Annotated in this window: 64 protein-coding genes and 1 pseudogene (2 of these 65 cut by a window edge); 35 read left to right on the top strand and 30 right to left on the bottom strand. The window is 62.2% G+C overall.

The features are described from left to right. The 3 genes from J3R84_RS19265 to J3R84_RS19255 all read right to left on the bottom strand — a co-directional run. A protein-coding gene (locus J3R84_RS19265; RefSeq protein ID WP_239637583.1) for an alpha/beta fold hydrolase crosses the window boundary here: on the bottom strand, positions 1–500 show its 5' portion. It extends 256 nt beyond the left edge of the window; the window shows 500 of its 756 coding nt (coding positions 1–500); its start codon is at positions 498–500; the stop codon falls past the left edge of the window. Positions 501–711: 211 nt separating this feature from the next. Next, a complete protein-coding gene (locus J3R84_RS19260; protein WP_025425589.1) occupies positions 712–1,026 on the bottom strand; it encodes an EthD family reductase in 315 nt (104 codons plus the stop codon). A 35-nt stretch (positions 1,027–1,061) separates the two neighbouring features. Then, a complete protein-coding gene (locus J3R84_RS19255) occupies positions 1,062–1,367 on the bottom strand; it encodes a putative quinol monooxygenase (RefSeq protein WP_025425588.1) in 306 nt (101 codons plus the stop codon). A 220-nt stretch (positions 1,368–1,587) separates the two neighbouring features. Between J3R84_RS19255 and J3R84_RS19250 the strand changes: the two genes are divergently transcribed. The 4 genes and pseudogenes from J3R84_RS19250 to J3R84_RS19235 all read left to right on the top strand — a co-directional run bounded on the left by J3R84_RS19250 (position 1,588) and on the right by J3R84_RS19235 (position 4,093). Further along, a complete protein-coding gene (locus tag J3R84_RS19250) occupies positions 1,588–1,917 on the top strand; it encodes an ArsR/SmtB family transcription factor (protein ID WP_025425587.1) in 330 nt (109 codons plus the stop codon). Continuing rightward, the gene (locus tag J3R84_RS19245) at positions 1,914–2,378 is read left to right on the top strand and encodes an SRPBCC family protein (RefSeq protein ID WP_025425586.1); all 465 of its coding nucleotides are present in this window, start codon (positions 1,914–1,916) and stop codon (positions 2,376–2,378) included. Before J3R84_RS19250 ends, J3R84_RS19245 begins: the two co-directional genes overlap by 4 nt. Before the next feature lie 173 nt (positions 2,379–2,551). After that, positions 2,552–2,965, top strand: a complete 414-nt coding sequence (locus J3R84_RS19240; protein WP_025425585.1) for a GFA family protein — start codon at positions 2,552–2,554, stop codon at positions 2,963–2,965. 215 nt (positions 2,966–3,180) lie between these two features. Further along, positions 3,181–4,093 (top strand): annotated as a pseudogene (locus J3R84_RS19235) (alpha/beta fold hydrolase). A gap of 114 nt (positions 4,094–4,207) precedes the next feature. On the opposite strand, the gene J3R84_RS19230 reads toward J3R84_RS19235, so the two are convergent. Beyond that, positions 4,208–4,834: a glutathione S-transferase family protein gene (locus J3R84_RS19230; RefSeq protein WP_025425584.1), complete on the bottom strand. Its 627-nt coding sequence runs from the start codon at positions 4,832–4,834 to the stop codon at positions 4,208–4,210. A 166-nt stretch (positions 4,835–5,000) separates the two neighbouring features. Here J3R84_RS19230 and J3R84_RS19225 point away from each other — a divergent pair, with 166 nt between their 5' ends. Then, positions 5,001–6,062, top strand: a complete 1,062-nt coding sequence (locus J3R84_RS19225) for a M14 family zinc carboxypeptidase (protein ID WP_025425583.1) — start codon at positions 5,001–5,003, stop codon at positions 6,060–6,062. Positions 6,063–6,115: 53 nt separating this feature from the next. Here the strand turns inward: J3R84_RS19225 and J3R84_RS19220 are convergent, their stop codons facing one another. Further along, a complete protein-coding gene (locus tag J3R84_RS19220; RefSeq protein WP_025425582.1) occupies positions 6,116–6,589 on the bottom strand; it encodes an Lrp/AsnC family transcriptional regulator in 474 nt (157 codons plus the stop codon). Positions 6,590–6,816: 227 nt separating this feature from the next. Here J3R84_RS19220 and tatA point away from each other — a divergent pair, with 227 nt between their 5' ends. The 4 genes from tatA to ybaK all read left to right on the top strand — a co-directional run bounded on the left by tatA (position 6,817) and on the right by ybaK (position 9,570). Further along, a complete protein-coding gene (tatA, locus tag J3R84_RS19215; protein ID WP_203527330.1) occupies positions 6,817–7,986 on the top strand; it encodes a tyrosine aminotransferase in 1,170 nt (389 codons plus the stop codon). Positions 7,987–8,000: 14 nt separating this feature from the next. Next, a complete protein-coding gene (locus tag J3R84_RS19210; RefSeq protein ID WP_025425580.1) occupies positions 8,001–8,636 on the top strand; it encodes a YitT family protein in 636 nt (211 codons plus the stop codon). An 84-nt stretch (positions 8,637–8,720) separates the two neighbouring features. Next, positions 8,721–9,080: an ArsC family reductase gene (locus J3R84_RS19205; RefSeq protein ID WP_025425579.1), complete on the top strand. Its 360-nt coding sequence runs from the start codon at positions 8,721–8,723 to the stop codon at positions 9,078–9,080. A gap of 16 nt (positions 9,081–9,096) precedes the next feature. Next, positions 9,097–9,570, top strand: coding sequence for a Cys-tRNA(Pro) deacylase (gene ybaK, locus J3R84_RS19200; protein WP_025425578.1), 474 nt, complete (start codon positions 9,097–9,099; stop codon positions 9,568–9,570). Positions 9,571–9,726: 156 nt separating this feature from the next. Here ybaK and J3R84_RS19195 read toward each other — a convergent pair whose 3' ends face one another. Further along, on the bottom strand, positions 9,727–10,182 hold the full coding sequence (locus J3R84_RS19195) for a MarR family winged helix-turn-helix transcriptional regulator (protein ID WP_025425577.1): 456 nt from the start codon (positions 10,180–10,182) through the stop codon (positions 9,727–9,729). Positions 10,183–10,267: 85 nt separating this feature from the next. On the opposite strand from J3R84_RS19195, the gene J3R84_RS19190 reads away from it, so the two are divergent. From J3R84_RS19190 to J3R84_RS19175, 4 genes are all read left to right on the top strand, one after another. Next, positions 10,268–10,942 (top strand): glutathione S-transferase family protein, encoded by a 675-nt coding sequence (locus J3R84_RS19190; RefSeq protein WP_038575818.1) that lies wholly within the window; start codon positions 10,268–10,270, stop codon positions 10,940–10,942. 76 nt (positions 10,943–11,018) lie between these two features. Then, a complete protein-coding gene (locus tag J3R84_RS19185; protein WP_082523422.1) occupies positions 11,019–11,906 on the top strand; it encodes an MBL fold metallo-hydrolase in 888 nt (295 codons plus the stop codon). Between the two features lie 80 nt (positions 11,907–11,986). Further along, positions 11,987–13,240, top strand: coding sequence for an aminopeptidase (locus tag J3R84_RS19180; RefSeq protein WP_025425575.1), 1,254 nt, complete (start codon positions 11,987–11,989; stop codon positions 13,238–13,240). Continuing rightward, positions 13,237–14,040, top strand: a complete 804-nt coding sequence (locus J3R84_RS19175) for a pyrroline-5-carboxylate reductase family protein (RefSeq protein WP_158268914.1) — start codon at positions 13,237–13,239, stop codon at positions 14,038–14,040. Before J3R84_RS19180 ends, J3R84_RS19175 begins: the two co-directional genes overlap by 4 nt. A gap of 75 nt (positions 14,041–14,115) precedes the next feature. Here the strand turns inward: J3R84_RS19175 and J3R84_RS19170 are convergent, their stop codons facing one another. Continuing rightward, on the bottom strand, positions 14,116–14,994 hold the full coding sequence (locus tag J3R84_RS19170) for an EamA family transporter (RefSeq protein ID WP_038575815.1): 879 nt from the start codon (positions 14,992–14,994) through the stop codon (positions 14,116–14,118). 97 nt (positions 14,995–15,091) lie between these two features. Between J3R84_RS19170 and J3R84_RS19165 the strand changes: the two genes are divergently transcribed. Next, positions 15,092–15,586: a MarR family winged helix-turn-helix transcriptional regulator gene (locus J3R84_RS19165; RefSeq protein ID WP_025425572.1), complete on the top strand. Its 495-nt coding sequence runs from the start codon at positions 15,092–15,094 to the stop codon at positions 15,584–15,586. Between the two features lie 9 nt (positions 15,587–15,595). Here J3R84_RS19165 and J3R84_RS19160 read toward each other — a convergent pair whose 3' ends face one another. The 4 genes from J3R84_RS19160 to J3R84_RS19145 form a co-directional block, all read right to left on the bottom strand. Continuing rightward, positions 15,596–16,186, bottom strand: coding sequence for an NAD(P)H-dependent oxidoreductase (locus J3R84_RS19160; protein WP_025425571.1), 591 nt, complete (start codon positions 16,184–16,186; stop codon positions 15,596–15,598). 175 nt (positions 16,187–16,361) lie between these two features. Beyond that, entirely contained in the window at positions 16,362–16,949 is a 588-nt protein-coding gene (locus J3R84_RS19155; RefSeq protein WP_025425570.1) for a chloramphenicol phosphotransferase CPT family protein, read from the bottom strand. Between the two features lie 148 nt (positions 16,950–17,097). Further along, positions 17,098–18,696, bottom strand: coding sequence for an exodeoxyribonuclease VII large subunit (xseA, locus tag J3R84_RS19150; protein ID WP_203527329.1), 1,599 nt, complete (start codon positions 18,694–18,696; stop codon positions 17,098–17,100). 83 nt (positions 18,697–18,779) lie between these two features. Beyond that, positions 18,780–20,594 (bottom strand): hypothetical protein, encoded by a 1,815-nt coding sequence (locus J3R84_RS19145; RefSeq protein ID WP_038575812.1) that lies wholly within the window; start codon positions 20,592–20,594, stop codon positions 18,780–18,782. Between the two features lie 166 nt (positions 20,595–20,760). Between J3R84_RS19145 and J3R84_RS19140 the strand changes: the two genes are divergently transcribed. From J3R84_RS19140 to J3R84_RS19125, 4 genes are all read left to right on the top strand, one after another. After that, positions 20,761–21,759: a glycosyltransferase gene (locus tag J3R84_RS19140; protein WP_038576640.1), complete on the top strand. Its 999-nt coding sequence runs from the start codon at positions 20,761–20,763 to the stop codon at positions 21,757–21,759. Positions 21,760–21,787: 28 nt separating this feature from the next. Then, positions 21,788–22,498 carry a class I SAM-dependent methyltransferase gene (locus J3R84_RS19135; RefSeq protein ID WP_025425567.1) on the top strand — a complete coding sequence of 237 codons (711 nt, stop codon included), beginning with the start codon at positions 21,788–21,790 and terminating at the stop codon, positions 22,496–22,498. 108 nt (positions 22,499–22,606) lie between these two features. Next, a complete protein-coding gene (locus J3R84_RS19130; RefSeq protein ID WP_203527328.1) occupies positions 22,607–22,969 on the top strand; it encodes a DMT family transporter in 363 nt (120 codons plus the stop codon). Between the two features lie 25 nt (positions 22,970–22,994). Then, on the top strand, positions 22,995–23,201 hold the full coding sequence (locus J3R84_RS19125) for a hypothetical protein (protein WP_025425565.1): 207 nt from the start codon (positions 22,995–22,997) through the stop codon (positions 23,199–23,201). 4 nt (positions 23,202–23,205) lie between these two features. On the opposite strand, the gene J3R84_RS19120 is transcribed toward J3R84_RS19125, so the two are convergent. Next, a complete protein-coding gene (locus tag J3R84_RS19120; RefSeq protein ID WP_025425564.1) occupies positions 23,206–23,985 on the bottom strand; it encodes a helix-turn-helix transcriptional regulator in 780 nt (259 codons plus the stop codon). 128 nt (positions 23,986–24,113) lie between these two features. Here J3R84_RS19120 and J3R84_RS19115 point away from each other — a divergent pair, with 128 nt between their 5' ends. Continuing rightward, complete coding sequence (locus J3R84_RS19115; RefSeq protein ID WP_025425563.1) at positions 24,114–24,521, top strand: hypothetical protein; 408 nt, start codon at positions 24,114–24,116, stop codon at positions 24,519–24,521. A gap of 63 nt (positions 24,522–24,584) precedes the next feature. Here the strand turns inward: J3R84_RS19115 and J3R84_RS19110 are convergent, their stop codons facing one another. Then, positions 24,585–25,571 carry a Gfo/Idh/MocA family protein gene (locus J3R84_RS19110; protein WP_025425562.1) on the bottom strand — a complete coding sequence of 329 codons (987 nt, stop codon included), beginning with the start codon at positions 25,569–25,571 and terminating at the stop codon, positions 24,585–24,587. A gap of 277 nt (positions 25,572–25,848) precedes the next feature. Here J3R84_RS19110 and J3R84_RS19105 point away from each other — a divergent pair, with 277 nt between their 5' ends. Together J3R84_RS19105 and J3R84_RS19100 are read left to right on the top strand one after the other, a co-directional pair. Next, on the top strand, positions 25,849–26,799 hold the full coding sequence (locus tag J3R84_RS19105; protein WP_025425561.1) for an aldo/keto reductase: 951 nt from the start codon (positions 25,849–25,851) through the stop codon (positions 26,797–26,799). Positions 26,800–26,818: 19 nt separating this feature from the next. Continuing rightward, the gene (locus J3R84_RS19100; protein WP_203527327.1) at positions 26,819–27,292 is read left to right on the top strand and encodes a GNAT family N-acetyltransferase; all 474 of its coding nucleotides are present in this window, start codon (positions 26,819–26,821) and stop codon (positions 27,290–27,292) included. On the opposite strand, the gene J3R84_RS19095 is transcribed toward J3R84_RS19100, so the two are convergent. Then, positions 27,244–27,888, bottom strand: coding sequence for a hypothetical protein (locus J3R84_RS19095; RefSeq protein WP_038576634.1), 645 nt, complete (start codon positions 27,886–27,888; stop codon positions 27,244–27,246). The two genes, J3R84_RS19100 and J3R84_RS19095, sit on opposite strands and share 49 nt — an antisense overlap. Positions 27,889–27,974: 86 nt before the next feature. Further along, positions 27,975–28,865 (bottom strand): LysR family transcriptional regulator, encoded by an 891-nt coding sequence (locus J3R84_RS19090; protein ID WP_025425558.1) that lies wholly within the window; start codon positions 28,863–28,865, stop codon positions 27,975–27,977. Between the two features lie 227 nt (positions 28,866–29,092). Here J3R84_RS19090 and J3R84_RS19085 point away from each other — a divergent pair, with 227 nt between their 5' ends. From J3R84_RS19085 to J3R84_RS19075, 3 genes are all read left to right on the top strand, one after another. Then, positions 29,093–30,088: an aldo/keto reductase gene (locus J3R84_RS19085; protein WP_025425557.1), complete on the top strand. Its 996-nt coding sequence runs from the start codon at positions 29,093–29,095 to the stop codon at positions 30,086–30,088. A 105-nt stretch (positions 30,089–30,193) separates the two neighbouring features. Further along, positions 30,194–30,553, top strand: coding sequence for a nuclear transport factor 2 family protein (locus J3R84_RS19080; protein WP_025425556.1), 360 nt, complete (start codon positions 30,194–30,196; stop codon positions 30,551–30,553). 41 nt (positions 30,554–30,594) lie between these two features. Next, a complete protein-coding gene (locus tag J3R84_RS19075) occupies positions 30,595–30,951 on the top strand; it encodes a VOC family protein (RefSeq protein WP_038575809.1) in 357 nt (118 codons plus the stop codon). Positions 30,952–31,011: 60 nt separating this feature from the next. On the opposite strand, the gene pheT is transcribed toward J3R84_RS19075, so the two are convergent. From pheT to infC, 7 genes are all read right to left on the bottom strand, one after another. Further along, entirely contained in the window at positions 31,012–33,438 is a 2,427-nt protein-coding gene (gene pheT / locus J3R84_RS19070) for a phenylalanine--tRNA ligase subunit beta (RefSeq protein WP_025425554.1), read from the bottom strand. A gap of 133 nt (positions 33,439–33,571) precedes the next feature. Continuing rightward, a complete protein-coding gene (pheS, locus tag J3R84_RS19065) occupies positions 33,572–34,654 on the bottom strand; it encodes a phenylalanine--tRNA ligase subunit alpha (RefSeq protein WP_057204340.1) in 1,083 nt (360 codons plus the stop codon). Between the two features lie 51 nt (positions 34,655–34,705). Then, positions 34,706–35,107, bottom strand: a complete 402-nt coding sequence (locus tag J3R84_RS19060) for a hypothetical protein (RefSeq protein WP_203527325.1) — start codon at positions 35,105–35,107, stop codon at positions 34,706–34,708. A 91-nt stretch (positions 35,108–35,198) separates the two neighbouring features. Further along, complete coding sequence (gene rplT, locus J3R84_RS19055; protein WP_025425551.1) at positions 35,199–35,603, bottom strand: 50S ribosomal protein L20; 405 nt, start codon at positions 35,601–35,603, stop codon at positions 35,199–35,201. 39 nt (positions 35,604–35,642) lie between these two features. Continuing rightward, entirely contained in the window at positions 35,643–35,846 is a 204-nt protein-coding gene (rpmI, locus tag J3R84_RS19050) for a 50S ribosomal protein L35 (protein ID WP_025425550.1), read from the bottom strand. Between the two features lie 172 nt (positions 35,847–36,018). Continuing rightward, entirely contained in the window at positions 36,019–36,168 is a 150-nt protein-coding gene (locus tag J3R84_RS19045) for an ATP-binding protein (protein WP_156407901.1), read from the bottom strand. Between the two features lie 65 nt (positions 36,169–36,233). Then, positions 36,234–36,770 carry a translation initiation factor IF-3 gene (infC, locus tag J3R84_RS19040; RefSeq protein WP_038576631.1) on the bottom strand — a complete coding sequence of 179 codons (537 nt, stop codon included), beginning with the start codon at positions 36,768–36,770 and terminating at the stop codon, positions 36,234–36,236. Positions 36,771–36,989: 219 nt separating this feature from the next. On the opposite strand from infC, the gene J3R84_RS19035 reads away from it, so the two are divergent. Next, a complete protein-coding gene (locus tag J3R84_RS19035) occupies positions 36,990–37,799 on the top strand; it encodes an alpha/beta hydrolase (protein WP_025425547.1) in 810 nt (269 codons plus the stop codon). Between the two features lie 287 nt (positions 37,800–38,086). Continuing rightward, a complete protein-coding gene (locus tag J3R84_RS19030; RefSeq protein ID WP_025425546.1) occupies positions 38,087–38,707 on the top strand; it encodes a transglutaminase-like cysteine peptidase in 621 nt (206 codons plus the stop codon). Between the two features lie 76 nt (positions 38,708–38,783). Here the strand turns inward: J3R84_RS19030 and mbfA are convergent, their stop codons facing one another. Next, a complete protein-coding gene (mbfA, locus tag J3R84_RS19025; RefSeq protein WP_025425545.1) occupies positions 38,784–39,767 on the bottom strand; it encodes an iron exporter MbfA in 984 nt (327 codons plus the stop codon). Positions 39,768–39,929: 162 nt separating this feature from the next. On the opposite strand from mbfA, the gene J3R84_RS19020 reads away from it, so the two are divergent. Next, positions 39,930–40,739 carry a C40 family peptidase gene (locus J3R84_RS19020; protein WP_038575805.1) on the top strand — a complete coding sequence of 270 codons (810 nt, stop codon included), beginning with the start codon at positions 39,930–39,932 and terminating at the stop codon, positions 40,737–40,739. 29 nt (positions 40,740–40,768) lie between these two features. Here J3R84_RS19020 and J3R84_RS19015 read toward each other — a convergent pair whose 3' ends face one another. Continuing rightward, positions 40,769–42,010: an SAM-dependent methyltransferase gene (locus tag J3R84_RS19015; protein WP_025425544.1), complete on the bottom strand. Its 1,242-nt coding sequence runs from the start codon at positions 42,008–42,010 to the stop codon at positions 40,769–40,771. A 297-nt stretch (positions 42,011–42,307) separates the two neighbouring features. Continuing rightward, positions 42,308–42,877: an elongation factor P gene (gene efp / locus J3R84_RS19010; RefSeq protein WP_025425543.1), complete on the bottom strand. Its 570-nt coding sequence runs from the start codon at positions 42,875–42,877 to the stop codon at positions 42,308–42,310. Positions 42,878–43,054: 177 nt separating this feature from the next. Here efp and epmA point away from each other — a divergent pair, with 177 nt between their 5' ends. The 6 genes from epmA to J3R84_RS18985 all read left to right on the top strand — a co-directional run bounded on the left by epmA (position 43,055) and on the right by J3R84_RS18985 (position 48,871). Next, positions 43,055–44,107: an EF-P lysine aminoacylase EpmA gene (epmA, locus tag J3R84_RS19005; RefSeq protein ID WP_203527324.1), complete on the top strand. Its 1,053-nt coding sequence runs from the start codon at positions 43,055–43,057 to the stop codon at positions 44,105–44,107. Further along, positions 44,104–45,156, top strand: coding sequence for a lysine-2,3-aminomutase-like protein (locus tag J3R84_RS19000; protein WP_025425541.1), 1,053 nt, complete (start codon positions 44,104–44,106; stop codon positions 45,154–45,156). Before epmA ends, J3R84_RS19000 begins: the two co-directional genes overlap by 4 nt. An 80-nt stretch (positions 45,157–45,236) precedes the next feature. After that, positions 45,237–45,362 carry a hypothetical protein gene (locus J3R84_RS38495; RefSeq protein ID WP_255569777.1) on the top strand — a complete coding sequence of 42 codons (126 nt, stop codon included), beginning with the start codon at positions 45,237–45,239 and terminating at the stop codon, positions 45,360–45,362. 1 nt (position 45,363) lies between these two features. Further along, a complete protein-coding gene (gene sigJ / locus J3R84_RS18995) occupies positions 45,364–46,257 on the top strand; it encodes an RNA polymerase sigma factor SigJ (protein WP_025425540.1) in 894 nt (297 codons plus the stop codon). A 202-nt stretch (positions 46,258–46,459) separates the two neighbouring features. Next, complete coding sequence (locus J3R84_RS18990; RefSeq protein ID WP_081788828.1) at positions 46,460–47,902, top strand: MFS transporter; 1,443 nt, start codon at positions 46,460–46,462, stop codon at positions 47,900–47,902. Between the two features lie 153 nt (positions 47,903–48,055). Next, a complete protein-coding gene (locus J3R84_RS18985) occupies positions 48,056–48,871 on the top strand; it encodes a class I SAM-dependent methyltransferase (protein ID WP_025425538.1) in 816 nt (271 codons plus the stop codon). Between the two features lie 85 nt (positions 48,872–48,956). Here J3R84_RS18985 and J3R84_RS18980 read toward each other — a convergent pair whose 3' ends face one another. Then, positions 48,957–49,622, bottom strand: a complete 666-nt coding sequence (locus tag J3R84_RS18980) for a YiaD family glycine zipper/OmpA-like lipoprotein (RefSeq protein ID WP_025425537.1) — start codon at positions 49,620–49,622, stop codon at positions 48,957–48,959. 206 nt (positions 49,623–49,828) lie between these two features. Here J3R84_RS18980 and J3R84_RS18975 point away from each other — a divergent pair, with 206 nt between their 5' ends. Continuing rightward, complete coding sequence (locus J3R84_RS18975) at positions 49,829–50,467, top strand: exopolysaccharide biosynthesis protein (RefSeq protein WP_025425536.1); 639 nt, start codon at positions 49,829–49,831, stop codon at positions 50,465–50,467. A gap of 185 nt (positions 50,468–50,652) precedes the next feature. Here the strand turns inward: J3R84_RS18975 and J3R84_RS18970 are convergent, their stop codons facing one another. From J3R84_RS18970 to J3R84_RS18955, 4 genes are all read right to left on the bottom strand, one after another. Beyond that, positions 50,653–51,006, bottom strand: coding sequence for a hypothetical protein (locus tag J3R84_RS18970; protein WP_025425535.1), 354 nt, complete (start codon positions 51,004–51,006; stop codon positions 50,653–50,655). Positions 51,007–51,145: 139 nt separating this feature from the next. Continuing rightward, positions 51,146–52,171 (bottom strand): histone deacetylase family protein, encoded by a 1,026-nt coding sequence (locus J3R84_RS18965; protein WP_025425534.1) that lies wholly within the window; start codon positions 52,169–52,171, stop codon positions 51,146–51,148. Positions 52,172–52,411: 240 nt separating this feature from the next. After that, positions 52,412–52,939 carry a GNAT family N-acetyltransferase gene (locus tag J3R84_RS18960; RefSeq protein ID WP_025425533.1) on the bottom strand — a complete coding sequence of 176 codons (528 nt, stop codon included), beginning with the start codon at positions 52,937–52,939 and terminating at the stop codon, positions 52,412–52,414. A 2-nt stretch (positions 52,940–52,941) separates the two neighbouring features. Further along, complete coding sequence (locus tag J3R84_RS18955; protein ID WP_203527323.1) at positions 52,942–53,520, bottom strand: helix-turn-helix domain-containing protein; 579 nt, start codon at positions 53,518–53,520, stop codon at positions 52,942–52,944. A 208-nt stretch (positions 53,521–53,728) separates the two neighbouring features. On the opposite strand from J3R84_RS18955, the gene J3R84_RS18950 reads away from it, so the two are divergent. Then, positions 53,729–53,777: the start of an MFS transporter gene (locus J3R84_RS18950; protein WP_025425531.1), read on the top strand. The gene runs 1,193 nt beyond the window's last position; 49 of the gene's 1,242 nt are visible here — the first part of the coding sequence; its start codon is at positions 53,729–53,731; its stop codon lies beyond the right edge, outside the window.

Below are 53,777 nucleotides of genomic sequence, written 5' to 3'. Positions count from 1 at the left end.
GCCGATGGAGCCACGGCGCCGGCATTCGATTCGTCGTAGTGAAGATGCAGCGCCGCCTGCGCGAATTCCACCTCCGGCACGTCGCCATAAAACGAAGCCTTGAGAAGCGATCGATAGGCGACGTCTGTCGATCGCGGATTGATCCTTGTCGCACCGATGCCGACGGGGTCGCCCACGAACAACCCGGGCGACAGGGCCGAAGACATGGTTTCGTGTTGCAGCATCGCCAGCAACGGCATGCCGTTCGGCACCATGAACCCGGCGATATAAACGACTGCGAGAAGCTGGTCCGGAACCCTTTCGGCGACCGCCGAAATCGTCATCCCGCCGGCCGAGTGCCCGACCAGGATGACCTTGCCGCCGCCGAGGGCCGCGGCCTCTTTTACCAGCTCGACAACCGCTTCCGTCCGCTCCAGCTGCGTAATGCCGGCGCTGGGTGACGGCTCCGTGGCAAAAGCAATGGGGTCGAACGGACGAAGGCCGAGCGACGGTGGGGCTATGGCATTGACCCCCGCGCCGGGAAGGTCGAGCGTCAGGCCGAAAAGCCATTGGCTTCAAGTATCGGCGTCACCTTGTCCCATGTCGAGCGGTCGTGCCAACCGCCATGGATCAGGACAAAAACTGCTTTGGTCACTGCCATTCCCTCAGTCCCCTTTACTCTGACCTTACGATATTTGCGGCCTGTGCAAGCGGCCAACTGCCAGCGTCGGTTCAAACTTCCCTGTCGTCGAAAAGGAACATTTCAACACCAGAGTCGTCAGGCGCAAAAAGTCGTCGATCCGCCGCAGCGGCCTGACCTTCCGGGCTTGCAAACGCCTTGTTGATCGCCGCAAGGTCGTCGAAATGCAGCGTTCCAATGCGATGAATTTTGGACGTTCCGACTGGCCTTGCGATCGGGCCGTCGCTGACCTCGTATTTCCTGAGCCCAGGGATCTTCTTGGCGAGAGGCACGTGGATCTCGAAATAATGCTGGTCGAACGCCTCGACATTATCAGGTGTTGGGTAAATCACGACCATGCGGGCCATTGCGATTCCTCCGTTGTTTCGGTGTGTGCCAAGCCTCACCGGGTTTCGCCAAACACCGCCGAGCCGATGATCGAATCGAGGCTCGCCAGCTCAAGGATCTCAGGGAAGTAGGCTTTCATGCGCGGGTCGCTGCGCATCGCCTCGACCGCTGCAGGGGTCTCCCACTCGGAGTAGATGACGACGCCGGTGCCGTCATTTGCCGCGATCAACCGGGTCGTCTTCCAGCCTTCAAGCGTGCGGACAACCGTGTCGGTGTTCAGCTTCAGGAGCGCGATCAGCGCATCCTGCTTCCCGGGTTTGACCTTCAGCAGATTGATCAAAATGACTGACTCGTCGGACATGGCATGTCTCCTTTTTGTTTCGAACACATCAAGGACGACCGGAAGGGTGAAAACGGATCGCGACGTTTGAAAATTTTGGGAATTGGTTCTCTGCGGAGCGGGGCCTGCTGACTGAAATAAGCAGTCCAAGCCATCGCCACAACAACGGAAGAGCCGTAGCCTTACCTGACAAAAAACAATAGTGTTGACTAATTAATCAGTATGCACTAATTGTTTTGTCATGATTGAAACCGCACCCATCACCGCCGTCATGCGCGCCCTTGCCGATCCGACCCGGCGTGCCGTGTTCGAGCGCATCGCCAATGCCGACGAGATCACGGTGGTCGAACTGACGCGCGGCAGCGGCGTGACGCAGGGTGCCATTTCGCAGCATCTCAAGTCATTGAAGCAGGCGGGCCTCGTCAGCGAGCGTCCCGAAGGCCGCAACGTCTATTACCGCGCTGAGCCCGAAGGCCTCGAGCCGCTTGTCGACTGGATGAGCCATTACGGCGCCTTCTGGCGCGAACGGTTTGCAAACCTCCGCACTCTCTTGAAGGAGATCGATCCATGAATGAAGTAGTGTTGCAGCCCCACACGCAGGACATCGTGGTAGACGAGGTCTTCCCCCACGCCCCCGAGACGATCTGGAAAACCTTGACGAGCGGCGCCTTGATAAGCCGCTGGATGATGGTTGCGACAGGCTTCGAGCCGGTCGAAGGCAACCGCTTCACCTTCCAGACCACGCCGGCCGGCGAATGGGATGGCGTCATCCACTGCCGGGTGCTGGAGGTGAAACCGAACGAGCGGTTCGTCTACGCCTGGAAAGGCGGGCACGAGGCCAATGCCGGCTATGGCTCGCGTCTTGACACGGTCGTTACATGGACCCTGTCCAGGGTCCACAACGGTACGCGCCTTCGCCTCGTTCATTCCGGCTTCGTGACGCCGAGAAACGACACCGCCTTCAAGAACATGAGCGAAGGTTGGAAGAAGGTTCTGACGCGGATCGGCACCGTGACCGAAGGGCAGGACTGAGACGACACCCAAAGCCTGACGCGGGCGCCGTGCCCGCGTCCTTGACGCGCCCGGTTCGGCAAGCGCCGTAGCGCCATCACGAACACAAGCAAAACAACTGATTGCGATGCCCGACCATCGAGCACGCTCGATGACGTACGCGTTGCCGTCCCCAGAGCCCAAGGAGCAATGACATGAGCAAGCCCTATACCGGTGGATGCGCCTGCGGCGCGATCCGTTACGAGATCTCTGGAGAACCGGTTTTCTCAAACGATTGTCAGTGTCGCGACTGCCAGAGCGAGAGCGGCACCGGACACGGATCGCACCTGACCTTCAGGCGAGACGGCGTGAAGCTCGAAGGCAAGGCGACGCTGTGGGACATGGTCGCCGATAGCGGCAACGTGAAGACCCGGGCCTTTTGTCCCACCTGCGGTTCGCCCGTCTATATGACCTTTGCCGCAATGCCCGAATTCTTCACCGTGCGCGCGGCGAGCCTCGACGATCCGAGTCGCTACAAGCCCCAGGTCGTCACCTATGGATCACGCGGCTACGCTTGGGACCACCTCGACCCGACGCTGCCGAAGTTTGACAAGATGCCGCCGATGTAAAGACCAGGCGAACGGACATCGAAGTTTTCCAGGGCGCGCCGTCGCGCGCCCTACCCCATCCCCATCGCGTAGCAACCGAGCAAATGCGCCATGCCGCGTTCGGTATTGCCGAACAGTAGATCCGCCTTCTGGCGGCTAGTTCGAACAGATCACGCCTGTCATCTTCTCTCCATCGAAACGCCAATCGGCGCACACCGAAAAAACAGGAGAGACCAATGCTTCGTTCCCTCATCACCGGCGCAGCCATAGCCTTCGCCGTCCCGGCACTCGCCGACGTTCAGCCCTATCCGGCGACGTTTACAACGGAAACCATCGCCACCAACGGCACGACCCTGCATGTGCGCGTCGGCGGTTCGGGGGCCGACCGTCGTGCTGCTGCACGGCTACGGCGAGACCGGCGACATGTGGGCGCCGCTTGCTGCCGAGCTTGTCCGCGATCACCGCGTCATCGTGCCCGATCTCAGGGGCATGGGGCTCTCGGACAAGCCGGCGACCGGCTATGACAAGAAGACAGAAGCGCAGGATATCGCCGGCGTGCTCGACGCGTTGAAGGCCGACAAGGTCGACGTGGTGGCACACGATATCGGCAACATGGTCGGTTACGCCTTTGCCGCCCAGTATCCGACACGAACGACAAAGCTGGTGCTGATGGACGCGCCGCTTCCCGGCGTCGGCCCGTGGGAAGAGATCCTGAAGAACCCGCTGCTGTGGCACTTCCGTTTCGGCGGGCCTGACATGGAGCGCTTGGTGGCCGGCCGCGAGCGCATCTACCTCGACCGCTTCTGGAACGAATTCTCCGCCGATCCGAAGAAGTGGAACGAGGCCTCGCGCGAACACTACGCCAAGCTCTATGCCCAGCCGGGCGCGATGCGGGCGGGCTTCGCCCAGTTCGCCGCCTTCGATCAGGACGCGATCGACAACCAGGCCTTCCTGAAACAGGGCAAGCTCGGCATGCCTGTCCTGGCCGTCGGCGGCGAAAAATCCTTCGGCCCGACAATGGCCGTCGTAACCCGCTTTGCCGCCAACAATGTCACCGAGGTGGTCATTCCCGCTTCCGGCCATTGGTTGATGGAGGAACAGCCCGAAGCGACGGTGAAGGCGATCCGCAGCTTTCTCGACGCGGAATGATCGAGGGTGCCTACGAAGCGGCCATTGACCAGAGCCGGCGCAAGCACTTTGCGCCGGCTCTTTTCGCATCATGGCCAGCGCGCAGCGCGATAGCTCTCAAGCTCCGGCTGGGCGTCAGGTCGGCGGAATGAAAGGCTGGCTGATCGCCTGGAATACGGCCAACGCCTCCAGCATTTCCCCGTGTGCCCGTAGCGCCGGATAGTTGGAGATCGCGATCAGCTCGGGATGGACCTCGCACAGGAAACGCAGCACCACTGCCACGGCGATATCGGCATGGCCAATGCGCTCCCCGAACCAGAACTCCGAGGTACCCTCCGACCGGCCGGCCTCCAATACGCCGAGCGCCGCCTCCATCTGGTGACGGCAGCGATCGACCCAGAGGGCCGAGACTTCGCCGTGCAGACGCTTCTCGTAGAACAGGCTGACGGCCTTGTCGCCGAGCCCGGTTGCAAGCGCCGCAACCTTAAGCGCCCGATGTCGGGCGGGTTCGAACCTTGGAAACATTGCGCGTTCATCGGAAACAAGGCCGTCGAGATAATCGAGAATGATGTGGCTATCGATCAACGCGGTACCGTCGTCCAGCGCCAGGGTCGGGACGCGCGTCAGCGGATTGTAGGCACGAAGCCTGTCGGCATCGCCGAAGGAGGACCAGGGGCGGTGCTCGAATTCCATGCCGTATAGCGTGAGCGCGATGCCGACGCGGCGGACGAAGGGAGAATCATATTGGCCGATCAGGATCATCTGCAGGGTCCCGTCTGGTGAGAGCGCAGCCAGAAGACAACGGATGCGCGGCAAAAGCAAAGCCTTGCTCCGCCCCCATCAACGCCCGCGCTCCCCGTTTCTAGCCACTTGCAGAGCCTATCGGGAATGCCGATAAGCCTTCGACACGAGACAAAAGGGGGAGACCATGGACATCTCGGAAATCATCATCGCCGGCGACACCGCAGGCATCGAATGGCGCCTTCCGGTCTTCCGCTTCAAGGGCAGGAGCCCCGACGCACCGAAGACCTATATTCAAGCGGCACTGCACGCCAACGAACTGCCCGGCACCGCGCTGGCGCATTTCCTCCTGCAGAAGCTCGCTGACGCGGAGAAGAACGCCGCCATTCTCGGCGACATCACCGTCGTGCCGCAGGCAAACCCCATCGGCACCGCGCAATCGCATTTCGGCGAACTGCAGGGCCGGTTCGATCTCGGCTCGCGCACCAATTTCAACCGCGATTTTCCGCTGATCGCACTCGGCGAGCGCGACAGCCTTCTCGAGGATCTTGATCGTTACTCGGCCACGGATCGGCTGAAGCGGCAATTGCTGCATATGGCGCTCGGCGCCGACTTGATGCTCGACCTGCATTGCGACGACGAAGCGCTGCAATATGCCTATATCGACGACGCCTTCTGGCCGGAGGCGGCCGACCTTGCCGCAGCTCTCGACATGGAGGCGGTGCTTCTTTCGGATGGCGAAAGCTCCGCCTTCGAAGAGGCCGTCGCCTACGCCTGGAAGTATGAGGCAGCCGGTCAGATGAAGACGAGCCTTCCGGGGCGGCTCTCCGTCACGGTCGAGCTTCGCGGCACACGCGACGTCTATCCTGACATGGCACGCAAGGATGCCGAAGGCGTGCTGCGCTTCCTCGCCCAGCGCGGCGTGGTCGCCGGCGACAGGGCAGCACTTCCAGCATTCGGCGGCATCGTCGCGCCGCTCGACAACATCGAGCTGATCCGCGCTCCGGAATCCGGCGCCATCCTCTTCCACCGCGATATCGGCGAGAGGGTGAAGGCCGCCGATCTGCTCGTGACGATCCTTAGCCGTCCCGGCCGGCCAGACGGCGCCATCGAAGTCCGCGCACCGCAGGACGGGCTGATTGTTACCCGGGTATCGACAAGGCTTGCCCGTCGCCGCGCGGACCTGATGAAAATCGCCTGCGCAACCGCGTCAAGCGCCGCACGCAAGCCCGGCCCGCTGGAAGCCTGAAGCCAAGCCAAAGCTGTGGCTTTGTCCGGAACGTCCTGAGAACGTTCCGGACATCACCGCGACATCGTCGCGGTCATCTTCGGACTGTCGAGAAGGATGGTCGAGCGCAGAGTCTTGATCTCGCCGATCTGCTCGAACTCGGTCCACAATAGCCGTTTGTAGTCGGCGACATCACGTACGGCGATCTTCAGCAGAAAGTCGAAATCACCGGCAACCGTATGGCACTCCACCACCTCGGGCATGCGCGACACCAGTTCGATGAAACGCTGCCCGACCTTGCTTGCGGTCCGCTCCAGCGTCACTTCGAGAAAGGCCTGGAAGCCGACCCCCGCCGCCTTCGGATCGACCACGACCGTTTGCCGGATAACACCTTCCGAGTAGAGCCGCGCCAACCGGCGCGACAGCGGTGCCGGCGAAAGCCCGACCCGCGCCGCAAGCTCGTTGTTGCTGCGCAACGCGTCCTCGACAAGCAATCGGATAATCCGCCGGTCGATCGCATCGAGTTTGGACGCTCCGCGCTCCGTCATAGCCAGCCCTTCCCGCTCTCTTCAGCGTTTGCGCAAATCAGCAAAAGAAATGCATCGATTTACGCAATTCGATCTATGCGAATATTGTCTCCGTGGCAAATCCGGCATCGATTTTGCGCTGTCTCTGATTTAAAGAAGAAGCCTGTCGAGAGCCGGAGGACGGTTCTCGGCGCGACCTTTCTCGATCGCCCATCGCTACTCTGTCACTGCCAAGGGGGAATTCCGGCATGTTCGACGCTCTGACCCGCCAACCCGACGATCCGTTGCTGGCCCTGATCGGGCTCTATCGCAAGGACGAGCGCCCTGGAAAGGTCGATCTCGGCGTCGGAGTCTACCGCGACGAAACCGGCCACACGCCGATCTTCCGCGCGGTCAAGGAAGCGGAAAAGCGGCTGCTCGCAACGCAGGACAGCAAGGCCTATGTCGGCCCCGAGGGCGACCTCATTTTCGTCGATCACCTCTGGACGCTGGTCGGTGGCGACACGATCAACCGAAGCCATTTGGCCGGCGTGCAGACGCCGGGCGGCTCCGGCGCGCTAAGGCTTGCGGCCGACCTCATCCGCCAGATGGGCGGCAAGCGCATCTGGATCGGCCTGCCGAGCTGGCCGAACCATGCCAGCATCTTCAAGGCCGCGGGCCTTGAGACGGCCGGCTATCCATTCTTCGACGTCCCGTCCCAGACCGTGCTCTTCGACACGATGATGAGCGCGCTCCAAGGTGCTTCGGCCGGCGACGCCGTGCTGCTGCATGCCGGCTGCCACAACCCGACGGGCGGCGTGATCACCGATACGCAATGGCTGGAGATCGCGGCCGTCGTCGCCGAGCGCGGCCTGCTGCCGTTGATCGACCTTGCCTATCAGGGCTTCGGCCGCGGATTGGACGAGGACGTAACGGGCCTTCGCCATCTCATCGGCATCGTCCCGGAAACCCTGATCGCCGTCTCCTGCTCGAAATCGTTCGGGCTCTACCGCGAGCGCACCGGCGCCATCTTTGCCGTGACCGCCTCGTCCTCGTCGGCCGACACGGTCCGCTCCAACCTCGCCGGCCTGGCGCGCACCAGCTACTCGATACCGCCGGATCACGGCGCCGCCATCGTGCGCACCATCCTGTGCGATGCCGACCTGGCGCGCGACTGGAGAGAAGAACTTGAAACCATGCGCCAGCGTATATCAGGCATTCGCCGATCGCTTGCCGAAGGCCTGCGCGACCGCTGGCAGGCGCTTGGCGCCGTCGCCGACCAGGAAGGCATGTTCTCGCTGCTGCCGCTTTCGGAAGCGGATGTGATGCGGCTCAGGAACGAACACGGCATCTACATGCCGGGTTCCGGCCGCATCAACATTGCCGGACTGAAGACGGCCGAAGTCGATGACGTCATCGGCAAGTTCAAGAACCTCTAAGGACTGAAAAGACGATGAACGCCGAGCCAATGATCAATACCCAGGACGTGCCCGCCGAGCGCCACCACCTCTTTGAGGATGCGTTGGCGATCCTGACGGGCACGCTGATCATGTCGCTCGGCGTCATCATCTACAGCAAGGCGATGCTGCTGACGGGCAGCACCTCCGGTCTGGCCCTTCTTTTGCAATACGCGACCGGCGCGCAATTCTGGCTGGTGTTCTCGCTCATCAATCTGCCGTTCTATGTCCTGGCGATCAAACGGCTCGGCTGGATGTTTGCGCTGCGCACCTTTCTTGCGGTCACGTTGGTGGCGCTGTTTTCGAAGTTGACGGCAGGATGGGTGGAATTCGCCAAGCTCGACCCGATCTACGCGACCATTGTCGGCGGCGGATTGATGGGCACCGGCCTGCTGATCCTCTTTCGCCACCGCACCGGGCTCGGCGGCATCAACATTCTGGCGATCTATCTGCAGGAGAAGTACGGCATCCGCGCCGGCTATTTCCAGCTTGCCGTCGATCTTACGATCCTTGCCGCCGCCTTCTTCGTGCTGCCGCCGGCCAACCTGGTTCTGTCCGTAGTTGGCGCCGCCGTCGTCAACATGACGCTTGCCATCAACCACAAGCCGGGCCGCTACGTCGGCGTAACCTGAGACACCGGCAAGGTCTTCCCTCTCCCTGAGAGGGAGGCTATCACTCCCAGCACGAATTTGCCGCAAGGCAGGAAAGGCATGGGAATGACGGTCACGATCTACGGCATCAAGAATTGCGACACGATGAAAAAGGCGCGCACCTGGCTCGACGGCCAGGGCATCGCCTATCGCTTCCACGACTACAAGGTCGAGGGCATCGACCGAGCCCATCTCGATCGCTGGTGCAAGGAGGCAGGCTGGGAAATCGTGCTCAACCGCGCCGGCACCACCTTCCGCAACCTGCCCGATGCCGAAAAGCAGAACCTCGATACCGACAAGGCAATCGCGCTGATGCTGGCACAGCCCTCGATGATCAAGCGTCCGGTGATCGAGGCCAACGGCAACCTGTTGATCAGCTTCAAGCCGGACCTCTACGAGGCCCTGTTTCACAAGACCAACGCCTGACGCCGGGAGAGGCACGATGTCCAAGACCACCCGCGCAACTCAGGCGCTTGCCAAGGCCGGCGTTGTCTTCACCGTCCACACCTACGACTACGACCCGAACGCCGAGCGCGTCGGGCTGCAGGCGGCAGAAGCACTCGGCGAGGATCCGAGCCGGGTGCTGAAGACGCTGATGGCCGAGGTCGACGGCAAGCCAGTCTGCTGCGTGGTGCCATCCGATCGCGAAGTCAGCATGAAGAAACTGGCCGCGGCCTTCGGCGGCAAGTCGGCAGCGATGATGAAGCCTGCTGATGCCGAGCGCCTGACCGGATATCATGTCGGCGGCATCAGCCCGTTCGGGCAGAAGAAGCTGGTGCCGACCGCGATCGAAGAAGCGGCGCTTTCCGAAGCACAGGTCTACATCAATGGCGGCCAGCGCGGGCTTCAGGTGCGGCTGGCACCTGGCGACGCACGAACGGCACTCAAGGCCGTGGCGGCACCGCTGATCGCCTGACGCCGACATGAACACTCCAGGATGTCCTTGGGCATTCCAGGCGTGTTCTGAGATCGAGAGCGCTTCCGGTTTAGACAGAGCCGCAGAAACGCTCTATCTCCCTGTTTTGACACATTTCCTGACGGAAAACCGCTTCGCACTTTTCCTGGAAATGCTCTAGCGAAGCCTTGCGAGCAGACTAGCCAGTTGCTGCGCTTCGTCCGTACCCAGTTTTGTGCCGACATGGGCCTCGATCGAACCGGAATAGACCTCCCACATGCGCTCGCGTGTCGCACGCCCTTTGTCAGTCACGACCACCCAGCGCCCGCGCCCGTCGGCGTCGAAAGCCTCGCGCCGAACCAGCCCTTCCCGTTCAAGCCGGTCGATCAAACGCGAGAGATTGTATTGGGCAAGCAAGGTGCGGGACTCGATCTCGAAGGGACGCAGCTTGCCGTCCTCCGCCTGCACCAGTTCCCAGAGCACATCATACCAGCCGAGCGGCGGCAGACCGGCCCTCTTGAAATCCGCCTCGATCGCCGAAAGCACGCGCCGTTGCGCGCGCATGAGGCCGATCCAGGCCTGTGTGGCAGCCGGCGTCGGCCGCAGTTCTCCATTCTTCGAAATATCGCTCATAGATGCAATTACATTGATCTTGAAAGTGTTGGCAAGCACACATACATGCAGATGCATCTACATTGATCAACCCAGGAGACCACCCATGAGCAGTGCCCTTACCCTGATCAGCCATCATCTCTGCCCCTATGTGCAGCGCGCTGCGATCGCGCTTGCCGAAAAGGGTGTCGCCTTCGATCGCGCGAGCATCGATCTGGCCGCCAAGCCAGACTGGTTCCTGAAAATCTCGCCGCTCGGCAAGGTGCCGTTGCTGCAGATCCCGCAGACGACCGGCGAGGCCGTCCTGTTCGAAAGTTCGGTGATCTGCGAATACCTCGAGGAGACACAGGCTGGCGTCCGGCTTCACCCGACGGACCCTCTGGAACGGGCACGCCACCGCGGCTGGATGGAATACGGCTCGTCGATCCTCTCGGACCTCTGGGGCTTCGAGACCACCGGGGCTGCCGACGCTTTCGAGCAGAAGCGCCAGGTGATCGCCGCGAAGTTTGCGACGATCGAAACCGTTCTGGGCGACGGGCCCTATTTCGCCGGAACGGATTTCTCCCTGGTGGATGCAGTCTTTGCGCCGATCTTCCGCTATTTCGACCTGTTCGACACGTTGGTCGACCACAAGATCTTCAGCGGCCTTGCCCGTGTTTCCGCCTGGCGGCAGGCCCTGGCGGAACGCTCGAGCGTCAAGGCTGCCGTGGCATCGGACTATGGCGAGCGTCTGATGATCTTCTTGAAGCAGCACGACGCCTATCTGCTGCGTGCGCAATAGAGCGGCCCCACGGCCCTTCTTTTTCGGCGCGCGCCATCCTATGACAGATGCGAACAACGGGAGGAGCAAGCGCGCCATGCCTGATATGACGTCGACCCTGACGATATTGCAGCCCTATCCCGGCATCTTCGCCTATTACGACGGGCGGATTGCCGGGACCCGGCTCCATTCCGAGGGACCAAACTGGCTGGACGATGGCGCCTATGCGTTGGGCGTCGCGTCCTACGCAATCGTCGATGGCGGTGAGGCGCTCGTCTACGACACCCACATCTCCATCCCCCACGCCGAAGCCATTCGCGTCCATCTCGAAGGCCTTGGCGTCACCTCGATCCGGGTCGTGCTCAGCCACTGGCACAAGGACCACGTAGCCGGAAACGCCGCCTTTGCCGATTGCGAGATCATCGCTTTGTCGCTGACGGCGGAACGGCTTGCCGAAAACCGCGAGAAGATCGAAATCGCAACGCCGCCGATCCATCCCCTCGTCATGCCCAACCGCCTGTTTGAGCACGGGCTTGATCTCAAGGTGGGGCAACGAAAGGTGGAACTGCATCATTTCGCCATTCACAGCGCCGACGGCAATGTCCTCTGGCTGCCCGAGGAAAAGCTGCTGCTGGCCGGCGACACGGTCGAAGACTGCGCCACCTTTATCGCCGAAGCCGAGCAGGTCGCAACGCATATCGCCGAATTGAAGCGCCTGCGGGAATGGCCGATCGCCCGCATCCTGCCAAGCCACGGCGATCGCGATCGTATTGCTGCGGGCGGCTATGACGCGGCGCTGATCGATGCGAACCGAAGCTATCTCGAACGTTTGGTGCGCGCGGCCGCGGACGGAACTCCCATCGGGCCTCTCAAGGATTTTGCTGCCGATGAGATCGCCGCCGGTTCGATCCTCTACTTCGCGCCCTATGAAGAGGTGCACGACAGCAATGTCGCCAGAATGCGCGCTGCAGCCAAGAGCATCTGACGTTTGCAACCGCCAGCCTTCATTTTCGCCGCAAAGCGCACTAAGTCTTGTTCGTCCGATTTCATAATGACAGGCAAATCATGACCTATCCCGCCAACACCCCCACCCCGATCGACCCGGTAAAACTCGACAAGCTCGCGGAAGTCGCCATCAAGGTCGGCCTGCAGCTGCAAAAGGGCCAGGACCTGGTAATGACGGCGCCGATCGCCGCCATGCCGCTTGTGCGCGATATCGCCAAGCACGCCTACAAGGCCGGCGCCGGTCTGGTGACGACGTTCTATTCCGACGAGGAAACGACACTTGCGCGCTACGCCTACGCGCCTGACGAAAGCTTCGACCGGGCAAGCGACTGGCTTTACGAAGGCATGGCCAAGGCATTCGGCGGCGGCGCTGCCCGCCTAGCCATCTCCGGCGACAACCCGATGATGCTGTCGGCCCAGGACCCGAGCAAAGTGGCGCGCGCCAACAAGGCCAATTCCATCGCCTACAAGCCGGCGCTCGAAAAAATCACGAATTTCGACATCAACTGGAACATCGTCTCCTATCCGAACCCTGCCTGGGCGCAGCTGGTGTTCCCGAACGATCCCGAGCCGATCGCGGTGGAAAAGCTGGCCAACGCCATTTTCGCCGCGTCGCGCGTCGATCTCGACGATCCGGTTGCGGCCTGGAAGGCGCACAATGCCAACCTGGCGCGACGCTCCGCCTGGCTGAACGGCGAACGCTTCGCCTCGCTGCATTTCACCGGCCCCGGCACCGATCTCGTCGTCGGGCTGGCCGATGGCCATCTGTGGTGTGGCGGCGCGTCGGAAGCGAAAAACGGCATCATCTGCAATCCCAATATCCCGACCGAAGAGGTCTTCACGACACCGCACGCGCTGCGCGTCGAGGGATACGTCTCCAGCACCAAGCCGCTGTCGCATCAGGGTACGCTGATCGACAACATTCAGGTCCGGTTCGAAGGCGGACGCATCGTCGAGGCGAAGGCTTCGCGCGGCGAGGAGGTGCTGAACAAGGTGCTCGACACCGACGAGGGCGCGCGCAGGCTCGGTGAAGTGGCCCTCGTGCCGCATTCCTCGCCGATTTCGGCAAGCGGCATCCTGTTCTACAACACCCTGTTCGACGAAAATGCCTCGTGCCACATCGCGCTTGGCCAGTGCTACTCGGGCTGCTTCGTCGACGACACCAGCCTGACGCCGGAACAGATCCGCGCCCAGGGCGGCAATTCGAGCCTGATCCACATCGACTGGATGATCGGCTCCGGCCAGGTGGATATCGACGGCGTGCGCGCCGACGGCAGTCGCGTGCCGGTCATGCGGCAGGGCGAGTGGGCTTGACGCAGTTCGGTGTCATCGGCGGCGGCGGCTGGCTGGGCAAGGCCCTGTTGCTGCCCGCCCTTGCCGATGGCGTCATCGCCGGGGAGGCGTTGACCGTCTCCTCGCGCAGCGGCACCGTCCCGGGCTTCGAGCCCTGGCCGGCTGTCCGCCAGACGAAAGATAACGCCGCGCTCGCCGCTGACGCGGATGTGGTGATGCTGTCCGTACGCCCACAGGATCTCGACGCCATCGCGCTCGATCTCTCGGGCAAGCTCGTCATTTCGGTGATGGCGATGGTTTCGCTTGCCGACCTTGCCGCCCGCTTCGAGGCTCGTCGCATCATCAGGGCGATGCCGAATACTGCCGCCGAAAAGCGGCTCTCCTTCACACCGTGGCTTGCAAGCCCTGACACCACCGAGGCGGATTGCGCCTTCGCCGAGCGGCTCTTTGAAGCATCCGGCAAGGTGCAAAGGATCGCGACGGAAACCGAGCTCGACTACTTCACCGCCTTGACCGGCTCCGGCCCTGCCTTTCTTGCCGTCTTTGCCGATGCGATGATTTCCGATGCCGTGACGAAAGGCATCGAGAGAGGCATCGCCGAGCGCGCCGTGCGCCAGCTTTTCCTCGGCGGCAGCACCTTGCTGGCAGGCAGCAAGCAGACGCCTGACGAAATCGTGCAAACCTTCCTCGATTACGCTGGCACGACCGCGGCCGGGCTCGAGGCCATGGCTGCCGCCGATATCCACACGCCGATCGCTCGGGGGTTAACGGCCGCCGCTGCGAAAGCGGCGGCCGGCACCCGCGACTGCGACCTCGGGTAGGTTTTTGCCGGGGCGCCTGCCTTGTCCAACCTCAGCGCTTGCCTGGATTGGTGAGCGAAGGGGGCACCTTGTTCTTCACGCACGGGCCGGGCGAACGCGAGGCGCCAGTTGCGCCCGCTGGCTCAGCCAGACGCTGATTAGCACGACGAGAATGCCCAGCGCCTGGACCGGTGTCAGACGTTCATCAAGCACACCCCAGCCGAGCAGGATCGCGACGACAGGACTTAGGAAGCCGAGCGGCGCTACGGCCGAGGGCTCGAGGCGCGACAGCCCCCGGAACCAGAGCAGATAGGTGAAGGCGGCGCCGATCAGGCCGAGATAGGCGAGGCCCGCGTAGTTCGCCATCGTCAGGGTCGGCAGGGCCGGCTCAAAGAAGAGAGCGACCGGCACCAGCAGCACTCCGCCGGCGGCAAGCTGCCAGGCGGTGAAGGTCAAGGGCGGCACGGGCGGCGCCCAGTGGCGGCTCAGAACCGTGCCGAAGGCCATCGACACGGCACCGGCAAGACCGGCAACGACGCCGAGTGGATCGAGCGTTGCGCCCGGTGTCAGCACAAGCAGGCCGACGCCGACGATGCCAGCAAGGCCGGCGATGATGCTCAGCGCGCGGATCGGCGAGCCGAGAAAGACGCGCGACAACAGGATGACGATCAGCGGCTGGATCGCGCCGACCGTGGCGGCGACGCCGCCGGGCAACCGGTAGGCAGACACGAACAGCATCGCCCAGAAGAACGAGAAATTGAGGGCGCCGAGCAGGAACGTGCGCGGCCACCAGATGCCTGAAGGCAGCTGGCGGACGATCAGCAGGAGCAAGAGCCCCGCCGGCAAGGCGCGCAACATGGCGACCGTCAAGGGATAGCCCGGCGGCAGCAGTTCGGTCGTGACCAGATAGGTGCTGCCCCAGATGGCAGGCGCCAGGGCGGTCAGGGCGAGGTCGGCGTTGCGGCTGGCGATCATGTCTCTACCTCAAGTATCTCTAGATCAAGATATCTCCGTTATAACCGATATTATCTTGACGTCAAGATATCTTCGCCTTAGGCATTTCGGAAGAACGGTGGAGGCTCAGATGGATCACGTCGATAGAATTCTGGCGCAGTGGCAACGCGAACGACCAGACCTGGACGTTTCGGCCATGGGCCTTCTCGGCCGCTTCACGCGGCTGCGTAACCATATCGGACGCGAGATCGAAAAGACCTTCGCCGAGCGCGGATTGACGTCGGCGAGCTTCGACGTGCTTGCGGCGCTCAGGCGCTCCGGATCACCCTTTCAGCTCTCACCCGGCGAACTGCTGGCGACCACCATGGTCAGTTCCGGCACGATGACCAACCGCATCGACCAGCTGGAAAAGCAGGGTCTCGTCCAGCGCCTCGACAATCCGGACGACCGCCGCGGCGTGATCATAGCGCTGACGGCGGAAGGCTTGGAACGCGTCGACGAGGCTGCGACGGCCCATGTCGCCAACCAGCACCGGGTCGTTGCAAGCCTTGCACCGGACGAGCGCGAAGCGCTGGATGCGGTGCTGCGGAAACTGCTTGCAACCTATGAATAGGGCTGACGATCAGATGCGTCCGGCGAGCTGCCGCACGCGGGCAAGGTGACGCTTACGTTTCTCATCCGTGGCCCGATCCATGTCGTGCAGGCTGACCATGCGGAAATCGAGGCCCTTGGCGCAGAAGGCGGCAATACCGCGCTTCAGCAGCCGCCGCACGGGGTTGCCCATATAAAGATGCACCACCCACCAGGGCGATCCCGTCGTCGTCAGCGCCCAGAAGAGCTTGATGTTCTTCAGCCGCGGGATGATGCGGCCGCCGGCCGGATCGTTGTCGAAGGCAACGCCCGGCACGAAGACCCGATCGAAGAAGCCCTTGAGGATCGCCGGAAAATTGAACCACCATTGCGGAAAAACCAGGACGATCCCGTCCGCTGCCTGCAGCCGCGCGATCAACCCGGCCGTTAAGCTGGCATCGTAGTTGTCGGTGAAATAGCTGCCGCGCTCTACCTTGCTCAACCTCGGATCGAAATCCTCGCGATAGAGATCGAGCAGATCGACGGTATGGCCACCGGCAACAAGCGCCCGTTGCGCTTCGCGGGCGACGCTGGCGGCAAAGCTGTCTTCCAGCGGATGGGCGAGCACGAGCAGAATATGCATCCATTGTTCCTACTGCATAAGACCTGGGATCGAGATCGATCGACGGAGAAAATGATCCAAAGAATCAATCTATTGCAATGACGATCTTTTGAGCCGTAGCGCGACCCGCCCGCGACGAACGCATGTCACCGGAAAATCGGCCGATTCCAAATGCGTTTGCCAAACTCGCCCTTGCTCAGAGACCGGAGGAGTAGGCGGGCCGGGAGCGCGCTTCCAAGGCCAGTTCCTCGAACACGGATGGCGACCGGCGCGACGCCCAGGCGGAAATCAGTTGCGCAGCGTTATCTTCAACGGCTTGCCCTGAATGAAGCTGGAGATCGTAGCGCTGCCCCTCGTGAATGCGATGGAAATCGTCTGTAGCGCTGCCGATCGGCCGGTCCGCGCGCAGCGTTTCCCGTCGGACAAGTTCCTGAAGCTCACAGTGGAGCGCGACGAAGAAGACATCGAAGGACTGCAGCATCATCGCCAGCTCAGACGCCCAACCGGGCTCCTCGAGAATGTGTTCCAGCAGGAGATTGTTGCCGGCCGAGGCATAGGCGACCAGGGAGCGGTGGAACCCTTCGAAGAAACGGGCACGGTATTCCTGCCACCTGAAGTCGCCGCGCCGGAATCTTTCCGTCGGCAACGTTCCCGAATCACGAATATGGTCAATCGAGACGTGCCAGAATGGCTCGCCGATTTGTGCCTGGACCGCGCGCGCCAGAGTGGATTTTCCACTGCTGGAAGCGCCGTGAATGAAGATAATCTTGGCTCGTTCGACCATATCTGACTTCCATTCCGCAGAGTGCTGTGAGCGCGGCGTTATGCTGCCTCCGTGACAGGGAAATGAAAAGCAGGCGTCATTGATGCAGGCCGCACAGTCAACCCGTCCTCGTTGGAAAGATGAGGGCTCCCGTGATCGCAAACCTTGCCTAGAACAGGCTGCCTTGCTTCGACGGGTCGCCACCGGAACCACCGGTTTTCGGCTGCTTCTTCCTGGCGGCCGCCTGGGCTGTCGGCTCCCCACCCTCACCCGCAATCGCCGAAACGCTGCCGTCGGCAAATTCCAGCGACAGCGCCATGCCGGGCGCAACGGCCGCGGCCTGGCGAACCGGGCCGCCCTCGCCGTCGCGCACCAGCGCAAAACCGCGCTGCAGGACATTGCGATAGGACAGCGATTGCAGGATGCGGTCCTGTGCGGCGATGACACCCGTCAACCGGCGAATGTCCGTGCGGATTGCCGCGTCGGACCGCGCAACCAGCCCAGCCACGCGATCCGTCGAGCGGTGGATCTGGGCCAGCAGGCGCGACGGCAGCGCGCGCAGCGACGCATCCGCCGCCGAGACACGCGACTGTCCGCGATGGACCTGACGCTCGACGACGCGCTCGGCGCGGTTCATCGCATCGTTTAGCCGTTGCCGACGATCGCCGAGCCGCGCCTTGACCAGATCCGGCCGCAGCTCCGCCGAAGCGCGCTCGAACATCCGGCGCTTGTTCGTTGTGTTCATCATCAGACCACGCCCGAGGCCGAGGGCAGCCTCGTCGAAGCGTCGACGCGGCAGCGCCAACAACTGATCGAGCGACGGCAGCGCCCGGGCAAGCGACCGCACCACTTGGCGACGGTTTTCCATCTGCCTGACCATGCCGGCCTTCAGCCGCGCCGAAAGGCCGGATACTTCCGCTTCCAGATCGGCCTTGACCGGCACGGCCATTTCCGCCGCCCCGGTCGGGGTCGGTGCGCGTTGGTCGGCAGCATAGTCGATCAACGTCCAGTCGGTCTCGTGACCGACGGCCGAGATCAGCGGGATGACGGACGCTGCCGCCGCGCGCACGACCGCCTCGTCGTTGAAACCCCAGAGATCTTCCAGGCTGCCGCCACCGCGCGCGACGATCAGGACGTCGGGGCGGGTGATCGGCCCGCCGGCTTCGCATTCGTTGAAGCCACGGATGGCCGCCGCCACCTCGTCTCCCGAGCCTTCGCCCTGGACCCTAACCGACCAGACGACGACATGGACGGGGAACCGGTCGGCGATGCGGTGGAGGATATCGCGAATGACGGCCCCGGTCGGCGAAGTGACCACGCCGATCACCTTTGGCATAAAAGGCAGCGGCCGCTTGCGCGTCGCGTCGAACAGGCCTTCGGCGCCAAGCTTGCGCTTGCGCTCTTCCAAAAGCGCCATCAACGCGCCGGCACCGGCCGGCTCCAGCGTCTCGATGACGATCTGGTATTTCGACGAACCGGGGAAGGTCGTGACCTTGCCGGTGGCGATCACTTCCATGCCCTCTTCCGGGCGGAAGCGCAGCCGCGAGAAGGTGCCCTTCCAGATCACCGCATCGATGCGCGCCCGATCGTCCTTGAGCGCGAAATAGGCGTGCCCCGAAGAATGCGGCCCACGATAGCCCGAGATCTCGCCACGCACACGAACCTGATCGAAGGCCTGCTCGACCGTACGCTTGATCGAGCCGGAAAGCTCGGAGACCGAATATTCGGTGAGGTTGCTCGGAGAATCGTTGTCGAAAATGGAGCTCATGCCCATTTGTAGCCGACGAGAGGCCCAAGGTCAGCAGAACCGTGCGCCTTTCTACCGGTTTCTTCCTCCGCCGTCCCCGCTCGCTATGGCTTCAGCGCGTAGAGCAAAATGCTGGATTTCTCGGAAACAGGCAGCGGCGTCAGAAACTCCGGAACCCGACCGGCGGCGAGCTGCCCGTAGAGCCCCCGAGGTTCCCGCTTGATGATCATGTCTGCCTGAACATCGTTGGCGCAAAATGCCAGGATCGGTTCGTGCAACTTGCTCAGCATCGCCTTGGCATCAGATGGCGACGCCAGCCCGATCTTCAGCTCCATAAGCATGCCATCGGCATTGCGATGATAGGGCGCCGTCAAGACACGGTGGCTCGTGTATCTAAGGATCGAGGCGCCAATATCCGAAGGACCAACGATCATCGATGGCGGAAGACCTTCAAGATCTGAAAGAGCTGCCGGCGTCAGGCAGTTTTCGGTATTGGACGCCTGCGGCGCCTCCAGAGCGGCAAGGCCGTTGCGTGCCAAGGCGCCGCCGATTGCCCAGACTGCGGGCACCGAAAAAATCAGAACAAGGACATAGGCGAGCGATGCGCTCACGCCCCTGGTTCCCCCCTGCGACCAGGCTCGCATATCCACGAGCAGCAGCGAGAGCGGCAGGATTGCCAGAAGGTTGGAAAACGCCATCGCTCGCACCTGGACCATCGCGATGGCAAGATTGGCAGCAACAAGGGCGACGAGGATGAGATGCAGTCTGACCCGATCGCCCTGCCAAATGCGCCAGACACAGACGAGCGATGCAAAGACCCCACAGAAATAGTAGGCGCCGACGCTTGCCGGCTGGCGCGCCAGCACGGTCGCGAAGGATTGCGCCTCGGTCACACGGTCGAGCCAAAGTTCGATCAACAGCGGGTCAAGATCGGCAAGCGGGTTGCCAAGGCATTGGGGCGCAATAACGAGTGCGACAGCCAGGACGGAACAGGCACTGACGGCCAGCGCGACAAACCGAGCCGATATTCCGCGATCGCTAACAAATGCCGCAGACGCAGCCAGCACACAACCGCCGACAAGTGCCAGGGAGTAGAAGGCGATCGACAGGTTGTCACAGGTTGCCACGCGATAGAGGTGAGGCGGCACCGTGAGGAAGAACACAGTGCTCAAGGTAACTGCCAGTGAGATGCCGAAAGCGATGGTCGCACCAGCAACGTCCCGCCCGAGGAGCGCCCATTGCAACGCGACAATGGCACAAACGACCGCCACAAGCGGCGTCGTCTCGGCGCCGATGGCAATCGCCAGCGCCGCCGCCGCGCCGGCAATCACGTAGTTGCGCGCACGATGGCGCATGTCGACCAGCATCGCGGCCATCACTGCAGCCAGGACCAGCTGGACGTTGTGGTGATCGATGGCGCCACCCATAAACCGATTGCTGGTCACCACAAAGATCGCCGTCAGACCGAGGCAGAAATGCATGCATTGCGTTCCGCCAATACGACGGCCGGCGAGCCCCATGAACACCAGCAATGGAATGGCGAGGAAGATCGGCCAGATCGCAAGCGCCAGCACTTCGGCTCTGTCGGCACCGAAGAGCGGACTGAGCAAGGAAATGAGCCCGGCTATCGGCAGGTCGATCAGCCGCGACCAATGCATCTGCGTGCCGCCATCCAGACCGAGACGAAGCTGGACCAGGTCGAACCAGCCTTGACCGTTGAGCAGGTCTCGAACCTGAACCAGCCGCATGGCGTCATCATTGTCGCGGCCCACATAATCCGATGCGCGGAGGAAACGGACGGCCAAAAACAAGACGACGGGCGCGCCATAGAACAGGACCATCCAAGGCAAGCTCGACCAGAAGCGCATTTTTGCGGTCACTGCCGCCGGGTCCTGACGTCTCGCAATTCTGTCCAGCATCTTCTTACGCCCCTATCCTCCCAGGACCCTAATCGGGCGGGATCAAAAAACCGTAAAGTTGTACCGGGCTCCCGAAGACAAACGCGCTGACGCGCATGTGCACTTTGGCGTGTTGTTAACCGGCGACACCTATCATGCGCTGACACTTTCAAATCGAGCTGCGCCGATGTTTGAACCCTTAAGCATTGCTGTCCTTCTGCCCTGCTACAACGAAGCTTCGACCATCGGCGGCGTCGTGCGCGACTTCAGAGCCGCATTGCCGACGGCCAGCATTCACGTCTTCGACAACAACTCGACGGACGGAACCGCCTTGCAGGCAATGCTCGCCGGCGCCACCGTCGTTCGCGAAAGACGGCAAGGCAAAGGACACGTGGTCCGGCGGATGTTCGCCGACATCGACGCGGATATCTACGTGATGGCAGATGGCGACGGCACCTACTCACCGGCTGACGCCGAGGACCTGATCCGCACGCTGATTACCGAACAGTCGGACATGGTCGTGGGGACGCGGCGCAATATTCGCGAAGATGCAGGCAGGCAGGGTCACGCGCTCGGCAACAAGCTCTTCAACTACCTCTACCGGTCGATCTTCGGTACGGATTTCAGTGACATCTTTTCCGGCTATCGCGTCTTCTCGCGACGGTTCGTGAAGAGTTTTCCGGCGATATCCGCCGGCTTCGAGATCGAGACCGAGATGTCGGTGCATGCCTCGCGGTTGAAGCTGCCGGTCAGCGAACTGGAGCTGGATTATGGCAGACGCCCCGAAGGCTCGCATTCCAAGCTCTCAACTTACCGCGACGGCGCCAAGATCCTCTGGATGTTCGCAATGCTGATGAAGGAAACGCGACCCTTCGCCTTCTTTGGTCTGATCAGCCTCGCTTTCATGACAACGAGCCTGATTTTCATGACGCCGGTGCTGATCGAATATTTCGGCACGGGGCTGGTTCCCCGCATGCCGACCTGGGTGCTTTCGATGGTGCTGCTGCTGATATCGATCACGATGTTCACCGCCGGCCTGATCCTGGACTCCGTATCGCGGGCCCGCACCGAGCAGTTGCGGCTGCATTACATGGCGACCGGCCGGCGCGCAGCGCGAGAGGCTGTCGTCGAAAAGCCGGCGGTCCCGCAGCTCCGTGCCCACCGGCGCGGACCGGACGCGGCCTAAGCTCACGAGATATATGGAACCCCTGTCGATGAACCGCGAAACCACCAACCGCATACGCTTTGTCATCGAAGACATATTGCCGCCGTTCGTCAGGGACTCACGCCTGTTCAAGGGCATGGCGAGCCTCGCCTGGGGCGAGCATATCGGCCACCTCGCCCGTTTTCGCGAACGTGCCCCCTTCCTGACGGCCTTAGAATACGAGCAGCTCTACAAGCAGCATCCACGCGTTCACGAAGGAACCGACAATTCCGAAGCCTGTGTTCGCAAGATTGCGGCCGAAGTACGCGGCAAATCCGTCTGCGATGTCGGTTGCGGCACCGGCGTGCTGCTTAAGCACATCCGAGGCGCGAACCCCGATCTGCGGCGCTTGACCGGCGTCGACTTCGCCATCGATGACGCGGCCACAATCGAGGGCGTGGAATACTTCGCGGCGATGATCGAAGAGCTTCCCTTCGCGGATGGCGAATTCGATACCGTCGTCTGCACCCACGTCATCGAGCATATCCTCGACTATCGCAAGGCGATTGCCGAACTGCGCCGTATCACCCGGCAGCGGCTGATCATCGTCGTTCCGCGCGAACGCGAATATCGCTACACCTTCAATCCGCATTTCAATTTCTTCCCCTATACGCACTCCTTCCTGCGGGCGATGCATCCTGTCCCAGCGCAACACGCGTGCATCGATATCGGTCGCGATATTTTCTATTGCGAAGACAAGGCCTACTGCATGTTTCCTTAAATCCTATTCGATTTAAGGATAAAAACATGCAGCAATTCAAAGTGCTACAGCGACCTTTGCGCGTCTAATGAGACGCGCGGCGCTGTAGCCGATGCGAGGTGCCCTGCGATGAATCTCAATCTCGCCCCGGCCGTTTGGTTTGGACTGTTCTTCACGCCGGTTTTGATCTCGGCCGGCCAGATCCTTTTCAAGCTGACGAGCGCCAAGACGGGAAGCCCTGACGCACAGGGCCTGCTGGCGCTCATCTTCAGTCCGACGCTGCTGACGGCCCTGATCATCTACGGCTTCGGCACGATCATCTGGATCTTCACCATCAGGTCGGTACCGCTGACCATCGCCTACTCGTTCATGGCCCTGACCTTTTGCATCGTGCCGCTGCTTGCCGCCGTCTTCCTCGGCGAAGCCTTGACGCTGCGCTATGTCGGTGGCGCGGTGCTGATCATCGGCGGCATGATCATCATCAACTCCTGACGGCGATGCCAGCAATGTGGGTTTCATGATCATTATCGCCACCGTCATGCTCGGCATGCTTGTCGCAGGCCTCCGTTCGCCTCGGACATGCCTGTTCGTTGCCGGCGTGCTTTCCATCCTGGCGGGTGCAGGTGGTGACTGGGTGCAGGTTGCAGCAGCGATCGGCGGCTACAACATGGGCATTGCACTGACGCTGTGCGGCGCCATCGTCGCTGGCGTGCATAACGGCTGACACGTCATCCCTTGCGTTCGAAGAAGGTTCTGGTTTCCTCGTTGGCCGGGAAGAAGGATTCGATCAGCACACCTTCCACTAGGGCGTCCTGGGTCGAGCCGAAGGTCTGCAGCGTGGTGATGAAGCTCAACGTAACCGGCCCGACGCGCAACTCGACAGGCAGAACCGGTAGCCGGTCGGTATCCGGATAGTTTTCGACCGCGCGCTTGACGGCGGGATCGGCCGCCAGTTTCTCCAGCCTCTTGCCAAGGCGACTCCTCGGCCCCTGCAGCCAGGCTTCGGTGCGAACGCGCTGGACCAGATCGGCGGCCGCAGCCTCCCAATTGACGACGAGGGCGCGGACATTTTCCGACGAGAGAAAAGCATCGAGAAAGTTCTGGCCGGGATTGAAAGGCACGTCGGCCGAAACGGCGAGCGCCGCCAGCGCCGGATTGACGATCAGGAGCGTGTATTCATGATCGAGCACCAGGCCCGGATAGGGATCGTGGCGAGCAAGGATGAGCCGGATGGCATTGGCCACGGCGGCGGGCATGGCATCGAGCCCCGACGCAGGGCGCGTCGTCATGCGCGGACGATATCCGGCGGCTGAAAACAGCGTGCCCTGGTCGCGCGCAGGAATGTCGAGCACCGAGGCCAGACGCAGGATCATGCCTTCCGATGGCTTCGATCGGCCGGTTTCGAGGAAGGAAAGGTGCCGCGTCGAGATGCCGGCAGCCACCGCCAGGTCAAGCTGGCTCATGCGGCGGTGCCCACGCCATTCCTTCAGGTGATTGCCGAATTCCATCGATGCCGATCTCCGTTGTGCCGGCAGATTGGCGCAGGCGCTGCGCAAAATCCACTACCTGCGAGGTAATTGGTTTCATGACCGGGAGGCGGCAACATCCGGATATCGACAAACGAATGGAGCCGAAAATGTTGAACCTTTCCAACCGCAGCCTGCTCAACAAGACCTTCCTCGCCGATGGCGCATTTTCGCTCCTCACCGGCGCGGTCCTCATCCTCGGTGCGGCCCCGCTCGCCGCTCTCATCAGCCCTGTCGCCACCCCGCTGATGATAAAGCTGCTTGGCGTCGGGCTTCTGGCCTGGGGGATTTTCCATCTCTCGGCCGCCCGCAACGGTGGGCCGGTTTCGGCTGCCGCCCGCGTCAGTATCGGCGGCGACGTCCTGTGGCAGATCGCAAGCCTTGCACTGCTTGCAACCGCCTATAACTCGCTGACGCCCATCGGCGTCGGGTTCTTGATCGTCGGCCTGATCGGCGTCGGCGACTTCCTGTTCTTCAAGGTGAAGGGCTTCGCCAGGGAGCGCGCGGCGCTGGCCTGATCCGACAACAACGAGAAATGCCCGCCGGCTCGCGCCGGCGGGCTTTTTCTTTCATTAGCCGGCTCAGATCTTTTCCCAGCCGTCCTTGTCGCTGGCGCGGTAGATCGCATCGATGAGCTTCTGGTTGAGCCGCGAGTTTTCGAGCGTGACCACTTCCTCGGCTTCGCCCTTTGCAGCGCGCGCAAACGCTTCCGCCTGCAGCTTGTACTGGCGTGCATCCTGGAAGCGGAAGAGCTGCGACTGGGCGTGGTTCTGGTTGGTGAGCTCCACTTCCTCGCGCCCGTAGCGGTCGGCATTGAACGGCGATTTCACCTCGATGAAACCCTTGTCGCCGTGGAAGACCATGACCTGGCGGGCGGCAAGCTGCGTGGAGATATAGAAGCTCAGTTCGAAATCACCGAAGTCGGCGCGCACGCTCGAATAGATGTCGGTGCCGAATTCCGGGTCGCGATCAGTGCTTGCCTGCACGCGCACCGGCTCCTTGGCCGTCACGAAGCGCGTGGTGATCGTCGGGTAGACGCCGATATCCGGCAGGCCGCCGCCACCGAGTGCCGGAATGTTGCGCATGTTGCCGGGGTCGCGGTTGAAATAGGTGAAGGCACCCTGCACGTGTCGAAGTCGGCCGATAGCCCCTTCGGCAAGCAGCGAGCGGGCCTTGCGCCAGACGGGGCTGTAGGTGACCATGAAGGCTTCGGCGATCAGCACCTTGTTGCGATCGCGCGCCGCGATCAATGCATCGATCTCGGATGCCCGCAGCGCAATCGGCTTTTCGCAGAGCACATGTTTGCCGGCATTGGCAGCCTTGATCGTCCACTCCACGTGCTGCGAGGTCGGCAGCGGGATATAGACCGCATCGATCGTGTCGGAGGCGAGCATCTCCTCATAGGATCCGAAGGCGTGCGGCGCGGAAAAGCGGTCGGCCATGGCGCGCGCCTTTGCGAGGTCGCGGCTGGCGACTGCCGAAACGACGCAGTTCTCGGCGTCCTGAATGGCGGGCACGACGAGATCGCGGCCGATCTTGGCCGTGGACAGAATTCCGAAACGAAACATAGCGGGGCTCCCTGATTTGGCGGCTGAGACTACTGCATGATTCCTTAAACCGGAATCGATTTAAGGAGAAAATCATGCAGCAGTTTAAAGCGTTACAGCGCCTTTAGCGCGTCATATGACGCGCGGCGCCGTAGCGGCGAGGTGCGTACCTATCAAGCGGCGACGACCGATAAAAAAGACCGGCGGCAGGTGACAAGCTTTGTTCGCTTGCCTTATGTTCGTGCCGGCATCCTCCCGATCGCGCACTTGCTTTCATCCAGTCCAATGGAGCGAAACCATGGAAAAACGCAGACTTGGCCGCACTAACCTTTCAATCGCGCCGCTTGTCTTCGGCGGCAATGTCTTCGGCTGGACAGCTGACGAAAAGACGTCCTTCGCCCTGCTCGACGCCTTCTTCGATGCCGGCCTTAATGCCATCGACACCGCTGACGTCTACTCGTCCTGGGCACCAGGAAACCAGGGCGGCGAATCCGAGACGATCATCGGCAAATGGCTGAAACAGTCCGGCCACAGCCGCGACAAGGCTGTGATCGTTACCAAGGTCGGTTCCGAGCTTGGGCCGGACCGCAAGGGCCTGTCACGCCGCTGGGTCCTGCAGGCGGTCGAGGATTCACTGAAGCGGCTGCAGACTGATTATATCGACCTTTACCTCTCGCACTGGCCAGACCCCGAAACGCCTTACGAAGAAACACTTGCCGCCTATGACCAGCTTTTGTCTGAGGGCAAGGTGCGCGCCGTCGGCGCCTCGAACCTGAACTCGCTGCAGCTGCGCGAAGCGCTCGATGTCAGCGCCAATGGCGGCCTGCCGCGCTATGCGGTGCTGCAGCCGGAATACAATCTCTACGATCGCGACAGTTTCGACGGGCCGTTGCGCGATCTTTGCGTCAGCGAAGAGATCGGCGTCATCAGTTATTTCGGCCTGGCGCGCGGCTTCCTCTCGGGCAAATACCGCACGCACAAGGACCTTGAAGGGTCGGCGCGCGGCTCGGGCGTCGAAAAATATCTCGACGGCCGCGGCATGCGCATCCTCGGCGTGCTCGACGAAATCGCTGAAGAGACCGGAGCAACGCAGGCCGAGATTGCGCTCGCTTGGGTGCGAAACCGCAAGGGCATCACCGCTCCCATCGCCAGCGCCACCAATCTCGACCAGTTGACGAGCCTCATCCGTTCGACCCAGCTGACCTTGAGCGACGAGGCAATTCGACAGCTCAACGACGTCAGCGAATAGCAGGAGCAAGGCAAGGACGATGGCATTGAGCATACGGGCGGCGACCGCCAGCGACGAAACGCATTGGCGCCGCCTGTGGGCCGGCTATGTCGCCTTTTCCGGCATTGAGCTGGCGGAGGACATCGTCAGTCTGACCTGGAGCCGCCTCATCGATCCCGCTGCACCGCTCTTTGCCCGGCTGGCGATCCTCGATGGCGAATCGGTCGGTTTCGTGATCTGCCAGGAACAGCTCGCGACCTTCTTCCGACACCCCATCTGCTACATCGAGGATCTCTACGTTGATCCATCAGCGCGCGGCCAAGGCGTCGCCCGCGCCATGATCGACGACCTGATCGCGCTCTACCAGGCGTCGGACTGGGACCGGCTCTATTGGTATACCGAACGCGACAATGCCGTGGCGCGCCGTCTCTACGACCGCTACTCGGCAACCGACGACCACGTGCGCTACAAGTTGACTTTCGGCACGTTCACCGGCTCGGGCAAGAGTGCGTAGAACGCATGATGGCTGCCGTGCTGGTTCGCCATGCCGGGCTTGGTCAGCATCCCGCGCGGCTCGGCGAAGCTTCGGATCCGGCGCGCCGGCCGCTCGTGCCATTGGATATTGAACGCCCAGAGTTTCGGAAAGAAACAGAGCGATGAATAGGGCAGATGGTCGTGGATCCACCAGGCGATCGACTGCCAGCCGCCGAGCTCGTGGCGACGGTCCCAGACCCAGGGAATGACGATGCAGGCGGATGCGCCGATGCAGCCGTCCGCATCGCGCATGTCCCAGATGTGATCGGCCGCCGACGCCGCATTGCTCGAGCAGTTGAGACCGCGGGCATTGCCAAAACCGTTGACCGCGCGGTTTCGGTATCCGGAGCGAATGGTCAAACGGCCGAAGGTCGCTTCCAGCGGTTCCAGTAGCTCCTCGCACAACCGCCGCCCGGCCTCGATCGCCAGCTCGGGATCATCGGGTATATTCGGGATACGATGAAAATCGGCGATCTCCGAATGCAGGAACTCGCGCAAGAAGAAGTTTTTCGACAGCCGCACGCGCCCGAGATCTTCCAATGCGGTTTCTTCACTGCGCTTCCCCTCGTGACACACCGCGTCAGCGCGACTTTGCCCGGCCGACCGGCGATTGCAAGTCCGATGCAAACGCCGATAGCCGTTGATGAGGGCCATCAACCGGCCTAGCTCGCATGCTTGAAGAAATCGATGAAGGCGCGAAGGGCCGGGCGCATCTGGCGCCGGCTCGGATAGTAGAGAAACGGGCCGGCATAGGGCGCGCACCAATCCTCGAGCACGCGGATCAACCGCCCTTCGGCGATTGGCGTTTCCACCCGCGAGAGGAAGAGATAGGCAAGCCCTGCTCCACCCATCGCCGCCTTGATAATCGGCCGGTCTTCCCCAAGGATTAACGGCCCCTCGACGGAAACCGTCAATTCCTCGCCGTGCCTCTCGAACTCCCAGCGATAGAGCGTGCCATTGGAAAAGCGTCGCCGGATGCAGCGGTGGCCGGCGAGATCGCTCGGATGAAAGGGGCGGCCGAAACGCTCGAAATAATCGGGCGATGCAACAACCGCACTTTCCAGCTCCGGCCCGACCTTGACGGCGATCATATCGGCTTCGAGGCTTTCGCCGAGTCGGATGCCGGCGTCGTAGCCTTGTTCGACGATGTCGGTGAAACCATCCTCGTTGGCGATTTCCAGCACGATCTCCGGGTAGCGGTTGAGAAAGGCACCAAGCCGGGGCGCCAGGATAAGATCGGCGGCAAATCGCGGCGCCGTGATGCGCAGATTGCCGGCCGGACGGTCGCGCGTGTCCGTGGCAGCCTCCAGCGCGTGGGCGATCTCGTCGAGCGCCGGTGCCAGTCGTTCAAGGAGGCGCCGCCCCTCCTCGGTCGGCGCGACGCTGCGGGTGGTGCGCGATAAAAGCCGCACACCAAGGCTCGCTTCAAGGCTGCCGACCGCGTGGCTGACGGCCGATGGTGCGATGGCAAGCTCGCGGGCGGCACCACGGAAGCTGCCATGGGCGGCAACCGCGGCAAGGACGGCGAGTTGGGAAAGCTGGGTCCTGTTCATTGATCTAAATAATAGAACAGCCCGTGAGAGTTGACAGAGATTTTCAACCGCATGCTGCGGCCCTATCCTTTGATCATCGTCGTAGCCAGACGGCACCGGGAAGAGCGGCATGCAGGACGCCGCTTGGAGCCGACTGGCCAAGCGCCGACGAATACCGGGCGTTTCGATGCGTTCGCGGGCCACCCTGGCGCGCCTGCATGGTCGCCCCTACCCCGAAAGGACATGACATGAAGACCCGCAAACTCGGGAATGAACTGACCGTCTCCGCCATTGGTCTTGGCTGCATGGGCATGAGCTTTGCCTATGGCGGCGCCGACGAGGCGGAATCGATCCGCACGCTGCAGCGCGCCGTCGACCTCGGCGTCACCTTCTTCGACACGGCCGAAGTCTATGGCCCTTACGAGAATGAAAAGCTTGTCGGCCGGGCGTTGAAGCCGCTACGCGACAAGGTCACGATCGCGACTAAATTCGGCTTCCGCATAGAGCCCGGCAAACCAGCGGCCGAGGCGATCAAAGGCATCGACGGTCGACCGGAAAACGCAAGGGCCGTGGCTGACGCCTCGCTGAAGAGGCTTGGGATCGATGTGATCGACCTCTACTACCAGCACCGCGTCGATCCCGGGGTTCCGATCGAGGAAACCGTCGGCGCCATGGCCGATCTGGTGCGCCAGGGCAAGGTGCGCACGCTCGGGCTTTCCGAGGCAAGTTCCGAAACGATCCGACGTGCCCACAAGGTGCATCCGATCGCGGCGGTCCAGAGCGAATATTCGCTTTGGTCGCGAGACCCGGAAGAGGACGTGCTGGCGACCTGCCGCGACCTCGGCATCGGCTTCGTGCCCTATAGCCCGCTTGGGCGCGGCATGCTGACGGGCACGATCCGCAAGGCTGACGATCTTGCAGCGGACGATTTCCGTCGCTCGTTGCCGCGCTTCCAGGCGGAAAACCTCGGCGCCAACGCCGCCCTTGTCGAAACGCTGGAAGCGCTCGCGCGCGAAAAAGGCGTAACCGCCGCCCAGTTGGCGCTCGCCTGGGTGATCAATCAGGGCGACTTCATCGTGCCCATCCCCGGCGCGCGCAAGCTCCACCACCTGGAGCAGAATGCGGCCGCGGCCGATATCGTGCTGAGCGCTGACGAACTTGCCCGGCTCGGCGATGCGCTGTCGCCGGCGCTCGTTGCTGGCAAGCGCTATACGGAAGCATCGCTGGCGCTCACCAATCGTTGAACGCGCATGCCCCGCCTCCTTGCCGAGGCGGGGCATTCACCCATCGAATTTTCAGCCGGATGCACTACCTTTCCTGTCGTGACCAACAATTTCGGAGGATCGGGAATGTCCGACGAGCAGGCGATCAGCGCGGTGGTGCATCTCTATGTGGACGGCATGGCCTTTGCCAACGAAGGTGCGTTGCGCAAGGCGTTTCACCCAGACGCGGCGATCATCGGCAACTACAGAGGCGCGCTCGAATGGATGACGCGCGACGGCTTCATCAAGGCGGTTCTGGACCAGGGGGCCGCGCCGCCCGGGAGCCAGCCGGAGATGGATGTGGAGATGACCGACATTACCGGCGATGCGGCAACGGTGAAGGTGATCGACAGCTTCGCCGGCGAACGCTTTTCCGATTATCTGTCGCTGGTCAAGATCGACGGGCGCTGGGTGATCGTCAACAAGATCTACCACCTTCACGCCTGATGGCGGGATCAAGCGGGAGCCTCGAGGCCATAGGTCAAATCATGGCGCTCGACCATGTCCAGCTGGCCATGCCTGCCGGGATGGAGGATGTAGCACGGGGTTTCTATGAAGGGCTGCTCGGCCTAACCGAGGTGCAGAAACCATTGAACCTTGCCGGACGTGGTGGCTGTTGGTTCGAGCGAGGAGAGGCAAGAATTCACCTCGGTATCGACCCGGCTTTCTCGCCTGCGCGCAAGGCTCATCCCGCCTTCCTTGTCGACGACCTTGCCCTGCTCCTTTTGCGACTCGAAGCCTCCGGCGTGTCGATCACGCGTGACGCGCCACTTGCCGGATATGCCAGGTGTTACGTCAGCGATCCCTTCGGCAACCGGATCGAGCTGATGCAACGCATTGGTTAGCCGCATGGCAAAGGCCGCTGCAAGCAGCGGCCTTTGCCATGGTTATAAACCGAACGGCCTTCAGGCGCGCAACACGCCGCCTGTCGTCTTGGTGACGTTGGCGACGATCTTGGCCGTCAAAGCCTCGAAGTCCTCGTCGGTCAGCGTGCGCTCGACCGGCTGGATCGTCACTTCGATGGCGATCGACTTCTTGCCTTCGCCAAGGGACGCTCCCTCGAACACGTCGAAGACGCTGACGCCGGTCACCAGCTTGCGGTCGGCGCCGGAGGCTGCACGCAGGATGGCACCTGCCTCGACGCCCTTGTCGACGACGAAGGCGAAGTCGCGCTTGACCGCCTGGAACGGCGAAAGATCAAGTGCCGGCTTGGTGCGGGTCGCCTTCTTCTTCGGTTCCGGCATGGCGTCGACATAGATTTCGAAGCCGCAGAGTGCACCGGAGACATCGAGCGCCTCAAGCGTCTTCGGGTGGAATTCACCGAAGGAGCCAAGCACGATCTTCGGACCGAGCTTGATCGTGCCGGAACGGCCGGGATGATACCAGGCGGGACCGCCGGCTTCGAACTGGACATTGCCCATCGGCACGCCGCAGGCTTCCAAGACCGCGATCGCATCGGCCTTGGCGTCGAAGACGTCGACCGGCTTGCCGCCGCCCTTGGCAGCATTCGACCAGAGACGACCGGCGCCGTTGAGCGATGCGGTGCCACGGCGTACGCCACCGGCAACGCGGCGCTGCTGATCCGGGCCATCGCCTTCATAGGTGCCGGAGACTTCGAAGAGCGCAACGTCGCCAAAGCCCTTGTCGGCATTGCGCTGTGCCGCCGACAGGAGACCCGGCAACAGCGACGGGCGCATGTCCGACATATCGGCCGCGATCGGGTTGGCAAGCTTCAGCGCCGGCTGACCGCCGCCGAAGAGCTTCGCCTGGTCTTCGGAAATGAACGACCAGGTGACGGCCTCCAGCATGCCGCGGCTCGCCAACGCGCGCTTGGCAAGGCGGGTGCGGATCTGCAGCGTCGTCAGGATCTTGCCATTGACGGTGCCATGGCTCGGCAAGGGTGCTGCAACAATGTTGTCGACGCCGTGGATGCGCATGACCTCTTCGACGAGATCGGCCTTGCCGTCGACATCCGGGCGCCAGGACGGCACCGAAACGTTGACGCGCTCGCCCGAGCCCTGGACGCCGAAGCCAAGCTTCTTCAGGATCGTGACGCTCTCTTCCGAGGAAACCTCGAGCCCCGTCAGGCGCTTGACCTCGGACATCGGGAAATCGACGATCTTCGGGCTATAGCCGGCATAGCCGACGACTTCTGCCTTGGCCGGCTTGCCGCCGCAAAGCTCGAGGACCAGTTCGGTGGTGCGCTCGAGACCGGGCACCATGTATTCCGGATCGACACCACGCTCGAAGCGGTAGCGCGCGTCGGTGATGATACCGAGCGTGCGGCCGGACTTGGCGATGTTCATCGGGTCCCAGAGCGCCGATTCGATCAGCACGTCTGTGGTGTTCTCATCGCAGCCGGAGTGTTCGCCGCCCATGATACCGCCGATCGACTCGATGGCCTTTTCGTCTGATATGACGACGTTGTTCGGGCCGAGCTTGTATTCGCGCTGGTCGAGCGCAAGCACGGTTTCGCCTTCCTTGGCGCGGCGCACAGTCAGGTTGCCCGTAACCTTGGCCGCGTCGAAGACGTGCATCGGCCGGCCCTGGTCGAAGGTCATGTAGTTGGTGATGTCGACCAGCGCGTTAATCGGACGAAGACCGATCGACAGCAGCCGCTGCTGCATCCATTTCGGCGACGGGCCGTTCTTGACGCCGCGCACGAGCCGCAGGCCGAAGCCTGGGCAAAGGTGACGATCTTCGCCAAGGTCGATCGTCAGCTTGACCGGGGTCTCGCCTTCGACCGCAAAGGCGGGTGCCGCGCGGGCCTTCAGCGTACCGAGGCCAGAGGCTGCGAGGTCGCGGGCGATGCCGTAAACGCTGGTGCAATCCGGGCGGTTCGGCGTCAGGTTGATCTCGATCATCGGATCGTCGAGGCTGGCATAGGCCGCATAGCTCGTGCCAACAGGCGCATCATCCGGCAGGTCGATGATGCCGTTGTGGTCGTCGGAGATCTCGAGTTCCTTTTCCGAACACATCATGCCGTGGCTTTCGACGCCGCGAATGTTGCCGACGGAGAGCGTGACGTCGATGCCCGGCACGTAGGTGCCCGATGCGGCGAAGGCGCCGACGAGGCCGGCGCGGGCGTTCGGCGCGCCGCAGACGACCTGAACCGGTGCGCCTGTGCCGGTATCGACCATCAGGACCCGAAGCTTGTCGGCATTCGGATGCTGCTCGGCGGAAACGACCTTGGCGATGACGAACGGCTTGAAGGCGGCCTTGTCGTCGACATCCTCGACTTCAAGCCCGATCATCGTCAAGCGCGCACAGATCTCGTCCAGCGAAGCGTCGGTATCAAGGTGGTCCTTGAGCCAGGAAAGCGTGAATTTCATGATTTCACCTGTGTCCTCGAGCGTTTCCGGCTTAAACCGGGTTGCAGAAACACTCTATCCCTTTGTTTTTACACATTTCCTGGCGGAAAACCGCTTCGCACTTTTCCTGGAAATGCTCCAATTTTCAGCGCGATCAGGCCGAGAGGCCGCCGAACAATGTCGGCATGTCGAGCGGGCGGAAGCCGTAATGGTTCATCCAGCGGACATCGGCGTTGAAGAAGTCACGCAGGTCCGGCATGCCGTATTTCAGCATGGCGATGCGGTCGAGACCCATGCCCCAGGCAAAGCCCTGATACTCGTCCGGATCGAGCCCGCCGGATCTGAGCACGTTCGGGTGGACCATGCCGCAGCCGAGGATCTCCATCCAGTCGGTGCCCTCGCCGAACTTGACGATCGGGCCGGAGCGGTCGCACTGGATGTCGACCTCGAAGGACGGTTCGGTGAACGGGAAGAACGACGGGCGGAAACGCATCGTGACCTGATCGACCTCGAAGAAGGCCTTGCAGAATTCTTCCAGCACCCAGCGCATGTTGGCGACGTTCGCGGACTTGTCGACGACCAGGCCCTCGACCTGATGGAACATCGGCGAGTGGGTGGCGTCGGAATCCTGGCGATAGGTCTTGCCGGGGATGATGATGCGGATCGGCGGGTCCTGCGCCTCCATCGTGCGTATCTGCACCGGCGAGGTATGCGTGCGCAGCACCTTGCGCTCGCCCTTGTCATCTTCATTGAAGAAGAAGGTGTCGTGCATCTCGCGGGCCGGGTGGCCTTCCGGGAAGTTCAGCGCCGTGAAGTTGTAGTAGTCGGTCTCGATGTCAGGACCTTCGGCGATCGAGAAACCCATGTCGCCGAAGATCGCGGTGATCTCGTCGACGATCTGGCTGATCGGATGGATACGGCCACGTTCGGCCGGGGACGAGCGCACCGGCAGGCTGATATCGACGGTTTCGCGGGCCAGACGCTCGGCGATCGCCTGGTCCTTCAACGCCGACTTGCGGGCGGTGATCGCTTCTGCAACCGTGGTCTTCAGCGCGTTGATCTGGGCGCCACGGGTCTGGCGCTCTTCCGGCGTCATCGTGCCGAGCGTCTTCAGTAGCTCGGAGATCGAGCCCTTCTTGCCGAGCGCGCCGACGCGCACCGCCTCGATCGATCCTTCGTCGCCGGCGGCATCGATGTCCGCCAGCAGTGTCCGTTCCAGTGTTTCCAGTTCGCTCATTCTGTCCTGCCTCGATGCGGGAATGGGTTCGGTCTATATCGGTTGTTGTCTTCAGGATTGTGATTGCGTCGCCAGTGAGTCCGTCGCCGCCACGAGGCGCACGGGGTCATGACCGTTCTGGATGCGCAGGAAGAAGCGCGCCAGCGGCAACAATCGCGTAAAGAGCGGTTTGATCTCTGAGGGAGCGACGGCGGCTTCCGCTGGCGCCGCAAGCTTCCAGGCGGCAAAAGCCCGGTCCGGCGTTTCTGGCTTCAGCGCGCGGCTTGCGATCTGCAGGAAGAGCAGTCCGAGACGCGGGCCAACGCGCCGGTCACGCTTGATCCAGACCATACGATCCGTAGGCTGGCGTCGTTCGACACGGGATGATCCGCCGGCAAGTGCTGCCAGCAGAGCCGCCATGTCCTCGTCGTCAAGCTCGCGAACCGCAAGCGGCCCCTTTCGATCGTCGTACACTTTCGTCCCGCCAAATAAGAAAAACCCGCGCTAGCCCTGCCAGCGCGGGTTTCCCAACAAAAATCAAGAACGGTTTTGGGAAAACGCTGGCTTAACGAACAGCGCTTTCAAACTCGTTGGTCGTACCGGCTTCCTTGAGGTAGGCAAGTGCCTTCTTGGAAGCTTCGACGAGGGCGCCGAATGCTGCCGGCTCATGGATAGCCATGTCGGACAGAACCTTGCGGTCGACTTCGATGCCAGCCTTGTTCAGGCCGTCGATGAAGCGGCCGTAGGTCAGGCCGAATTCGCGGACGGCAGCGTTGATGCGCTGGATCCAGAGAGCGCGGAAGTTGCGCTTGTTGACCTTGCGGTCGCGGTAAGCGAACTGCTTCGAACGATCAACCGCAGCCTTTGCAGCGCGGATGGTGTTCTTGCGGCGGCCGTAGAAGCCCTTGGCTGCCTTGAGTGTCTTCTTGTGCTTGGCGTGAGCGGTTACGCCGCGTTTTACACGTGCCATGTCATGATCTCCTTAACGTGTCCAAAATGCCTGAAAGTCTTAGAGACCGTTGGGCAGGTAGTTCTTGATGACCTTCTTGCCATCGGGCTCCGCGAGAACCATGGTTCCACGTGCGTCGCGGATGAACTTGTTGGAACGCTTGATCATGCCGTGGCGCTTGCCAGCAGCTGCTGCACGAACCTTGCCGGTAGCGGTGATCTTGAACCGCTTCTTGGCAGACGATTTCGTCTTCATCTTGGGCATTTTGCTACTCCATTTTTCTTAAGAATTCGAAACGGACAGACGAGGTCCATTTCCAGCGTTAAGAACGGCCACGGCATGCCCTGCCGGACCGTTCGGACGGGCGCTTATACCCGGACCTCCCCGAAAGCGCAACTGCGGAATCGACGAAGCGTCATAGAAGCGACATACAACGTCAAACCGGATCGCGCCGACGCTTGCGCCTGCCGGCCGTTTCGAAGGCGAGCACCGCCTCCAGTCCGCCGAGCGGCGACTGCCCGAGGATCAACTTCGCGCCATAGGCATCGGCGATATCGGCGCTGATGGCAAGGACCCTCAAACGCAAAAAGCCGCCCTTCGGGCGGCTTCCTACCTGATCCAGTTTCCGGACATTGCGCCCGGACACCTCGGTCAACGCGGAGCGAGGACCATCATCATCTGGCGGCCTTCGAGCTTCGGCTCGGCCTCCACCTTGGCGATCGTCTGGGTGTCATCCTTGACCTGAAGCAGGAGCTTCATGCCGAGTTCCTGGTGCGCCATTTCGCGACCGCGGAACTTCAGGGTCACCTTGACCTTGTCGCCCTCTTCGAAGAAGCGATTCATCGCCCGCATCTTCACTTCATAATCATGCGTGTCGATGTTGGGACGCATCTTGATCTCTTTGATCTCGACGATCTTCTGCTTCTTGCGCGCTTCGGCCGCCTTCTTCTGGTTGGCGTATTTCAGCTTGCCGAGATCGAGGATCTTGCACACCGGCGGCTCGGAGTTCGGTGCGATCTCTACCAGATCAAGACCGGCCTCTTCCGCCATGCGGAGCGCCTGGTCGATCGGGATGGCACCGATATTCTGGCCTTCGGCATCGATAAGCTGAACCCGGGGCACCCGGATTTCCTTGTTTGAGCGCGGTCCCTCCTTGACGGGGGCGTCCGTTTTGAACGGTCTGCGAATGGTCGTACTCTCCTCGAGCTGTTTCCGAAAATGCGGTTCAATTATTAGTCGGCGCGGCCTTGGCCGAAATGCTTCAATCTGCCGCCGACGGCAATGTGTGAATTGCGACGGGAGAGTCAATAGCATGGCTCGCAGGGAAAATCACCACCTGTCGAAGCCAAGACGAATCTGTTTTAGAAAGAAATTCGCCGCCAATCCGGGCATTTGGAGAGAATTGAGATGCAAACGACGCCAGCCGAAACCGAAACAACCTTCATCGAGGTTGGCAAGGATGCCGCCCGTCGCCGCATCGCCATGCGGATCCTGCGGGCACAAAAGCGCTCCGATCGGCCGACGCTTGTGTGGCTTGGCGGCTACCGCTCCGACATGACCGGGACGAAGGCGGTCGAGGTCGAGCAGCTTGCGAGAGACAGGGCAACCGACTGCATCCGCTTCGACTATTCCGGCCACGGCGCCTCCGGCGGCGCCTTCAAGGACGGCACGATCTCGCGTTGGCTGGAAGAAAGCCTTGCCGTCGTCGAACATGCCGCCCCCGGGCAGCGCCTGATCCTGATCGGCTCATCGATGGGCGGCTGGATCGCGATGAGGCTGATCCAGGAACTACGCCAGCGCGGCCTCAGCGAACGCATCGCCGGGTTGGTACTGATCGCGCCTGCTCCCGACTTTACCGCCGAACTCATCGAACCAAACCTGACGGAGATCGAGCGGCACTCGCTTGCCGAGCGCGGCTATTTCGAGGAACCGTCCGAATACAGCCCCGAGCCCAACATCTATACGCGCGCCCTGATCGAGGACGGCCGCGACAACCGCGTGCTCGTCGGCACCATCACCACCGGCTGCCCGGTTCACATCCTGCAGGGCATGCGCGACCCGGATGTGCCCTACACGCACGCGCTGAAACTGATGGAGCACCTTCCGGCCGACGACGTCGTCATGACGCTCATCCGTGACGGCGACCACCGTCTTTCGCGCGAGGAAGACATTGCTAAAATGAAACAGGCGATCGGAAACATGCTGCCTTCGGCTTAAGCCGATAGGCCGGCGCTCGACGCCCTTTCTACCCCCAATTTCCGCGTCCATGCGCCGCAGACCGCCTGCTGCGCAGGGCTTTGCGCTGCGTTTCGGCAACGGCTTTAACCATAAAGTCCAATGGCCGAATCAGTAGATTGACTCTCCGACCCCAACGCTATTAACTCTTTATTAACGATTAGAGCAGCGTGAGGCGGAAGACCTGAACAAGCTGCCCTCAACTCAGGATTGCGCGAATACGTCCGGACAGGAAGAGCCCGGCATACCGCGTCACGCAGGGGATTTGTATGGCGTCTTGGACCGGGGTTAAGGGAAGTATCGCGGCGTTTTGCGCACTTTTCATTTCAGCGAACACGGCAATTCCCGCACAGGCGGGATCCTCTCCTTGGATGCAGACCGGCTCGGTTACCTCGCAGCCGATCGGACATTACGAGTTCTGTCAGAAGCACAAGGGCGAATGCAGCGTCAAATCGAAGACGAGCGTGGCGCCGCGTGTCACCGAGCGCGGCTGGGCGACGATCCGTCAGGTCAACGCTGCCGTGAACCGCGAAATCACGCCGGTGACCGATCAGGAACTCTTCGGCAGGGATGAAGTCTGGTCCTACCCGCAGGACGCCGGCGATTGCGAGGACTTCGTTCTCGAAAAGCGCAAGCGTCTGATGCGCAAGGGCTTTTCCCCCAGCGAACTGCTGATCACTGTCGTTCGCAAACCCGATGGCGAGGGCCATGCCGTGCTGACGGTGCGCACCGCCCAGGGGGATTTCGTCCTCGACAACCTCGAAAACGGCGTGCGGCTCTGGACCCAGACGCCCTACCGTTATCTCAAGCGCCAGGCTTCGTTCAACAGCGGTCGCTGGGTCACCATCGACAACGGCGCGGAAGTGGTCGTCGGCTCGGTCGGCAACTGATACCGCAGCATCATCGCTTTACGAAAAAGGGCCGGTCAAACCGGCCCTTTTTTCGTTTCAAACGCTGCACGCCCGATCAGGCATTACCGATCAGGATGCCCGCTGCCAGCACTAGGCCGCCGCCCAGCACAACCTGGAATGCGGCGCGCAGGAACGGCGTTTCCATGTAGCGGTTCTGAATGAACGCGATTGCCCAAAGCTCGAAGAAGACGACGACTGCGGCCGTGATCGTCGCCGTCCAGAAATGCGGAATGAGATAGGGCAGTGCGTGCCCTAGACCGCCGAGCGCGGTCATGATGCCCGATGCGAGGCCGCGCTTGATCGGCGAACCGCGGCCCGACAGCTTGCCGTCATCATGGGCCGCCTCTGTGAAGCCCATGGAAATACCAGCGCCGACCGAGGCCGACAGGCCGACGAGGAAGGTCTGCCAGGTATCCTGTGTCGCAAAGGCAGCAGCAAAGATCGGTGCGAGCGTCGAAACCGAGCCATCCATCAGCCCAGCCAGCCCCGGCTGAACGTAGGTCAGGATGAACTGTCGGCGCGCCGTCTGCTCCTCCTCCTCGCGAACATCGTCCGGTGTGTGCTTTTCACCGAGCCTGCGGGCGAGCGATTCGTGCGTTTTTTCCGCGATTGCCAGGTCGCCCAGCAGCTTGCGCGTCGCCGCATCCTGGGTGCGCGCCGCCGCCTCGACATAGAAGCGGTGCGCCGTCTCCTCCATTGCCTCGGCTTCCGCCCGCGCCTTCTCGATCGGCATTTCGGCGATCAGCCACTCAGGCTTGCGATCGGGGAAGTCGCGGACATGCTCGCGGCGGATCAGCGGGATCCGGTTGCCGAAGCGCTGTACGTGCATGTCGATCAGCCATTGCCGATGATGGCTCTCCTCCTCCGCCATTTCTTCGAACACTTTTGCCGAGTGCGGATATTTCTCTCTCAACGCATCCGCATAGGCGAGATAGATGCGTCCATCGTCCTCCTCCGACGAGATCGCCAGTGCCAGGATTTCCTGTTCGTTGAGGGAGAGAAACGGACGCTTGGAGCGGGAGAAGAGACGGGAAAACATCGTTGAAAACCTTCTTTAGAATAATTCTAAATAGAAACCCCGGGAATGTGCGTCAAGGTCAAAGCCATGCAATCACGCGACAATCACTCGACAGAGTGTCGCGGCTCGGCCACCATGCAGGCGCATGCGAATCCCCTTCCCGCGGCTGGAGCAATCGCCTCCATGAGGACCATCTACCCGCTTTCGGAAAGCAAGGATACGTTTCTGGACCGGCTCGGCGCCCGTATGGCCGCAAGGTTGCAGACGCAGACCCTTGGCTACGAACCCTACACGCCATCCGACCCGGAAACGCTGGCGCGCACGCTGCGTCCGGGCGACGTCCTCTTGATCGAAGGCAACCAGAAGGTTTCCGCCGCGATCAAATACCTGACGCAATCCACCTGGTCGCACGCGGCATTTTTCGTCGGCGACGAGATGCCGCTGACGCTCGACCAGGCGACCCTGCCGGTGATCGAAAGGCCTCAACTGATCGAGGTGAATATCGGCGAAGGTTGCGTCGCGGTGCCGCTGAAGAAATATGCATCGTTCAACACGCGCATCTGCCGACCGGTGGCGCTGACGCCCGACGATCGTACCGCGCTGGTCGGCTTCATGATCGCCCGGCTCGGCATGAAATACGACCTGAAGAACATTCTGGATATGCTGCGCTATTTCATGCCGGCACCGCCGGTGCCCGTGCGCTGGCGTCGTCGCCTGCTGGCGCTTGGTTCAGGCGATCCGACGCGGGCGATCTGCTCGACGCTGATTGCCGAAGCCTTCGAGCAGATCCGCTATCCGATCCTGCCGGAGGTCACGCGCGCGCCTGGGCGCGCGTCGGCCGCCTCCACCTATTCACGCGAAGAGATCCTGCATATCCGCCACTATTCGCTCTATACCCCGCGCGACTTCGATCTCTCGCCGTTCTTCTCGATCGTCAAGCCGACACTCGAATTCGGCTTCGACTACAAGCGGCTGCGCTGGAACGGAGATTGACCGGCACGATGCCGGTCAAATGGGGCCGGTCAGATGTTGAGGTCGAGCGCGTGCTCGCGGGCCATGAAGTCGCGCTGGCGGTCGGTGATGTAATCGCGCACGATCGGTGCTGCGTCACGCGAGCGCGACAGCTGCATGTGGAAGACCAGCTGGCTGCCGGTGCGGAACATCATTTCGGCACTGATCAGATAGAACTCCCACATGCGGGCAAAGCGCTCGTCATACATCGCGATCACCTTGTCGCGGTTTGCCTCGAACCGCTCCCCCCAATGCGCCAGCGTCGTGGCATAGTGCACGCGCAGGAACTCTAGATCGGTGACCCAAAGGCTGTTGCGCTCGACGACGTCGAAGACCTCCGAAAGTGCCGGCGAATAGGCGCCGGGGAAGATGTATTTGCGCAGCCAGGCGCTCGCCATGCCGGGCGGGCTCATGTGGCCGATCGAATGCAGCACCGCAACGCCGTCATCCGGCATCAGCGCATTGAGTTTCTTGAAAAACTCGTCGTAGTGATTCACACCGACATGCTCGAACATGCCGACCGAAACGATGCGATCGAACGGTCCCTGCACATCCCGATAGTCTTTCAGTTCGAAGCGAACACGATCGGCGAGCCCGGCCGCCTGTGCGCGTTGCGAAGACAGCGCCTGCTGCTCCTTGGAAAGCGTCACACCCAGAACCTCGACGTTTTCGAGTTTCGCCAGGTACATCGCCAGATCGCCCCAGCCGGAACCGATATCGAGCACCTTCATGCCCGGCTCCAGGCAGAGCTTGGAGGCGAGCAGCCGCAGCTTGTTGCGCTGGGCTTTTTCCAGGCTCTCGTTCGGCTCGCGGAAATAGGCGCAGGAATAGAGCATGTTCTCGTCGAGGAACAACTTGTAGAAGTCGTTGCCGAGATCGTAGTGATGGGCGACGTTCTCCTGCGCCTTGCCCTTGGGATTTGCCTGCTGGCGCTTGCGGAAGCGCATCTTTATCGCGCGCAGCACCTTCTGGATCGGGTAGGAGCCGAGCGAGAGCCGGTTGATCGAAAACAGCGTCAGGAAATCCTTGAGCGTCGAGCCTTCCTCGAAGCGCATGGTACCGTCCATGTAGGCCTCGCCAGCCGCCAGCTCCGCATTGAAGACAAGGCTGCGATAGAGCTTCTTGTCGGTGAGCCGCATGGTGACTTCAGGCCCGGGCTCGCCGGAGAAGACATGCCTCCTGCCATCAGCGTCGATCACCGTCAGGCGACCCTTGCGAATGAACGACTTCATCATATGCGACAATGGAAACATGCGGGCCCTCTCATGGCGGAAACGTCGTAGCGCCGGCATCCTAGCACCCGTTTTTCGAAATGCTCCCCCTAAATTTGCGGTTGCTTATCCGATCTCTGCCACAGCTTCCGGGCTCTGCGGCGTCGCGCATCCGGTGACGCGCCGAGGACGCTGTAACGCTTTGAACTTGCTGCCTGGTTTTGCCCCTGAAACACCAACGGTCGAAGGAGCCCAGCAGTAGAAACGACAACGGGGACGGCAGGTTGAACCTGCCGTCCCCGTTCGATGCGATCGCTCGATCGTCAGTGCTTGAGCGTGTCAGTCCTTGGCGCGCTCGACATAGGAGCCGTCTTCGGTCGCGATGATGACGCGGGTGCCAGCCTGGATATGCGGCGGCACGAGCGTGCGAACGCCGTTCGACAGAATAGCCGGCTTGTAGGACGACGATGCCGTCTGGCCCTTGACGACCGGCTCGGTCTCGGTGATTTCGAGCGTCACGTGGCGCGGCAGGTCGATGGCGATCGCCAGGCCTTCGTGGATCGAAAGAATGCAGGCCATGCCTTCCTGCAGGTAGGCCTTGAGGTCGCCGATGTCGTCAGTGGTCATGACCAGCTGGTCGTAGCTTTCCGGGTTCATGAAGTGGAAGCCTTCGCCATCTTCATAAAGGAAGGTGTGCTCGCGGTCTTCGACGAAGGCGCGCTCGACCTGTTCGGTCGTGCGGTAGCGTTCGGAGACCTTCACGCCGTCGGAAATGCGGCGCATGTCGACCTGGGTGACCGGCGTGCCCTTGCCCGGATGGAAGTTCTGCGCGGTAAGAACGACATAGAGCTTGCCGTCAACGTCGAGAACGTTGCCCTTGCGGACAGATGAAGCGATGACCTTGACCATTAGTCTTCCTTGTAACAGAGGTATGCGCGACACGGCGCGCCGGGAAAGCCGGCCCCGAAAGACGCGAAAATTATGATATCGCGCCGCCACTACCCTAATTTCGTGCAAATAGCCAGCCTGCGCCGGCATTGACGCGAAGATAGCCTAGGGCGCGAAGAAAGCCTGGATCGAACGACCATGTCGCATGCCTCACCCTGGTGGACGCCGCACGTCCATGGCGACCGGCGCCCGTTTCTTCTCGGACGCAACCGGATCCAGTCGGCGCTGCGCCGGTTTTTCGACGAGCGCGACTTCATCGAGGTCGATACCGCGACGCTGCAGGTCTCACCGGGCAACGAAGCCCATCTGCACGCCTTTGCCACCCAGGCGCTCAACCATGACGGCTCCGCCGATCCGTTCTATCTGCACACCTCGCCGGAGTTTGCCTGCAAGAAGCTCATCGCTGCCGGTGAAAAGCGCATCGCCTGCTTTGCCCATGTCTATCGCAACCGCGAGCGTGGGCCGCTGCACCATCCGGAATTCACCATGCTCGAATGGTACCGCGCCGGTGAGACCTACGAGACGCTGATGCGCGACTGCGCCGAGATCCTGACGCTCGCGGCACAGACGACCGGCGTCAGTCAGTTCACCTTCCAGGGCCGCACCTGCGACCCCTTCGCCGAGCCCGAACGGCTGGCGGTGGCCGAAGCCTTCAAGCGTTTTGCGAAAATCGACCTGCTCGCTTCGATCGCCTCCAACGGAGAAACGGACCGGGACGCGCTTGCTAGCGCGATGGTATCGGCCGGGCTGCGGGTCGCCGCCGACGATAACTGGGCCGACCTGTTCAGCCGCGTGCTTGTCGAAAAGGTCGAACCGCATCTCGGCTTTGGCCGCGCGACGATCCTCGATGAATATCCGGTCGCTGAAGCAGCCCTTGCCCGGCCGACCGCGCGCGACCGCCGCGTTGCCGAGCGCTTCGAGCTCTATGCCTGCGGCGTCGAACTCGCCAATGCCTTTGGCGAACTGACCGATGCGGCCGAGCAGCGCCGTCGTTTCGAGATGGAAATGACGGAGAAGGCCCGCGTCTATGGCGAGACCTATCCGCTCGACGAGGATTTTCTGGCAGCGCTCGCCATCATGCCCGAGGCGAGCGGCATCGCGCTCGGCTTCGACCGGCTGGTCATGCTGGCGACCGGTGCGTCGCGCATCGACCAGGTGCTCTGGGCACCGGTGGCGGAGACGGCATCATGAACGTTCACCGGCCGATCAAGACAGCCGGCGAATTGGTTGATGCCGGCCTTATCGAACCGTCACAGCAAACCGTCGTTTCGCAGGTCGCCGAGCGCTACGCGGTCGCCATCAGTCCTGCTATCGCCAAGCTGATCGACCGCAACGACCCGAACGATCCGATTGCCCGCCAGTTCGTACCCGATGCCGCCGAGCTGACGCTGCTGCCGGAAGAGCGCGAAGATCCGATCGGCGACAAGGCGCACAGCCCGGTCGCCGGCATCGTGCATCGCTATCCCGACCGGGTGCTTTTGAAGGCCGTGCATGTCTGCCCGGTATATTGCCGCTTCTGCTTTCGCCGCGAAATGGTCGGACCGCAGGGACTGGGTACGCTGACACCCGCCGAACTCGATGCGGCGATCGCCTATATCGCCGAACATGACGAGATCTGGGAGGTCATTCTCACCGGTGGCGACCCGCTGGTGCTTTCGCCGCGCCGCCTCACCGAAATCATGGAGCGGCTGAAGCCGATCGCCCATGTCAAGATCGTGCGCTTCCACACCCGCGTACCGGTGGTCGAGCCCGAGCGCATCAACGCCGATCTCGTTTCAGCCCTCAAGGCCAGCGGCAAGGCGACCTATGTGGCGCTGCACGCCAACCATCCGCGTGAACTGACACAGGAAGCGCGCGACGCCTCGGCCCGGCTGATCGATGCCGGCGTCGTCATGGTCAGCCAGTCGGTGCTGCTGAAAGGCGTCAATGACGATGCGGACGTGCTTGCCGCACTGATGCGCGCCTTCGTCGAAACCCGGATCAAGCCCTACTATCTGCACCACCCGGATCTGGCACCCGGCACCAGCCACTTCCGGCTCTCGATCGAGGAGGGCCAGGCACTCGTCGCGTCCTTGCGCGGCCGGGTCTCTGGCCTCTGCCAGCCGACCTATATCCTCGACATTCCCGGCGGTCACGGCAAGACGGTGATCAGCGCGGCATCGATCGCTGCGGACGGCGGCGGTTGCTACACCGTGACCGACTTCCGCGGCAAAGAGCACGCCTACCCGCCAAAAATCTGAGAAAAATTTCAAGACGGCGTCACAGCGGCCGGAAGCCAATCGTCAGTTGGTCATGAGCAACGATCGACGGAGTTGTAATCATGACCGATATGAAAACCGTCCGTTACGAGCAGAAAATCCCCGACGGGCTCGGCGCGCTTGCCGGCGGACGCAAGACGATCGACCAGGACAGCATTGACCGGACCAAACAGATATCGAGGCATTGAGATGGGCGGCGCAAACAGCACGGCAATTTTCGAGGAGGCGCGTCCCCGCCTTCTCGGTCTGGCTTACCGGATCCTTGGTTCGCGCGCGGACGCGGAAGACGCGGTGCAGGACACGTTCGTGAAGTGGCAGGAGGCCGATCAATTGGCGATCGAAAGCCCGGCCGCTTGGCTGACGACCGCCTGCACCCGCCGCTGCCTCGACCTCTTGAAGGCGGCACACCGCAAGCGTGTCGACTATGTCGGTGCCTGGCTGCCGGAGCCGATCCACACGGCAAGCGACGACAATGCCGAGGAGAAGCTGGCACTGACCTCGTCGCTGACCACCGCCTTCCTCTTGATGCTGGAGCGGCTGACGCCGAAGGAAAGGGCTGCCTATCTGCTGCATGAAATCTTCGGCCAGCCCTATGAGGAGGTGGCTGAAACGCTCGACATGCAGGAGGCGGCCGCACGCAAGCTGGTGTCGCGCGCCAAGACCAATATCGGCGTGGAGAAGAGCCGTCACCAGACGCCGCGCGAACGCCAGGACGAGTTGCTGTCGGCTTTCCACACGGCGATCCACGGCGGCAATATTGCCAGCCTTTCGAGCCTGCTTTCCGCCGACGTACGACTGACGGCCGATGGCGGCGGCAAGGTGGCGACGGTGCTCGGCGTGCTCTCGGGCAAGCAAACCGTGCTTGCCTTCATCGCCGACCGGCTGACCGAATACTGGGCGCACTATGTCTGGGACGTTGCCGATATCAACGGCGGCCGCGGCATTGTGCTCCGGGGCGAGACCGAAAATGATATCGCCGCCAGCGTTTCCTTCGGCTATGACGGCGACGGAAACGTCAACGACATCTTCATCGTTCGCAATCCGGACAAGCTCACCCATCTCGGTGATGCCGTCGTCCACTGAATCAGAACATTTCCACGAAAAATGCGAAGCGCTTTTCCGTCAGGAAATGCGTAAAAACAATAGGATAGAGCCGCTCCAAAACTCCATTTGAAACGGGAGTGCTCTATCGGCGCCGACGGGGCAAGCCCGACGCGGCCGCGCAACGATGCACGGCGCGTTACTTGCCCGGCAGTCGTGAGGCGACAGGAAAAGGTGCACACATATGCTCGACAAGACATCCAGACCCGCTGAAAAAGCCGACAGCGGCTGGCTCGCTCTGCTGTCGGGCGAAAACGCCATCCATTCCGTCGTGCTGAGCGGCGGCGTAGCTCTCCATGCGCTCAACATCTATGTCGTAACGACGATCATGCCGTCGATCGTGCGCGAGATCGGCGGGCTCGAATATTACGCCTGGAGCACCACCGTCTTCGTGGCCGCATCCATCCTCGGCGCAGCACTCTCGGCCCGCTTGCTTGCCGTCGTCGGCGCCGGCTCGGCCTATGCGATCGGCGCGCTCGTCTTCGGCCTCGGCACGCTCATGTGCGCCTCCGCTCCCGATATGCTGGTGCTGCTTGGCGGCCGGGCGATCCAGGGCTTTGGCGGCGGCCTGCTCTATGCGCTCGCCTATGGCGTCATCCGCCTGGTGTTTGCGCCGGCGCTCTGGACCCGTGCCATCGGCCTGATCTCGGCGACCTGGGGCACGGCAACGCTTATCGGCCCGGCTGTTGGCGGCATGTTTGCGGAATTCGCCACCTGGCGCGCCGCCTTCTGGTCGCTGCTGCCGCTGACGGCACTTCTGGCAGCACTCGCCTTCTGGACGTTGCCGCGCAACGCTTCGTCCGAAGGAAATCGCACGCCGCTGCCGGTCGTGCAACTGCTGCTTCTGGTCGGCATCGTTCTGGCTCTTTCGATCGCAAGCACCCTGTCCACATCGGGCGAACAGCTCGCCTCGGTCGGCGCGGCCATCCTCATGTTCGCAGTGCTTCTCGTCGTCGAACGCCGGGCTGCCGGCAAGCTGCTGCCGAGCAGCAGCTTCACCATAACCTCCCCGCTGGCAGCGCTTTATGCTACGATCACGCTGTTGATGATCGGCATGCAGCCGGAGATCTACGTACCGTATCTGCTGCAGGAATTGCATGGGCTGTCGCCGCTGGTTGCCGGCTACATCGCCGCACTGATGTCGATCGGCTGGACCGCCGGATCGATGACCAGCGCGCACTGGCACGGCGACAGGGCGCAGCGCACGATCTTCGCCGGACCGGCCTTCGGCCTTGCCGGCCTGGCGCTGATCGCCATGTTCATGCCGATGGCCGGCACCGGGTTTGCCGCGATCTCCGCACCGCTTTCCGCCGGTATCATGGCGGTCGGTTTCGGCATGGGTTTCGCCTGGCCGCATATCGTGACGGCCGTCTACGAACTGGCACCACAGGGCGAGGAAGAGAAGGCATCGAGCTCGATCACCACCGTGCAGCTTTTTGCCGCCGCACTGGGTGCTGCCCTTGCCGGCCTGACCGCCAATCTGGCGGGTATCGAAGCAAGCACCACCGACGGCGTTGCCCGCGCGACGCAGTGGCTTTTCTGGCTGTTCGCGCTGGCACCGGCACTGGCGATGCTGACGGCGAGGCGCGTCCGTCGGGCGCGTGCGGTGAAGGCAGCCGACGACTAGGCAGCGGATACGTGCCACCGTTTCCGAGGCCGTGCCTCCTGCATAATTCCGTAAATCGGATCCGATTTAAGGATGAAATTATGCAGCACGTTTAAAGCGCTACAGCATCCTTTGTGCGTCATATTTGACGCGCGGCGCTGTGGGGAGGAAACGATGGATGCCGACGGGATCGGCCTGAGTGGCGCGCAAGAAACACTGCTGATCACGCTGCAGGCAAAGGCCGCCGAAAGCGCGCTTCCCGATTCCCTGCTGCGCGACCATTTCGCCGCCGATGCCATGCGTCGTCTCGGGCAAGCTGCGCAGCATCTCGACGTCGGCCACGACATGACGATCGGGATCGCCATGCGCGCCTATCTCCTCGACCAGTGGACACGGGCTTTCGTCACCAGGCACCCGGATGCAACTGTGCTGCATCTCGGCTGCGGCCTCGATTCCCGCGTTTTCCGCGTCGATCCGCCCGACGAGGTGCGGTGGTTCGACGTCGATTTTCCCGATGTGATGACGTTGCGCCGCACGCTCTATCCGGATCGCGCCAACTATACACAGATCGCATCTTCGGTGACGGAGGCGGGATGGCTTGCGGCGATACCGGATGACGCGCCGGCGATCGTCGTCGCCGAAGGCGTCCTGCCCTACCTTGCGGCAGAGGACGTCTACGATCTGCTTCGGCGTCTGCTGGAACGCCTGCCGGCGGGCGAGGTCGTCTTCGACGGCTATAGCCACCTGGGCATTCAATTGCTGCGCTTCAACCCCGCCATCCGCGCCACCGGTGCTGCGCTTCGCTGGGGCATCGACGATCCACGCATGCTGGAGCGGCAGGTGCCGGGCCTCAGTCTGCTGGAGGAGGTCAGCGACTACGATCCGAGCCAGATAGAAAGAATGTCAGCGGCCGCGCGCATCGCCATCCAGATCTTCAGCGTCATGCCCATGCTGCAGCGGATGGGGCGGCTTTTGCGCTACCGCTTTTAGCAGTACGGCGACGGGACGTCCGATCGACGAAGGGCCGCACTGTTCCCGGTGCGGCCCTTCTATATCAAGGTATCGCAGAGACCTATCAGCCCTGCTTGATCGGCGCGATCGAGATTTCGACGCGGCGGTTCTGCGCCCGGCCGGCCTCGCTGCCGTTGGAGGCGATCGGCCGTTCCTGGCCGAAGCCCATGGTGGCCATGCGGCGCTGGTCGACGCCCTGGCTTGCCAGATAATTGGCAACTGAGGCTGCGCGACGCTCGGAAAGGCCCTGGTTGTAGGAGGCGCTGCCGGTCGAATCGGTGTGGCCGTCGACGTCGATCAGCGTCTTGTTGAACTTGCGCAGCACGATCGCCACGGAGTTCAGCGTGTCGTAGAAGGCTGGGATTACCTGGTCGCGGTCGGTGGCGAAGGTGATGTTCGACGGCATGTTCAGGATGATGCGGTCGCCTGCGCGGGTAACGGAAACACCGGTACCCTGCAGCTGGGCGCGCAGTTCCGCTTCCTGGCTGTCCATGTAGTTGCCGACCAAGCCACCGCCGAGCGCGCCGATACCGGCACCGACGAGAGCGGCATCACGCCGTCCCGCAGCACTGCCGCCGACAAGAAGGCCGGTCGCTGCACCGAGACCCGCGCCGATCAGCGCGCCGCCGGCGGTGTTCGACATCTTCTGCTCACCCGTATAGGGATCGGTGGTCGTGCATCCCGAGAGATAGATGGCCGCTACAGCCAGTATGGCGCATTTCTTGATCATAGAATCAATGGTCCCCATTCGTGCTCAAAGGTGCTTCATACTAGCGATTGCGGCAGGAAGATGAAGAGACGTCCCACTGATGCCATTGTTTGGCGACAAATGGCGCCACGGCCACAGTCATCGTCATGACAGGGCCGGATACTAACCGATCCTTCACACGCTCTTGATAACAAGCGCGTTCGAGGAAAATCGAGGCGGACTATCTGATGGCAATCGAGTTTGGCGATACGCAACGCAGTCTCAGCGACACGCTCAACGGGATGATCGGGTCGATTCGCGGCAACACCATCACGCTTCGCGACCTGATGACGGGCATCGGCGAACAGGGCTTTCTCTTGCTGTGCGCGCTGCTGACGCTGCCGTTTCTGCTGCCGGTCTCCATTCCCGGCGTCAGTACCGTTTTCGGCGCCGCCATCATCCTGATCTCGATTTCGATTACCCTCAACCGCCTGCCCTGGATGCCGCAGCGCATCCTCGACCGGCAGATCGAAACCGAAAAACTGGTGCCGACGCTGCAGAAGGGGGCAGCGCTTGTCTCCAAGCTCGATCGCTTCGTCAGGCCGCGCTTCGGCTTCCTGACGCAAGGCGCACTGATGAACCGCTTCAACGGCCTGATGATCATGGCCGGAGGCGTGCTGCTGATGTTTCCGCTCGGCCTCATTCCGCTATCGAACACGCTGCCGGGCATCGCCATCCTGCTCCTGTCGCTCGGCATCATCCAGCGCGACGGACTGATGGTCGCTGGCGGCTATCTCTTCCTGATCGCAACCACGGTCTACTTCACCGTCCTCGCCTATATGGCAGTTGCGGCCGGCCAGGGCCTATCCAACTTCTTCGTTTCTTAAAACGTATCGCCATCGTGAACCTGACGCGTCGTCATCGACGCGCCGGTCGCGAGTCCGGCCGGCTACAGCGCCGTGCGTCAAATATGACGCGCAAGGACGCTGTATCGCTTTAAACTTGCTGCATAATTTTATCCTTAAATCGGATTCGATTTAAGCAATTAAGCAGTAGCCGGAACGGCGCGATCTCATGCCGATGTCGCCTGGAAGCTCTTGTAGCTGGCGGAATCGGTCTCAACCCCGAGCTTTTCCATCAGCGCCGCACGATCGATGTTGAGGCTTCTATCGAACGCGCCGATCGCTGCTGCAACCTTCGGCGCGACCTCTTCGCTTTCGAATTCGATCATGGTGCAGAAGTTGAACTTTCCCGGGCCCGCATGCTGCTCGAGGAACAGGTCCTTGACGTAGCCGTCCTGGCTGCGGATCACTTCGAGGGTCTTTTCCACCAGTTCCAGAAACTGCGTCCGTGCGGCGGTCGGCACCGCAAACTTGTTGATACGATAGAGCGGTGCGACGATACCCGCCTTTGTATTGCTGCTCATTGAACTCTCCTTGAGTATCCCTTCAAATCCCGTCGGCGGCCATTCGGCGACGGGCAGGAACACTCGTACGACCTCAAGTAAAGTTGAGGTCAACAGGGGTTCGTGAGAAATCTGCGGCTGCCTGACGGCCGGAGTAGGCTCAGGTAGCAATGCCCTTGAGCACATTGGCGACGTTGAGGCCGATTTCGGGCACACCGTAGCCGCCCTCCATGCAGACGACGACCGGCAGGCCCGTCCTCTTCAACCTCTCGCCCATGCGCAGATAATCCTCCGACTTCAGCTTGAACGACGAAATCGGATCGCGCTCGAACGTGTCGACGCCGAGCGAAACCACCAGCGCCTCGGCGCCGAAGGTCTCGATGCGATGAAGTGCATCGTCCATCGCGGCCGACCAGGCCGAATAGGCCGTGCCGCGCGGCAGGGGATAGTTCTTCGTGGTGCCGAGGCCTTCGCCAGCCCCCTCTTCATCGGCAAAGCCGAGAAAGTACGGGAAAGCGTCGACGGGATCGCCATGCAGCGAGGCGAAGTAGACGTCGCCGCGTCCATAGAAGATGTCCTGCGTGCCGTTGCCATGATGGAAGTCGACATCGAGCACTGCGACCCTGGCAGCACCGAGATCGCGTAGCCGCTGGGCGGCGCAGGCGGCGTTGTTGATGAAGGAGTAGCCGCCATAGAGATCGATCGCCGCGTGATGGCCGGGCGGGCGGCAAAGCGCAAAGGCGGCCGTGTTGCCGGCGTCCACATGCTCGGCAGCCGAAAGCGCGCAATTCATCGCCGCGCGCGCGGCGACGTAGGTGCCTTCAGTGATCGATGTTTCCGCGGCAAAGGCGTAATAGCCGAGCGCGCCGTCGATATCCTTGGGCGGGTGCTGGCGCATCCGGCGCGCCGGGAAGCACGTCGGGATCGCTTCGCCGCGATAACCGTCAGCGACCCAGCGCGCCCAGGCGGTTTCGAGAAAGTCGAGATAGTCGGCCGCGTGGAGCTTGAGGGCCGTTTCCAGGCCGTGATGCGTGGGCGCAACCACATCGGCAAAGCCAGCCTCCTTCACCGCCGCCAAAATCCATTCGGCACGAAACGGCGCCTCGAACGGCGCCACCAGTTCGCCACCGAAGAGTTCTGTCCTGGCCTCACGGAGCTTGTGATCTTCGGAATAGAAAACGCGCATGGCAATGTCCCGGTTGAGTTCGTGAAGCGAGCGAAGCGTCGGCAAGCTAGCGCAGGGTTCGGGCCGTTGGCTACCTCAGCGGGCGCCCCTCATCCGGCCTGCCGGCCACCTTCTCCCCGCAAGCGAGGCGAAGGAGACGCGCGGCAAACTCCAGTCCCCCCTCTCCCCGCAAGCGGGGAGAGGGCTGGGGTGAGGGGCAGCGACACTGAAGGAGGGGCATCCGAGGGAGCGGCGATCCCCCTACGCCGCGATGCGCTTGTAGAAAAGCGTCGTGGCGCACAGGCCGCCCTCCGGCCACATGGCGTAATCGGGAATGACGCCGACGCGTTCCCATCCAAGGCGTGGATAGATCGCCTCCGCCTCGCTGCCGGTTGCCGTGTCGAGCACAAGCAGCACCTTGCCGCGTGCCGCCGCCTCCCGTTCGACGGCCTGCATCAGCAGCCGGGCGACGCCCTTGCCGCGGGCGGCGCGATGGACGAGCAGCTTCTTCAGATCGCCGCGATGCGGCTGGTTGGGCATCTGCGCCACGCCGACCTGGACCGTGCCGACGATCCGCCCCTCGTCTTCGGCAACTATCAGCAGCGTTTCATCGGCGGCAACCGCATTGGCGACGCCATCCCAGTAGGGCAACGCCGCCTCCGGCGGATAGGGCTGCATGAAACCGACGGATGCGCCGCCCTCGACGCAATCGGAGAGCACCTCGGCAAGCGCCGGCATGGCGGAACGGGTTTCGGCTTCGTTGAGCAGGCGGATCGTGATGTCAGGCATGGTCAAACCCTGGTTCGGCAAAGGACGACGGCATAGTGAGCCGGCTCATCATGGGGATTGTGAAAGACGTGGCCCTGCTCGATCCCCATGAACAGGCAGTCGCCGGCTTCAAGCACATGCGACCCGGATTCCATGGTCAGTTCGAGCCGGCCGGAGAAAAGCCAGAGGTGCTGCGTAATGCCCCGATCGGCCGGTTGGCGTTCGAAGACGACGCGCGCGCCCGGCGGGAACTCGACCTCGACGATATCGACCGGCGAGCCGACACCATCAGGCGAGACCGAGCGGCGCAGATAGCCGGATTCCGGATCCCGCCAAAGTCTTTGATCGGCGCGCCGTGCAACCGGCGAAGCCTGCTGGCCGTCAAAGGCAAAGAGCGCCGACAGCGTAGTCGAGAGGGCGCTGCAAAGCTTGGCGAGCAGTTGCGCCGTCGGGCTCACCTCGCCGCGCTCGATGCGCGAGATCATGGCCCGGCTGACGCCGGACCGCGTCGCCAGATCGTCAAGTGTCAGGTTCTGCTCGGCCCTCAGCGAACGGACGCGTTCGCCGATGGCTTGTTCGAGTGGGTCGCCGGTGATTTCCATTATTTGAGATTACATTTCTCATATAATAGAGTCAAGACCTCGGGAACTGAAAATAAAGGCTGACAATGCCGCTTTGGCGACATTGCGACAACGCGCTTTCGGCTAAGGTCCGCAACGGGCATCCTGAGCGAAAAAACGTTCCCGCTCAATAATTTAGCACGACCTCACGAAACAGGCCGTCACGGCTGATGAAACGGACCGGCACGACATGGACAAGCAACCCTCCTCGCTGACGTCGATTGCCAGCATCGTCATGT

The organism is Ensifer canadensis (genome assembly GCF_017488845.2).
Taxonomy (GTDB): Bacteria; Pseudomonadota; Alphaproteobacteria; order Rhizobiales; family Rhizobiaceae; genus Ensifer; species Ensifer canadensis.
This window is presented reverse-complemented; position numbering and strand designations above follow the sequence as displayed.

What these genes read in the sequence shown, in the direction of transcription:
- J3R84_RS18975 (WP_025425536.1), top strand. Translation starts at nt 49,829, where the DNA reads ATGGCAATCGAGTTTGGCGATACGCAACGCAGTCTCAGCGACACGCTC.
- J3R84_RS19185 (WP_082523422.1), top strand. Translation starts at nt 11,019, where the DNA reads ATGCCTGATATGACGTCGACCCTGACGATATTGCAGCCCTATCCCGGC.
- J3R84_RS19000 (WP_025425541.1), top strand. Translation starts at nt 44,104, where the DNA reads ATGAACGTTCACCGGCCGATCAAGACAGCCGGCGAATTGGTTGATGCC.
- J3R84_RS19205 (WP_025425579.1), top strand. Translation starts at nt 8,721, where the DNA reads ATGACGGTCACGATCTACGGCATCAAGAATTGCGACACGATGAAAAAG.
- J3R84_RS18955 (WP_203527323.1), bottom strand. Translation starts at nt 53,520, where the DNA reads ATGGAAATCACCGGCGACCCACTCGAACAAGCCATCGGCGAACGCGTC.
- J3R84_RS19130 (WP_203527328.1), top strand. Translation starts at nt 22,607, where the DNA reads ATGAATCTCAATCTCGCCCCGGCCGTTTGGTTTGGACTGTTCTTCACG.
- tatA (WP_203527330.1), top strand. Translation starts at nt 6,817, where the DNA reads ATGTTCGACGCTCTGACCCGCCAACCCGACGATCCGTTGCTGGCCCTG.
- J3R84_RS19145 (WP_038575812.1), bottom strand. Translation starts at nt 20,594, where the DNA reads ATGCTGGACAGAATTGCGAGACGTCAGGACCCGGCGGCAGTGACCGCA.
- J3R84_RS19195 (WP_025425577.1), bottom strand. Translation starts at nt 10,182, where the DNA reads ATGAGCGATATTTCGAAGAATGGAGAACTGCGGCCGACGCCGGCTGCC.
- J3R84_RS19255 (WP_025425588.1), bottom strand. Translation starts at nt 1,367, where the DNA reads ATGTCCGACGAGTCAGTCATTTTGATCAATCTGCTGAAGGTCAAACCC.
- J3R84_RS19220 (WP_025425582.1), bottom strand. Translation starts at nt 6,589, where the DNA reads ATGACGGAGCGCGGAGCGTCCAAACTCGATGCGATCGACCGGCGGATT.
- J3R84_RS19210 (WP_025425580.1), top strand. Translation starts at nt 8,001, where the DNA reads ATGAACGCCGAGCCAATGATCAATACCCAGGACGTGCCCGCCGAGCGC.
- J3R84_RS19160 (WP_025425571.1), bottom strand. Translation starts at nt 16,186, where the DNA reads ATGCATATTCTGCTCGTGCTCGCCCATCCGCTGGAAGACAGCTTTGCC.
- J3R84_RS19245 (WP_025425586.1), top strand. Translation starts at nt 1,914, where the DNA reads ATGAATGAAGTAGTGTTGCAGCCCCACACGCAGGACATCGTGGTAGAC.
- J3R84_RS19035 (WP_025425547.1), top strand. Translation starts at nt 36,990, where the DNA reads ATGCAAACGACGCCAGCCGAAACCGAAACAACCTTCATCGAGGTTGGC.
- J3R84_RS19120 (WP_025425564.1), bottom strand. Translation starts at nt 23,985, where the DNA reads ATGGAATTCGGCAATCACCTGAAGGAATGGCGTGGGCACCGCCGCATG.
- J3R84_RS19155 (WP_025425570.1), bottom strand. Translation starts at nt 16,949, where the DNA reads ATGGTCGAACGAGCCAAGATTATCTTCATTCACGGCGCTTCCAGCAGT.
- J3R84_RS18960 (WP_025425533.1), bottom strand. Translation starts at nt 52,939, where the DNA reads ATGCCTGACATCACGATCCGCCTGCTCAACGAAGCCGAAACCCGTTCC.
- ybaK (WP_025425578.1), top strand. Translation starts at nt 9,097, where the DNA reads ATGTCCAAGACCACCCGCGCAACTCAGGCGCTTGCCAAGGCCGGCGTT.
- J3R84_RS19180 (WP_025425575.1), top strand. Translation starts at nt 11,987, where the DNA reads ATGACCTATCCCGCCAACACCCCCACCCCGATCGACCCGGTAAAACTC.
- J3R84_RS19240 (WP_025425585.1), top strand. Translation starts at nt 2,552, where the DNA reads ATGAGCAAGCCCTATACCGGTGGATGCGCCTGCGGCGCGATCCGTTAC.
- J3R84_RS19080 (WP_025425556.1), top strand. Translation starts at nt 30,194, where the DNA reads ATGTCCGACGAGCAGGCGATCAGCGCGGTGGTGCATCTCTATGTGGAC.
- J3R84_RS19015 (WP_025425544.1), bottom strand. Translation starts at nt 42,010, where the DNA reads ATGTTTCCATTGTCGCATATGATGAAGTCGTTCATTCGCAAGGGTCGC.
- J3R84_RS19020 (WP_038575805.1), top strand. Translation starts at nt 39,930, where the DNA reads ATGAGGACCATCTACCCGCTTTCGGAAAGCAAGGATACGTTTCTGGAC.
- J3R84_RS19225 (WP_025425583.1), top strand. Translation starts at nt 5,001, where the DNA reads ATGGACATCTCGGAAATCATCATCGCCGGCGACACCGCAGGCATCGAA.
- efp (WP_025425543.1), bottom strand. Translation starts at nt 42,877, where the DNA reads ATGGTCAAGGTCATCGCTTCATCTGTCCGCAAGGGCAACGTTCTCGAC.
- rpmI (WP_025425550.1), bottom strand. Translation starts at nt 35,846, where the DNA reads ATGCCCAAGATGAAGACGAAATCGTCTGCCAAGAAGCGGTTCAAGATC.
- J3R84_RS19090 (WP_025425558.1), bottom strand. Translation starts at nt 28,865, where the DNA reads ATGAACAGGACCCAGCTTTCCCAACTCGCCGTCCTTGCCGCGGTTGCC.
- J3R84_RS18970 (WP_025425535.1), bottom strand. Translation starts at nt 51,006, where the DNA reads ATGAGCAGCAATACAAAGGCGGGTATCGTCGCACCGCTCTATCGTATC.
- J3R84_RS19085 (WP_025425557.1), top strand. Translation starts at nt 29,093, where the DNA reads ATGAAGACCCGCAAACTCGGGAATGAACTGACCGTCTCCGCCATTGGT.
- J3R84_RS18985 (WP_025425538.1), top strand. Translation starts at nt 48,056, where the DNA reads ATGGATGCCGACGGGATCGGCCTGAGTGGCGCGCAAGAAACACTGCTG.
- J3R84_RS19250 (WP_025425587.1), top strand. Translation starts at nt 1,588, where the DNA reads ATGATTGAAACCGCACCCATCACCGCCGTCATGCGCGCCCTTGCCGAT.
- J3R84_RS19115 (WP_025425563.1), top strand. Translation starts at nt 24,114, where the DNA reads ATGTTGAACCTTTCCAACCGCAGCCTGCTCAACAAGACCTTCCTCGCC.
- J3R84_RS38495 (WP_255569777.1), top strand. Translation starts at nt 45,237, where the DNA reads ATGACCGATATGAAAACCGTCCGTTACGAGCAGAAAATCCCCGACGGG.
- J3R84_RS19105 (WP_025425561.1), top strand. Translation starts at nt 25,849, where the DNA reads ATGGAAAAACGCAGACTTGGCCGCACTAACCTTTCAATCGCGCCGCTT.
- J3R84_RS19135 (WP_025425567.1), top strand. Translation starts at nt 21,788, where the DNA reads ATGAACCGCGAAACCACCAACCGCATACGCTTTGTCATCGAAGACATA.
- pheT (WP_025425554.1), bottom strand. Translation starts at nt 33,438, where the DNA reads ATGAAATTCACGCTTTCCTGGCTCAAGGACCACCTTGATACCGACGCT.
- J3R84_RS19260 (WP_025425589.1), bottom strand. Translation starts at nt 1,026, where the DNA reads ATGGCCCGCATGGTCGTGATTTACCCAACACCTGATAATGTCGAGGCG.
- J3R84_RS19075 (WP_038575809.1), top strand. Translation starts at nt 30,595, where the DNA reads ATGGCGCTCGACCATGTCCAGCTGGCCATGCCTGCCGGGATGGAGGAT.
- J3R84_RS18980 (WP_025425537.1), bottom strand. Translation starts at nt 49,622, where the DNA reads ATGATCAAGAAATGCGCCATACTGGCTGTAGCGGCCATCTATCTCTCG.
- rplT (WP_025425551.1), bottom strand. Translation starts at nt 35,603, where the DNA reads ATGGCACGTGTAAAACGCGGCGTAACCGCTCACGCCAAGCACAAGAAG.
- epmA (WP_203527324.1), top strand. Translation starts at nt 43,055, where the DNA reads ATGTCGCATGCCTCACCCTGGTGGACGCCGCACGTCCATGGCGACCGG.
- J3R84_RS19230 (WP_025425584.1), bottom strand. Translation starts at nt 4,834, where the DNA reads ATGATCCTGATCGGCCAATATGATTCTCCCTTCGTCCGCCGCGTCGGC.
- J3R84_RS19030 (WP_025425546.1), top strand. Translation starts at nt 38,087, where the DNA reads ATGGCGTCTTGGACCGGGGTTAAGGGAAGTATCGCGGCGTTTTGCGCA.
- sigJ (WP_025425540.1), top strand. Translation starts at nt 45,364, where the DNA reads ATGGGCGGCGCAAACAGCACGGCAATTTTCGAGGAGGCGCGTCCCCGC.
- J3R84_RS18990 (WP_081788828.1), top strand. Translation starts at nt 46,460, where the DNA reads ATGCTCGACAAGACATCCAGACCCGCTGAAAAAGCCGACAGCGGCTGG.
- J3R84_RS19140 (WP_038576640.1), top strand. Translation starts at nt 20,761, where the DNA reads ATGTTTGAACCCTTAAGCATTGCTGTCCTTCTGCCCTGCTACAACGAA.
- xseA (WP_203527329.1), bottom strand. Translation starts at nt 18,696, where the DNA reads ATGAGCTCCATTTTCGACAACGATTCTCCGAGCAACCTCACCGAATAT.
- J3R84_RS19170 (WP_038575815.1), bottom strand. Translation starts at nt 14,994, where the DNA reads ATGATCGCCAGCCGCAACGCCGACCTCGCCCTGACCGCCCTGGCGCCT.
- J3R84_RS19125 (WP_025425565.1), top strand. Translation starts at nt 22,995, where the DNA reads ATGATCATTATCGCCACCGTCATGCTCGGCATGCTTGTCGCAGGCCTC.
- mbfA (WP_025425545.1), bottom strand. Translation starts at nt 39,767, where the DNA reads ATGTTTTCCCGTCTCTTCTCCCGCTCCAAGCGTCCGTTTCTCTCCCTC.
- J3R84_RS18965 (WP_025425534.1), bottom strand. Translation starts at nt 52,171, where the DNA reads ATGCGCGTTTTCTATTCCGAAGATCACAAGCTCCGTGAGGCCAGGACA.
- J3R84_RS19100 (WP_203527327.1), top strand. Translation starts at nt 26,819, where the DNA reads ATGGCATTGAGCATACGGGCGGCGACCGCCAGCGACGAAACGCATTGG.
- pheS (WP_057204340.1), bottom strand. Translation starts at nt 34,654, where the DNA reads ATGAGCGAACTGGAAACACTGGAACGGACACTGCTGGCGGACATCGAT.
- J3R84_RS19190 (WP_038575818.1), top strand. Translation starts at nt 10,268, where the DNA reads ATGAGCAGTGCCCTTACCCTGATCAGCCATCATCTCTGCCCCTATGTG.
- J3R84_RS19110 (WP_025425562.1), bottom strand. Translation starts at nt 25,571, where the DNA reads ATGTTTCGTTTCGGAATTCTGTCCACGGCCAAGATCGGCCGCGATCTC.